The 57,671-nt window shown below is 48.7% G+C and carries 50 protein-coding genes (1 of these 50 running past the window's edge); 8 read left to right on the forward strand and 42 right to left on the reverse strand.

Annotated features, from left to right (window positions below):
* Positions 1 to 399: 399 nt before the first annotated feature.
* The gene (locus ACLU9Q_RS16380; RefSeq protein WP_296832671.1) at positions 400 to 1,062 is read right to left on the reverse strand and encodes an HNH endonuclease; all 663 of its coding nucleotides are present in this window, start codon (positions 1,060 to 1,062) and stop codon (positions 400 to 402) included.
* Positions 1,059 to 2,393, reverse strand: coding sequence for an AAA family ATPase (locus tag ACLU9Q_RS16385; RefSeq protein WP_296832667.1), 1,335 nt, complete (start codon positions 2,391 to 2,393; stop codon positions 1,059 to 1,061). The genes ACLU9Q_RS16380 and ACLU9Q_RS16385 overlap by 4 nt, the downstream gene beginning before the upstream one ends.
* A gap of 312 nt (positions 2,394 to 2,705) precedes the next feature.
* Here ACLU9Q_RS16385 and ACLU9Q_RS16390 point away from each other — a divergent pair, with 312 nt between their 5' ends.
* The gene (locus tag ACLU9Q_RS16390) at positions 2,706 to 3,485 is read left to right on the forward strand and encodes a histidine phosphatase family protein (protein ID WP_296832664.1); all 780 of its coding nucleotides are present in this window, start codon (positions 2,706 to 2,708) and stop codon (positions 3,483 to 3,485) included.
* A 139-nt stretch (positions 3,486 to 3,624) separates the two neighbouring features.
* On the opposite strand, the gene ACLU9Q_RS16395 is transcribed toward ACLU9Q_RS16390, so the two are convergent.
* The 3 genes from ACLU9Q_RS16395 to ACLU9Q_RS16405 form a co-directional block, all read right to left on the reverse strand.
* The gene (locus ACLU9Q_RS16395) at positions 3,625 to 4,770 is read right to left on the reverse strand and encodes a YibE/F family protein (RefSeq protein WP_296832661.1); all 1,146 of its coding nucleotides are present in this window, start codon (positions 4,768 to 4,770) and stop codon (positions 3,625 to 3,627) included.
* Between the two features lie 4 nt (positions 4,771 to 4,774).
* Positions 4,775 to 6,274: an alkaline phosphatase gene (locus ACLU9Q_RS16400; protein ID WP_296832659.1), complete on the reverse strand. Its 1,500-nt coding sequence runs from the start codon at positions 6,272 to 6,274 to the stop codon at positions 4,775 to 4,777.
* A gap of 191 nt (positions 6,275 to 6,465) precedes the next feature.
* On the reverse strand, positions 6,466 to 7,212 hold the full coding sequence (locus tag ACLU9Q_RS16405; RefSeq protein WP_296928315.1) for a hypothetical protein: 747 nt from the start codon (positions 7,210 to 7,212) through the stop codon (positions 6,466 to 6,468).
* A gap of 202 nt (positions 7,213 to 7,414) precedes the next feature.
* On the opposite strand from ACLU9Q_RS16405, the gene ACLU9Q_RS16410 reads away from it, so the two are divergent.
* Positions 7,415 to 8,104, forward strand: coding sequence for a response regulator transcription factor (locus ACLU9Q_RS16410; protein ID WP_296832652.1), 690 nt, complete (start codon positions 7,415 to 7,417; stop codon positions 8,102 to 8,104).
* Positions 8,101 to 9,726, forward strand: a complete 1,626-nt coding sequence (locus ACLU9Q_RS16415) for an ATP-binding protein (RefSeq protein ID WP_412625652.1) — start codon at positions 8,101 to 8,103, stop codon at positions 9,724 to 9,726. Before ACLU9Q_RS16410 ends, ACLU9Q_RS16415 begins: the two co-directional genes overlap by 4 nt.
* A gap of 79 nt (positions 9,727 to 9,805) precedes the next feature.
* Here ACLU9Q_RS16415 and ACLU9Q_RS16420 read toward each other — a convergent pair whose 3' ends face one another.
* A complete protein-coding gene (locus tag ACLU9Q_RS16420) occupies positions 9,806 to 10,369 on the reverse strand; it encodes a TetR/AcrR family transcriptional regulator (protein WP_296832646.1) in 564 nt (187 codons plus the stop codon).
* A gap of 225 nt (positions 10,370 to 10,594) precedes the next feature.
* On the opposite strand from ACLU9Q_RS16420, the gene ACLU9Q_RS16425 reads away from it, so the two are divergent.
* Complete coding sequence (locus tag ACLU9Q_RS16425) at positions 10,595 to 12,430, forward strand: heavy metal translocating P-type ATPase (RefSeq protein ID WP_412625653.1); 1,836 nt, start codon at positions 10,595 to 10,597, stop codon at positions 12,428 to 12,430.
* 299 nt (positions 12,431 to 12,729) lie between these two features.
* Here the strand turns inward: ACLU9Q_RS16425 and ACLU9Q_RS16430 are convergent, their stop codons facing one another.
* From ACLU9Q_RS16430 to ACLU9Q_RS16460, 7 genes are all read right to left on the reverse strand, one after another.
* Entirely contained in the window at positions 12,730 to 13,536 is an 807-nt protein-coding gene (locus ACLU9Q_RS16430) for a hypothetical protein (RefSeq protein WP_412625654.1), read from the reverse strand.
* Positions 13,537 to 13,546: 10 nt separating this feature from the next.
* Entirely contained in the window at positions 13,547 to 14,365 is an 819-nt protein-coding gene (locus tag ACLU9Q_RS16435) for an ImmA/IrrE family metallo-endopeptidase (protein ID WP_412625655.1), read from the reverse strand.
* Between the two features lie 4 nt (positions 14,366 to 14,369).
* On the reverse strand, positions 14,370 to 14,744 hold the full coding sequence (locus ACLU9Q_RS16440) for a helix-turn-helix domain-containing protein (protein WP_412625656.1): 375 nt from the start codon (positions 14,742 to 14,744) through the stop codon (positions 14,370 to 14,372).
* 157 nt (positions 14,745 to 14,901) lie between these two features.
* Positions 14,902 to 15,828 carry an SIR2 family NAD-dependent protein deacylase gene (locus ACLU9Q_RS16445; protein WP_296832634.1) on the reverse strand — a complete coding sequence of 309 codons (927 nt, stop codon included), beginning with the start codon at positions 15,826 to 15,828 and terminating at the stop codon, positions 14,902 to 14,904.
* Between the two features lie 6 nt (positions 15,829 to 15,834).
* Positions 15,835 to 16,440 carry a 4Fe-4S binding protein gene (locus ACLU9Q_RS16450; RefSeq protein WP_296832631.1) on the reverse strand — a complete coding sequence of 202 codons (606 nt, stop codon included), beginning with the start codon at positions 16,438 to 16,440 and terminating at the stop codon, positions 15,835 to 15,837.
* A 14-nt stretch (positions 16,441 to 16,454) separates the two neighbouring features.
* Positions 16,455 to 17,075: an ECF transporter S component gene (locus tag ACLU9Q_RS16455; RefSeq protein WP_296908275.1), complete on the reverse strand. Its 621-nt coding sequence runs from the start codon at positions 17,073 to 17,075 to the stop codon at positions 16,455 to 16,457.
* A gap of 142 nt (positions 17,076 to 17,217) precedes the next feature.
* Positions 17,218 to 17,613, reverse strand: coding sequence for a pyridoxamine 5'-phosphate oxidase family protein (locus ACLU9Q_RS16460; RefSeq protein WP_296832626.1), 396 nt, complete (start codon positions 17,611 to 17,613; stop codon positions 17,218 to 17,220).
* Positions 17,614 to 17,896: 283 nt separating this feature from the next.
* Between ACLU9Q_RS16460 and ACLU9Q_RS16465 the strand changes: the two genes are divergently transcribed.
* Positions 17,897 to 18,250, forward strand: a complete 354-nt coding sequence (locus tag ACLU9Q_RS16465) for a winged helix-turn-helix transcriptional regulator (protein ID WP_296832624.1) — start codon at positions 17,897 to 17,899, stop codon at positions 18,248 to 18,250.
* A gap of 119 nt (positions 18,251 to 18,369) precedes the next feature.
* On the opposite strand, the gene ACLU9Q_RS16470 is transcribed toward ACLU9Q_RS16465, so the two are convergent.
* The 21 genes from ACLU9Q_RS16470 to ACLU9Q_RS16570 form a co-directional block, all read right to left on the reverse strand.
* Positions 18,370 to 19,146, reverse strand: coding sequence for a protein-ADP-ribose hydrolase (locus ACLU9Q_RS16470; protein WP_412625657.1), 777 nt, complete (start codon positions 19,144 to 19,146; stop codon positions 18,370 to 18,372).
* 10 nt (positions 19,147 to 19,156) lie between these two features.
* Positions 19,157 to 19,624: a YbaK/EbsC family protein gene (locus ACLU9Q_RS16475; RefSeq protein ID WP_296832621.1), complete on the reverse strand. Its 468-nt coding sequence runs from the start codon at positions 19,622 to 19,624 to the stop codon at positions 19,157 to 19,159.
* 139 nt (positions 19,625 to 19,763) lie between these two features.
* The gene (locus tag ACLU9Q_RS16480; protein WP_296832619.1) at positions 19,764 to 20,465 is read right to left on the reverse strand and encodes a response regulator; all 702 of its coding nucleotides are present in this window, start codon (positions 20,463 to 20,465) and stop codon (positions 19,764 to 19,766) included.
* Positions 20,458 to 23,160, reverse strand: a complete 2,703-nt coding sequence (locus ACLU9Q_RS16485; protein WP_296832618.1) for a sensor histidine kinase — start codon at positions 23,158 to 23,160, stop codon at positions 20,458 to 20,460. The genes ACLU9Q_RS16480 and ACLU9Q_RS16485 overlap by 8 nt, the downstream gene beginning before the upstream one ends.
* 55 nt (positions 23,161 to 23,215) lie before the next feature.
* Entirely contained in the window at positions 23,216 to 23,737 is a 522-nt protein-coding gene (locus tag ACLU9Q_RS16490; protein ID WP_296832616.1) for a LysR substrate-binding domain-containing protein, read from the reverse strand.
* Positions 23,738 to 23,794: 57 nt separating this feature from the next.
* Positions 23,795 to 24,442, reverse strand: a complete 648-nt coding sequence (locus ACLU9Q_RS16495; protein ID WP_296832615.1) for a potassium channel family protein — start codon at positions 24,440 to 24,442, stop codon at positions 23,795 to 23,797.
* A 156-nt stretch (positions 24,443 to 24,598) separates the two neighbouring features.
* Positions 24,599 to 25,204, reverse strand: coding sequence for a potassium-transporting ATPase subunit KdpC (gene kdpC, locus ACLU9Q_RS16500; RefSeq protein ID WP_296832612.1), 606 nt, complete (start codon positions 25,202 to 25,204; stop codon positions 24,599 to 24,601).
* A gap of 16 nt (positions 25,205 to 25,220) precedes the next feature.
* The gene (kdpB, locus tag ACLU9Q_RS16505; protein ID WP_296832610.1) at positions 25,221 to 27,290 is read right to left on the reverse strand and encodes a potassium-transporting ATPase subunit KdpB; all 2,070 of its coding nucleotides are present in this window, start codon (positions 27,288 to 27,290) and stop codon (positions 25,221 to 25,223) included.
* A 13-nt stretch (positions 27,291 to 27,303) separates the two neighbouring features.
* Complete coding sequence (gene kdpA, locus ACLU9Q_RS16510; protein ID WP_296832608.1) at positions 27,304 to 29,118, reverse strand: potassium-transporting ATPase subunit KdpA; 1,815 nt, start codon at positions 29,116 to 29,118, stop codon at positions 27,304 to 27,306.
* 537 nt (positions 29,119 to 29,655) lie between these two features.
* A complete protein-coding gene (locus ACLU9Q_RS16515) occupies positions 29,656 to 31,305 on the reverse strand; it encodes a bifunctional metallophosphatase/5'-nucleotidase (RefSeq protein ID WP_296832605.1) in 1,650 nt (549 codons plus the stop codon).
* 4 nt (positions 31,306 to 31,309) lie between these two features.
* A complete protein-coding gene (gene phnE / locus ACLU9Q_RS16520) occupies positions 31,310 to 32,119 on the reverse strand; it encodes a phosphonate ABC transporter, permease protein PhnE (RefSeq protein WP_296832602.1) in 810 nt (269 codons plus the stop codon).
* A 10-nt stretch (positions 32,120 to 32,129) separates the two neighbouring features.
* On the reverse strand, positions 32,130 to 32,954 hold the full coding sequence (gene phnE / locus ACLU9Q_RS16525; protein WP_296832598.1) for a phosphonate ABC transporter, permease protein PhnE: 825 nt from the start codon (positions 32,952 to 32,954) through the stop codon (positions 32,130 to 32,132).
* Positions 32,951 to 33,703: a phosphonate ABC transporter ATP-binding protein gene (gene phnC, locus ACLU9Q_RS16530; protein ID WP_296832596.1), complete on the reverse strand. Its 753-nt coding sequence runs from the start codon at positions 33,701 to 33,703 to the stop codon at positions 32,951 to 32,953. Before phnC ends, phnE (ACLU9Q_RS16525) begins: the two co-directional genes overlap by 4 nt.
* Before the next feature lie 15 nt (positions 33,704 to 33,718).
* A complete protein-coding gene (locus ACLU9Q_RS16535) occupies positions 33,719 to 34,753 on the reverse strand; it encodes a phosphate/phosphite/phosphonate ABC transporter substrate-binding protein (protein ID WP_296832593.1) in 1,035 nt (344 codons plus the stop codon).
* Positions 34,754 to 34,882: 129 nt separating this feature from the next.
* Positions 34,883 to 35,860: a LacI family DNA-binding transcriptional regulator gene (locus ACLU9Q_RS16540; RefSeq protein WP_296832590.1), complete on the reverse strand. Its 978-nt coding sequence runs from the start codon at positions 35,858 to 35,860 to the stop codon at positions 34,883 to 34,885.
* 123 nt (positions 35,861 to 35,983) lie between these two features.
* A complete protein-coding gene (locus tag ACLU9Q_RS16545; RefSeq protein ID WP_296832586.1) occupies positions 35,984 to 36,205 on the reverse strand; it encodes a hypothetical protein in 222 nt (73 codons plus the stop codon).
* Positions 36,206 to 36,440: 235 nt separating this feature from the next.
* Positions 36,441 to 37,094: a phosphate signaling complex protein PhoU gene (gene phoU / locus ACLU9Q_RS16550; protein ID WP_296832584.1), complete on the reverse strand. Its 654-nt coding sequence runs from the start codon at positions 37,092 to 37,094 to the stop codon at positions 36,441 to 36,443.
* Positions 37,095 to 37,232: 138 nt separating this feature from the next.
* Positions 37,233 to 37,826 carry an AAA family ATPase gene (locus ACLU9Q_RS16555; RefSeq protein ID WP_296832581.1) on the reverse strand — a complete coding sequence of 198 codons (594 nt, stop codon included), beginning with the start codon at positions 37,824 to 37,826 and terminating at the stop codon, positions 37,233 to 37,235.
* Between the two features lie 30 nt (positions 37,827 to 37,856).
* Complete coding sequence (locus tag ACLU9Q_RS16560; RefSeq protein WP_296832578.1) at positions 37,857 to 39,656, reverse strand: ABC transporter ATP-binding protein; 1,800 nt, start codon at positions 39,654 to 39,656, stop codon at positions 37,857 to 37,859.
* 12 nt (positions 39,657 to 39,668) lie between these two features.
* Positions 39,669 to 41,429, reverse strand: a complete 1,761-nt coding sequence (locus ACLU9Q_RS16565) for an ABC transporter ATP-binding protein (RefSeq protein ID WP_296832575.1) — start codon at positions 41,427 to 41,429, stop codon at positions 39,669 to 39,671.
* 124 nt (positions 41,430 to 41,553) lie between these two features.
* Positions 41,554 to 44,601, reverse strand: coding sequence for an ATP-binding cassette domain-containing protein (locus ACLU9Q_RS16570; RefSeq protein ID WP_296832571.1), 3,048 nt, complete (start codon positions 44,599 to 44,601; stop codon positions 41,554 to 41,556).
* A gap of 224 nt (positions 44,602 to 44,825) precedes the next feature.
* Here ACLU9Q_RS16570 and ACLU9Q_RS16575 point away from each other — a divergent pair, with 224 nt between their 5' ends.
* Complete coding sequence (locus ACLU9Q_RS16575) at positions 44,826 to 45,500, forward strand: response regulator transcription factor (RefSeq protein ID WP_296832569.1); 675 nt, start codon at positions 44,826 to 44,828, stop codon at positions 45,498 to 45,500.
* Positions 45,497 to 46,567 carry a sensor histidine kinase gene (locus ACLU9Q_RS16580; protein WP_296908271.1) on the forward strand — a complete coding sequence of 357 codons (1,071 nt, stop codon included), beginning with the start codon at positions 45,497 to 45,499 and terminating at the stop codon, positions 46,565 to 46,567. Before ACLU9Q_RS16575 ends, ACLU9Q_RS16580 begins: the two co-directional genes overlap by 4 nt.
* 507 nt (positions 46,568 to 47,074) lie before the next feature.
* Here ACLU9Q_RS16580 and ACLU9Q_RS16585 read toward each other — a convergent pair.
* Entirely contained in the window at positions 47,075 to 48,547 is a 1,473-nt protein-coding gene (locus tag ACLU9Q_RS16585; protein WP_412624679.1) for a transposase, read from the reverse strand.
* Between the two features lie 174 nt (positions 48,548 to 48,721).
* Here ACLU9Q_RS16585 and ACLU9Q_RS16590 point away from each other — a divergent pair, with 174 nt between their 5' ends.
* Complete coding sequence (locus ACLU9Q_RS16590) at positions 48,722 to 49,450, forward strand: GTP pyrophosphokinase family protein (protein ID WP_330592683.1); 729 nt, start codon at positions 48,722 to 48,724, stop codon at positions 49,448 to 49,450.
* Between the two features lie 47 nt (positions 49,451 to 49,497).
* On the opposite strand, the gene srtB is transcribed toward ACLU9Q_RS16590, so the two are convergent.
* From srtB to ACLU9Q_RS16625, 7 genes are all read right to left on the reverse strand, one after another.
* Complete coding sequence (gene srtB / locus ACLU9Q_RS16595) at positions 49,498 to 50,307, reverse strand: class B sortase (RefSeq protein WP_296908269.1); 810 nt, start codon at positions 50,305 to 50,307, stop codon at positions 49,498 to 49,500.
* Positions 50,288 to 50,665, reverse strand: coding sequence for a hypothetical protein (locus tag ACLU9Q_RS16600; RefSeq protein WP_296908267.1), 378 nt, complete (start codon positions 50,663 to 50,665; stop codon positions 50,288 to 50,290). The genes srtB and ACLU9Q_RS16600 overlap by 20 nt, the downstream gene beginning before the upstream one ends.
* A 94-nt stretch (positions 50,666 to 50,759) precedes the next feature.
* Positions 50,760 to 51,290, reverse strand: a complete 531-nt coding sequence (locus ACLU9Q_RS16605) for a hypothetical protein (RefSeq protein WP_296908265.1) — start codon at positions 51,288 to 51,290, stop codon at positions 50,760 to 50,762.
* A gap of 13 nt (positions 51,291 to 51,303) precedes the next feature.
* Positions 51,304 to 51,852, reverse strand: coding sequence for a hypothetical protein (locus ACLU9Q_RS16610; RefSeq protein ID WP_296908263.1), 549 nt, complete (start codon positions 51,850 to 51,852; stop codon positions 51,304 to 51,306).
* Between the two features lie 118 nt (positions 51,853 to 51,970).
* Complete coding sequence (locus ACLU9Q_RS16615; RefSeq protein WP_296908261.1) at positions 51,971 to 53,179, reverse strand: hypothetical protein; 1,209 nt, start codon at positions 53,177 to 53,179, stop codon at positions 51,971 to 51,973.
* 167 nt (positions 53,180 to 53,346) lie between these two features.
* A complete protein-coding gene (locus ACLU9Q_RS16620; RefSeq protein WP_296908258.1) occupies positions 53,347 to 53,874 on the reverse strand; it encodes a hypothetical protein in 528 nt (175 codons plus the stop codon).
* Positions 53,875 to 53,908: 34 nt separating this feature from the next.
* Positions 53,909 to 57,671, reverse strand: partial view of a hypothetical protein gene (locus ACLU9Q_RS16625; protein WP_412625659.1) — the 3' portion only. 3,185 nt of this gene lie beyond the right edge of the window; only the last 3,763 of its 6,948 coding nucleotides appear in the window; its start codon lies off the right edge, out of view — the gene reads right to left on this strand; it ends in the stop codon at positions 53,909 to 53,911.

The following is a 57,671-nucleotide window of genomic DNA, read 5'->3' on the forward strand; positions in this document are numbered from 1 at the left end:
CTGTCTGTCTGTCTGTCTGTCTACAGATTATCTCATTTGGCAGCATCATGCGCAACCCTTTCCTGGAAAAATTCCTGTCTCGTGACAGTTTTGATGTGACGCTATTATAATATTTTTCTGTCTTTATTTCCATAGGGGCGGCACGAATCGTTAAAAATCCGGCACGAATTGTAACTTTCATCCCGCAGACAGACAGTCAACTGCTTACAGCAATCCCGCACCGGAAGCTTCCACGCTGCCTTTATTCTCTCCCTGCGCCTCCTGTCCGCACAATATAAAGCTGACTTTGGCTTTACAGGTTCATCTTCGGAGTAGAATCCTCCGCAATATCCCTGTTTTTCCGCCTTTTTCCAATTCTTCGATTCAGCAAAATTCTTCCCATTTATGTAAATCCTTTTTCTAACAAGTGCAATATTTTTCTCGTGTCCCTTTAAAGGCACTCAACAGTATTTTCTTCACTTCCATATCATCTTTAAAGACGTACATCCAGACTGAAAAGAATCCGCTGGATTTCGCCAGCATTTCTATTTGTTCTAAATACTCCTGTCTCTGGGCTGATTCTCTGACTTTATCCCAGCCACGTTTACTGGACAGTGCATAGTTACGGGCTTCGTTTCTCGTGGCATAGCGCCGGTCCTTCACCGTCGGAGTGATCGGGATATTATCTAATTTCAGGAGCCTGAACAGGTTCTCTGCTTTCTCTTTTACACCCTTTTCCTGACTTTGCAAATATTCCTCATTCAATCCAGGAATATCCATGTCGTAAGAAAACGCATGAAATGTATCGTCTTCGTCCGGCCATAGGTATTTTCCCTTATCTCCTTTTGCCACGATCGTGCTTTTACGAGTGTTACAATATTTACAGGAAAGCAGTAAATTTTCCCATGCCAGCTCTTCCCCGCCTCTGGCCCTTGCTTCTTTGTGCTCTACCTCTGGCACATGATTGATTGGGAATTCACAAAAAGAGCAATATGGCCCTACTCGTTCTTCCAGATACGGCTCTGCTTCCTGGTACTTTTTAAACACCTTGTCCGGAGTTTCTCCTTTATTCACTGGTCTCATTCATCCATCTCCACTGTTTTCTCCAGGTACTTCTGCTTCATCCATGCGCTGTATGCGGGATTATCGCTATATTCTGCGGAAAGAACATCCAGCCGCTCTTTCAGTTCCTGTAACCTTTCTTTCGACACATTGCCTTTCAGCGCATGAAAATATTCTTCTGCAGCCTGATACATTTTTAGTTTCTTCTCACTATATTGCGCTACTGGAACCATCATAATATCTTCTGCAATATCCTCTATGCTCTGCCCCGAATACTCTTCGTCTAAAATCGTATCTAACGCAATCAATTCGCCCGGTTCTAAAGACTGGATAATAAACGGAGAATGAGTAGCACATATAAACTGTACTTTGGGAAATAATTCTTTCAAAATGCGTACAATCCGTCTCTGCCATGTCGGATGCAGGCTTAAATCCAATTCATCAATAACAACCACACCCGGAGTTTTTTTCAAAGTGTCTTTACCCAGGTATGGATTTAATATACACATTTTGGTCGCTATATCCGTTACTATTTTAATGACATTTCTGTATCCATCACTTAATGCCGAAAAATTGATTACCGTGCCATCCGGATTCTTCACAGCGATTTCTCCATATCTTGATGAATATAACGCCTGCTGTCCCGGAGACATTTCTTCTTCCAGACTATATTTTACCGCATCCATAATCACCTCGTATGAGGGAAGTGGAATACCATCATTTTCTTCCGACGCCAGGCTTCCTAATAACTTGATATACTCAAATGATGTTTGATTTCCTCTTTTCGGATCAAGGCATCTTTGATAAGCATCTGTTCTTCCTGGAATTTTATCGATCTCCCCTGTACGGTTCTCATTCCACAGTCTTGCAGAACTCAGATATAGTACCAGCGGATATATTTGACCTTCATCTGAACCGTCTGCTGCTTTTATCGCTTTTTCCCATTCCGCAACCATTTCCCGCATAGGATTTTGTCCAATAAATTTTGTCCGTCCGCCTTCTTTTTCCAGCGTCCTTACGCATTCCACTGTTTTGCTGTCCCACATAATCTGACTGCTGACAGTACAGGGGAACTGTTTTACCGATGCTGTAACAGCAACATTTTTCACCGGTTTTAATGCCTTCATTAAAACATCATTATCTGAAATATTATGCCCGAATCTGCTTGGCACATATTCTTTAAAAGCAGTCAGATATGCGCCCAAAATAACCGTAGCAGCTTCTAAAACCGTAGTTTTCCCTGATGCGTTCTTTCCGATAAAAATATTCATCCTGGGATTAAGTTCATATGTAGAATTGCTAAACCTTCTAAAATTTAACAGTTCTATATTTTTTAAATAAAATCTCTCCATGGCATCCTCCATGTATCCAGACTGCTAAAAACCTTTTTCAATTTTGTAGTTTCACCATTCATCTTGCTATATAGTATAACCATTTACACAACTAAAATCAATATTCCAAATAAATTGGTATATCACTCTTGCCGGTAAACTGCAATTATGCTAAACTGTGCGTGGACGCAGATACGCTAAACTGTGTGTGGCGCAGGGCGCAGGTACGCTGAGCTGTACGTGGGCGCAGAGTTTTCCCGCAAATTTTCCCCGGCATACCAGCGGAACCGGATTTTTTTAGTAGCACATATTATAATAAGGAGACTTTTATTTATGAGATTATTGATTATCAGACACGGAGATCCTGATTATGAGCATGATACATTGACCGAGCGCGGCTGGAAGGAAGCAAAGGCCCTTGCCGCCCGTATTGCGCCGATGGATATCAAAGATATTTATGTTTCTGTTCTTGGCAGAGCGCGCGATACCGCCTCCTGCAGCTTAAAGGCAATGAACCGCACCGCCACCGCGGAGTGCGACTGGATGCGGGAGTTTCCGGCAATTCTGGAATTTAAAGAGGGGGATCCCCTTCTTTCTGCATATCCGGGCGCCCGTCAGCGCGAGGACGGCACCCTTTACGCTCCTGTAATCTGGGATATCCTGCCTGATTACTGGACGAAGCATGAAGAATATTATCACAAAACCAACTGGAGACAAAGCGAGATCTGTACACAAAGTAATATGATACAATGCTACGATTATGTCACAAAGAATTTTGACGCGCTGCTCGCAGAGCACGGATATGAACGCTGCGGCAATCTGTATCATGTCACAAAAGCCAATACAGACACGCTTGCTTTTTTCTGCCACTTTGGGCTGGAGTGTGTTCTTCTGTCCCACCTGCTGGGAATCTCTCCGTTTGTGCTCTGGCATGGAACAGCGTTCGCTCCGACCAGCGTGAGCACCATTTACACCGAAGAACGTCAGAAAGGCATTGCCTCTTTCCGTGCGGCACAGCTTGGAGACATTTCCCATCTGTACACGGCAGGCATGGAACCCTCGTTTTCCGCACGCTTTTGTGAAACATATGACGACGATTTGCAGAGACATTAAGATCTGTTCTGCACGGATTCCTGTTTTGCATAAAGTTCTATTTTACATAAATTCCTGTGCAGCACAAATTTCTATTCTGCATAAATTCCTGTGCAGCACAAATTCCTGTACAGCGGGGTTTTTGCTGCACAGGAATTTTTTACTGCTCTCCTTTTCTCCCCGCCAGCACCAGACCGCTTGTCAGCGCCGTAAACGGCGCCACTGTCACAAGCCCGAAGCTGCCGACCAGAGTATCCAGAATTTCTGAGGAAATGTATTTATAATTCAAAATGTTGTCCAGCGGCGTTCCCTGCGCCATAAATACCATCAAAAGCGCAATGCTCCCGCCGGAATATGCAAGAAGCAATGTCGTCGTCATCGTCCCCATGGCAGCTCTGCCTACGGTCATACCGGAGAGAATTGCTTCTTTTTTGGTGATATCCGGCTTTTTGAGAACAACCTCCTGCACAGCGCTGGTGATATCGACCGACAGATCCATCACCGCGCCAGAAGCCCCGATAAAAATACTTGCCATAAAAATCTGCGTCAGATTCAAATGCTCATAGCCGCTATAGATGAGGCTTTCCGAATTCGTCATGATCGCGCCGTGAATGCGGAATGCGTCCGTGAAGATCATTCCGAGCACGCAGGTTGTCAGAATCCCCAGAAACGAACCCGACACCGCTGCAAACGAGCGCCGGTCAAACCCATACACCAGCGTGATGATCATAATAGTCAAAAACAATACGATACCTAAGCCAAGCAGCACCGGCTGCATACCGTTTAAATATGCCGGAACCAGTACCTTCCATATGGTCAGCACCGTCAGCACAAACGACAAAATTGCGCGGATCCCGCTTACCCCGGCGAAAACAAAAAGTAACACTACAAAGCATCCGGCAAGGATTGCTTCTTTATCGATGCGGTAATGGTCGATCAGATTGACAGAGAGGATTTCTTCCCCCTTGTGGCTGATCACCACCAATACCCGGTCGCCCGGCACAAAAATTTTGTCAGTCTGCAGCGAACCGGTCAGCATATTTACGCCTTCCGCCTCCTGTCCTTGAAACATTCCACCCTCAAACCGCACCCTGCAGCTCTGCTCCCCGGATTTAATCAGTCCGGTACTGATGATCTTGCTGTCATCCACCGAAACAACCTCTGCGCTGCAGCGCTCTGTTCCTTTATAAATGACTGCATCCTCATATCCGGTCGGCAGAAATAAAAGAACCGCTATCAGCAGGAGGCTGAAAACAACCGGAAGCTGATAGCTGATCCCTTTTTTACTCTTTTGAAAAAACTTCATTAAGTTACTCTACACCTGTGAGGGCTGCCATATTGTTGTAAATATCCGTATTATCGTAATAGCCCTCAAACAAGTCCTGCCCTGCGCCGAGTGCAAATACCGGAACCGGAAGACCGGTATGCGCATAAGACGAGAAGCTGATGCCGGATTTGTTGTTTAAAATATGTGTGATGGTTACAGAAAGCGGCTCATAGGTTCCGTACAGGAGATATTCTTCCTGGGTCATTTCATCTTTCTTGCCTTTTCCTGATTCCAGTGTCCTGTTATACGCATCTTCCAGTTTTCCATACTCATATTCTGTAAGTACCAGTTTGGAATCCTCAGTCGCATCCGGATCGTCCGCCGTCATAAGTCCGAAATTTTCTTTAATGTCTTTCAGCACCTCTTCAAACGGTGTCTGGTTCTCCTTGTATCCCGCCACATAATCCGAGTCAAACTTTGCATAAGAAATCTTCTGGTTCGTCAGATTTGTGAGATATGTATCATAATCTGTACCTGCAAAACCAATCGTCAGACCGCCGGTTTCATGGTCGCCTGTTACCAGAATCAGCGTCTCTTCCGGATGCTCGTTGTAAAATTCCACTGCGCTCGCCACTGCTTCACTTAATGCATATGTGTCATTGATCGTCGAACCAGCGTCATTTGCGTGACATGCCCAGTCGATCTTTCCGCCTTCTACCATCATGAAAAAGCCGTTTTCGTTGTCAAGTACTTCTATTCCCTTGTCCACATAATCTTTCAGCTGCCATTCGCCCTCTGCCGCATCCAGGTCATAAGACATCGCATCGGAATCCGCCAGCGTCTCGGCAACCACAATTGCCTTGCCATCTTCAGCAGTGAGTGCTTCTGCCTCAGCCTGTGTTTTGATAACCTTGTAGCCCGCGCTTTCCGCTACCTGATATGCATCGTCTTTCGGATCGTCCTCTTTTCCTGTCGGATCGAGCAGCGCGCCGCCTGCGAAATAATCAAATCCACTCTCAACAAGCTCCATGGAAATATCATAATAACTGTTTCTGGATGCCTGGTGTGCATAAAATGCCGCCGGAGTTGCATGGTTTAAGTTTACGCTCGTAACAATTCCTATTTTGTAGTCCTTCTGAGCCTTCAGCTTTTCCGCGATCGTCTCAAACGGAATCGTCATCGTCGTATCCATATTGATCGTACCGCTGTAGGTCTTGTTTCCCGTCGCGATAGAGGTCGCTGTCGACGCGGAATCCGGTGCGAATGAGGTACTGTCAAAGGTCTGCGCTGTGCCTACCACCGGAAAATTCATAAAGGAAAGTGCTGTCGTCTCGATCCCGCCGTCGCTTGCGGTTGTCCCAAGATAATCTGCCGTCGTCTGGATCTGCGGAAAGCTCATACCGTCTCCGATAAACAGGAAAATATACTTCGGCGCTGCCGCTTCCTCTGCCGCCCCTGCGCTGACTGCCGGAATCCCTGCGATCGCCGGAACTGCCATGCACATGGATAATAACATTGCCATAATCTGCTTTTTCTTCATCATATCCTCCTAAAATAATGTTTTTTGCGCATATGGCACGTTCTGAAGCCTATTGCATTACCTGATTTCTTCTGTCTTTCAGAACATCGTGCTCTGCGCTGTGTACGATATTATTTTAGTGATGATATGTAAATTGCAATATCCTCCGACTGTAAATGTCACGTAAAAAATATGTGTAAATTTATTCTTATGATTTATGCAGCCTCTGCTTCCTGCTGCACTTCAGTTTCCTGGTACATTTTCATATACTGCGCAAGCGCCGCGTCACTTTCCACAGCTTCCTCATATGCCTGCTGCGCCAGATTAATCAATGTCTGTCCCTCTTCGCTGCTTCGTACGCTTTCAATGAGCTGCAGCACCAGCTCATCCTCTGAAGCATCAGAGAACTGCAGGCTCCCATCCTCGTCTGTCTGCAGATATGCCCAGGAAAGGCTCGGAACCGATGTGTCAATTTCTTCCAGTGACACCTCGTATGCGGCATAAACGAAATAGCTGCCGTCTGTTACCCCTGCCTGCGACCAGGTGTGGAGATTGCTGTATTCTTTTTCCGCATCACTCTTCTCATTATAATATGAGGACATCACTGCAAAAATCACATCCTCATCCTGCGCAAGCTCCTGAAACTTATTGGAATCCAGGCTTTTCCCAAATAATTCTACCGCTGTTGTCTCTGCATTCTCTGTTCCCGCTGTGTTTCCTGTCTCCCCTGCGTTTTCTGTACGTTCCGCCTGTGTCGCTTCCATCTCTCCTGTGGGATCCTTTCCCATGCTTTGAAACCGTGCAATCAAAAGACCTGCAAAAATAATTATAAGTAACACCAGGATGCGCCGCAGTATCCTGTTTACATGCGCTGTCCTCTCTCTGTTTTCTCTGTTCCCTCTATTCTCTCTGTCTTTTCTGCGTTCTCTATTCTCTCTGTTTTCTTTACTCTCTCTGCCCATGCCCTGCTCTCCTCATATCTCTTCTATATCTATTCGTATTTTATCTGACCACTTTATATAAAATAATTCTTGAAGAAAAATTGAAAACATCATTTTCTCTAAGGTTTCACAGATTTTTCACAAAAATACGTTTTTTTCAACCCTTTTTCAATTTGGTTGTGATATGTTATATAATATTACAATTAATACCAGGAGCACATACATGAACATATTGGTAATCGAAGACGAACTGCATTTAAAAGAAGCGCTCACCGCAGCCCTGAGAAAAGAAGGCTATCCGACAGACAGCGCTTCCGATGGCATCAGCGGTCTTGAGCTTGCACTCAGCAGCCGCTATGACGTGATCATTCTGGATCTGATGCTGCCCGGAATGGACGGCTATCAGGTTCTGCAGCAGATTCGCCGGGAAAAAATAGGATCTGCGGTTATTATTTTGTCGGCAAAGTCCGAGCTGGAGGACAAAATTACCGGGCTCGATTTTGGTGCGGATGATTATCTGACGAAACCGTTCCAGATGAAGGAATTATTTGCAAGAATCCGCGCCGTCACCAGACGCCACGGCGAGGTTGTCCGGGATGAGCTTGTTTTTTGTGACCTTTACTTAAATATACGCACGTTCACGCTTTCCTCATCTGCCACATCACATACGCTGACGCTTGGGAGCAAGGAATTTCAACTTATGGAATATCTGATGCGAAATCCGAAGCAGGTGATTTCCAGAAGCCAGATCACAGAAAAAATATGGGGCTATGATTCGGAAGTGGAGTACAATAACGTGGATGTGTATATCTCTTTCCTGCGCAAAAAGCTGAAACACACCGGTGCGCATGTAGAGATACGCGCCATCCGCGGCATCGGCTACAGTCTCCAGGAAGCAGGTGCAGATTTATGATTAAAAAACTGGAACGGAAAATTCAATGGACAATCTTTCTCATTCTGACAGTGACGACGCTTGGCATTTTTCTGACGATCAATGTCACAAATTACCAGTCACTCGTTGCACAGGAACGCACATTTCTTCAGAGAATAGGAACCTATACGAAAAAAGCGCCGGATAATCTGCAGCCCAAATCACTTTCCGCAGAGAACGCCGCGCCAGAGCCGGATCCCAGCCTTCCGCAAATTGACGTGATGGAGTCAGATCCCAGCCTTCCGCAAATCGACATGGCGGAGCCAGATCCCAGCCTTCCGCAAATCGACATGGCGGAGCCAGATCCCAGCCTTCCGCAAATCGACATGGCGGAGCCAGATCCCAGCCTTCCGCAAATCAACATGGCGGAATCAAATTCCACGCTCCCGCAAATTGACATGATGGAGCCAGATCCCGGCCTTCCGCAAATCGACATGGCGGAACCAAAGCACGATTCTGCCCTCACAGCGGAACCGGAAGCAGAAACATCCGACGCACAGGATCTGTCTAAAACATCCGACGCGCAGGATCAGAAGAAAGGGGATGAAACGCTCCACGAATTTTACAACAGCTATATTGTGCAGATTTCCGCCGACGGCACAGTGACAGTCACAGCCTACGAAAACGCTGCCTATACAGAAGAGGAAATTACTGCTATCGCACAGGAGTTGCTTGCGTCCGGCGAGCAGGAAGGAATGTATAAAGATCTTCGGTTTCTTGTAAAAACGCTCCCGGACAAAAAAGAAATTGTTTTTCTGAAAAGTCTTGCGCAGAGCCGTTTTCTTGCTTCTTTTGTGCGCTCTCTGACGCTGTGCCTTTTTCTGATGGTGCTGTTCTTTCTGGCGGCGCGAATACTCTCGCGCAGAATTGTGCTGCCTGTCAGGGACGCATTTAATAAGCAAAAACAATTTATATCAGACGCAAGTCATGAGCTGAAAACACCGATCACGGTAATTAATGCAAATATTGATCTTCTTCGCACAGAAATCGGGGAAAATAAATGGATGGATTATATTGAAGCGGAGGGGCAGCGCATGACCGCACTTATCACAAATCTTCTGACGCTTTCCCGTATAAGCTCCGAGGAATCGACAGTCGGAGATAGCGCACACTTTTGTGAATTTGACCTGAGCAGCGCGCTGCTTGGCACGGCGCTGTCATTTGAGAGCCTTGCGTTTGAGCACGGCATCTCCTATGACGTCGCCATCGCGGAAAATCTTTGCTGCACAGGCTGCGAGACAGAAATCCGCCAGCTTGCCGCTATTTTGCTGGACAACGCCATGAAGTACACCTCCCCGAACGGCAGCGTGCGAATCACCCTGCAGAGCTGCACGGTCTCGGAGGGACGCAGCCTCACCCTCAGACGCCGCCCCCGGCGCATTGCGCTTCTGGAGGTTTCCAACACCGGCGCAGAAATCCCCAGAGAAGAGCTGGAGAAAATTTTTGACCGTTTTTACCGCACCGATAAATCACGAAACCGCGCGAGCGGCGGCTTCGGGCTTGGACTTGCGATCGCAAAATCCATCGCTGAAAAGCATGGCGGTGAAATTCTTGTGGAAAGCCGCGGCGGATGGACAACCTTTTCCGCCAGAATCCCTCTCTGAACACGATCCGGCTGATTCTATATCTCCGGCGACGTTCACAGACTGCCTTTTGGGAAGAAAATTTCACTATGCTCAAAAACTACAGGATCGGCTCAATGACTGCCCGGAAATATCGGTCTAATTCCTCTGGCGTTTGCTTCATTCGGCCTTTAATCCACCACAGCACCATTTCTACAAAGCTGCCGGAAATATGGTTGACTAGAAAGTCCTGCGGAATATTCGTATTGTTTTTCCTGTTTTGATTGACAAACTGATCTTGTATCAATTCGTTTAAGCTGTCTTTAAAATACCGCAGGAAAAGTTCGCTGCTTTCGCAGGAAAGCAATTCGAGGATATTATTTTCATCTTCCTGCAGGTGATGTAATAAATGACAGAATACAGACTCCGGCGCATTTCTGTCGGAATATAATCCGTGCGTGTGGGTGCGATCCATTGCGCTGCTGATAATATGGCCGAAAAGTTCTTCACATAAGGCTTTCAGCAGATCGTCTTTTGTTTCAAAGTGTGCATAAAATGTTGTCCGGCCAACATTTGCAGTATCAATAATTTCCTGTACCGTAATTTTGTTATAGCTTTTTTCCGCCAGGAGCGTACTGAATGCAGAAAAAATAGCTGCCCTTGTTTTCTGCTGTCGTCTGTCCATTTCTTAAATAGCTACCTCTTTCCGTACAATTTTTCAAAAATGTTCCATACGAAACACGGGGACAATATTATCCGTTGTATTTCATTTGTTCCCTGCTTACAATAAAAGAGAACAAAGTGTTCGTTATTGAATTTATTGTACGGCAGCTGCAGGCAAGTGTCAAGCAGGTTCGCTATGGATCGGAGGAATTATGATGTTAAAGAAGCTCAATAATTTTCTGGCGGGATGGCCTATGACAATGATCGGCGGCGTCTTTTTAATTTTCAGCTTTGTCCTGCCAAAAGCAGGCGTAAACCTGCCTGTTGCCCCCGCATGGGCGACCATTATCATAAGCGGCATACCGCTTTTGTATCTGGCAATATGGCGAATGATCCACAATCCCGGTATCAGCAAAATATCATCTGCTCTTTTGATTTGCATCGCCATGTTCGCCGCTATTGCAATCGGAGATTTGTTTGCGGCAGGAGAAGTTGTGTTCATTATGGCAGTCGGCGCGCTTTTGGAGGAAGCCACAACCAACCGGGCAAAAAAGGCCTCAAAAAGCTGATTCGTCTTGCGCCGACAAAGGGACGCAAGCTAAATGACGGGAAAGAAGAAATGATACCGGCAGAGGAAATCCGGCAGGGAGATCTGCTGCGTATTCTGCCCGGCGAAACGATCCCGGTTGACGGAACGATCATAAATGGCGAAACCTCGGTTGACCAGTCTATTATGACAGGAGAATCCCTTCCGGTGGACAAAGGTGTGGGGGAAGAAGTGTTTTGCGGTACCATCAACCGCTTTGGTTCGATTGATATTTCGGCAACAAAAGTGGGAGAAAACAGTTCTTTGCAAACAATGATCCGCATGGTGCAGGACGCAGAGAATAAACAGGCTCCCATGCAGAGAATCGCCGACAGGGCTGCAAGCTGGCTGGTTCCTGTTGCCCTGCTTATCGCAATTTGGGCCTATGTATTCACCGGGAATATTATTACCGCAGTCACCGTGTTAGTTGTGTTCTGCCCCTGCGCCCTTGTATTGGCAACGCCTACCGCAATCATGGCAGCAATCGGTCAGGCAACAAAACATGGTGTGATCATCAAGTCCGGAGAGGCCCTTGAAAAAATGGGAAAGGTGGATACGATTGCTTTTGATAAAACCGGTACTTTAACCTATGGCCGCTTAGATGTCAGCGATATAATTTCTTTTGATGAGGCGATCAGTGAAACAGACTTGCTTTCTCTGGCCGCTTCCGCTGAAGCCAAAAGCGAGCACCCGCTGGGAAAAGCGATTGTTGCATATGCAAAGGCGAAAGAAATTCCATTGGCAGAATCAACTGCTTTCAGCATGACTGCCGGCAAAGGGATTTTTGCAGAGATAGACAACCACAGGCTGCTTTGCGGCAATGAAAAATATCTCACCGAAAGTGGTGTTTCGATTGATACCAGGGTTCATTTCGCATTGGAACGGCTGCGTACACAGGGAAAGGCTTCTATTCTTGTAGCGGAAGGCCAAAAAAGTATCGGTGTTATCGCACTTTCTGATGTGCTGCGTCCGGAAGCGAAAGACATGGTTTCCCGTCTTTCGGATATGCACATCCGTACTGTTTTGCTTACCGGCGATCATCAAAAAACGGCTGATTATTTTGCACAGCAGGTTGGTATCTCTGAAGTCCGGGCAGAACTTTTGCCGGAAGAAAAAGTGCAGAGCATTGAGAAATTGCAGGCAGAAAATCACAGGGTCTGCATGATCGGCGACGGTGTCAACGATGCGCCGGCTTTGAAAACCGCCGATGTAAGCGTGGCTATGGGAAGCATGGGAAGCGACATTGCCGTTGACGCCGCGGAAGTTGCCCTGATGAGTGATGACATTTCAAAAATTCCGTATTTGAAGCGGCTGTCTAATGCAACGGTTAAGACCATCAAAGCCAGCATTACCCTGTCTATGTGTATTAACTTTGTGGCGATCGTGCTGTCGCTCATGGAAGTATTAACACCCACCACCGGAGCGCTGGTACACAACGCCGGTTCCTGTTTCGTTGTGCTGATCGCTGCGCTGCTTTATGACAGGAAATTCGAATAAAAAGATTCAGATGGAAATAGGAATTGACGATGAACAATTTTCCGTCACAAAAGGAGAGAGTATACGATTCAGGGGTGATACGATTCACTCTTATCGAAATGCCGGAGCCGAAACCACGATTCTGCACATGATCCTGTATAATCCCTGAAAGGTCACCATATACAACAGGGGCCGCGATCTGCAGGAAATAGATCTCGCCCCCTGTATCTGCTTTTCTCAACATATAGAAATTTCTGCATAAGAAAATCCCTAAAAGATTACTCTCTCAGGGCTTACTACTATTCATACTATATGACGCATTACTTTATGTATTGCAGATCTCCATTTCTTAACATTTGAAATTTTCCATCATATAGATCATCAAACACCTGTTGTATAGGTACTCTTATACGTTGATATCCTGATGTAGACCAAACCCTATACTCCGTCTGATTCTTCAAAAAGGCAGACAACCTATTGTAATATTCCTGCATTTCGGATTTGTCATGCCCCATCTTCATCAACTTATAAAAAACTCCTAAAATACTAATACAATGAACAGGCTTTGTTAAACCGGCTATACTTCGCCTTGCTCTGAAATCGTCAGAACAAAATACATATACCCGATTACTATGAATAATCTCCATCATTTGGATTAGTACGTAGGTCTTTTTCTCTCCCAAACCATTCTGAGAAGGAACACCATCATCGCATGTTTTTAATACTGCAAGAAATATTTCCACATCTTCCAAATTATCTATATCACTCATCGAGCCATAGTATTTTTCGAAAAATCCAGTATTAAATGTATCACAACTTGTCTGTAACAATGTTAGATACATGTTTGTTGCAGATGTGCCATATATTTTTCCAAGTTCTGTTACTATGTCACGGTCTGAATATATTTTTACTGTTCCACTCTGAATTTTATCTTCGAGCCATGGGTTCGGATCAGGAACCACTTCGTGTCTGGTCAGTTCCTCTTTAATCATTTCGTGACAGAAAAACTCATAATCCGTAAACTCTATTACAAAATCTGTTAAGGTGTGGTTCGCTGCATTTCTTGCTACATGCGATTTGTACAAAAAGTCCGTATCCAGCAAGGCATATTTCTTGTCAACTCCCATAGACATTACCTCACTGTTTTCTTAAACGTTTTACAATTTCATCTAATCTGATCTTATCACTCTCTAATCGTTCATCACGAACTGCTTCAAATTGTTCAACATCGTACATAAGCTCTGATAAACTCCCAAATCTAATGAAATTATTAGGAATTTCCTGCCATCTTGCAGCTTTTCCTGTAAGCTCCATTTGTTTTTCAATTTCTGTCACATCAATCTGCAATAACATCCTTGCCGCCTTTATATCAATTTTATCCTCTTCAAAAAGCCGAAGCACTGCAGCCTTGTATGGAATTGCAAAAATATCCATTATTTTAAGAACTGTTTGTACAGAAATATTTTTATAGGATAAATTATACACATCTGTCTGTTCATCAAGGCGATCCTTTGGTGCTAATAAAATCGCAGCAAAAGCATTTGCTTCCATATCCTCAATTTCTTTTGCTTCTTCATCTATAGTATTAGCTTCCAAGATTGAACCTGATTGCAACAAAATTGGATCGTTTCCTTCAAAATAACAATAAATATGATACAACTCATGTGCTGCTGCAAAGATTTGCTTCGATAATGGCAGAGATGAATTAATCATTACAAACATACGCCCCTGGCGAATAAATGTACATGCGCATAATTCCGCATCTCCAATTGGATATCTCAACATATCAAATGGCATATCGTGACGCGCCGCATAATTCTCCAACACATTAAAAATATCATCCTGGATAATATTGTTTTTATTATAAAGTGAATTGAAGCTTGTTGCACATTCACTTATTTTTATGTATTTTTTTCTGTCTCTAACAAACAGACTGTTATCCAAAACCCGGCACATAACTTTACGCCTCCCATGGCTTCATCATTTCCTCAGCATTTTCACGAGTACGTGCATAAAAACAAATAAGATCTGCAATCTCATCTGCAATTTTCAGTCCTTCTTTTGCTTCCTGCGATTCCACTTTACCCATAAATGCTTTTACTGCATTTGTTTCCGGAATAACCTCTGGAACCTTAACCAGACTTTCCATGGAAACATTAAGAAATTCTGATATTTTCTGCAGTTCAATAGCATTAATTATTCTTGCACCACTAAGCATCTTGCTTACAATCTGCTTAGACACCCCCAGATAACCTGCGAGGTCAACCTGCTTTTTTTCACTCTGCTTCATAATATTTATAATATTGTTACTGATAATCTCATTCATATTTACCATCACAGCTACCTCCAGCATAATTTAGAGTATTATTCTCCCTTATACACCTTCATTATATTCAGGAGGATTCCAGAAGTCAATATTTTCTTGACTTTTATCGTCTTTTCTCTTGATAGAGTTCTGTTTTTAGATACATTTCAAACGTTGTATCAACATTTCAAGTAATTTTGACTTTTTGCTCGCAACAAGGTCTTTCTGATTGCTCCTGTTGTCTGTCTCGTAGTTGTCCGAGTACCTTCCCAATGTCTCCATTAATACAGATAGAGCGTTCTCTGATTTCCGCTGGTGCGCAGGCTTCTCCATAATTGATGCAGGCATAGACCGCCTTTGGGCTCTCTGCCGTCATACGCCAGAAAGAAAATTTCACTATGCCGGGAGTATTGGCTCCAACCCCCAATTCAAGATAAAGTACTCTTAATCCTTCATGCCGGCGCACAAAATCTGAATATCTGCCCTGTGCGGCATACCAGCCTTCATCCTGCACAAAAGTATTATCGCAGCGCAAATTCATAGTCATTGGTTTTCCGCATACAGGACAATGAGGAACCAGTTCAGATGGAATCCGCATATTGTTTTGTTCTTTCAGCATTTGCAGAACAGTTTCTTTATTGTCGTATGTTTTTTCATGACATGGGTCGGAACATTGCCACAGCCCGTAATCTCCCTGGGTATAAAACAATCTCTTTTTGTCAAATCCCGCTTTCTGAAAACAATGATCCACGTTCGTTGTAAGCACGAAATAGTCCTTGTCTTTCACAGTTTCCAGCAATTTCTGATAAACCGGTTTTGGAATGTCTACATAACGGTTATAATAAATATGACGGCTCCACCATGCCCAATATTCCTCAGGAGAAGAATACGGGTAAAACCCGCCGGAATACATATCACGGATCCCATACTTTTCTGCAAAATCTCCAAAATATTTTTGGAAACGCTCCCCGCCGTAAGTAAATCCGGCCGAAGCGGAAAGACCGGAACCTGCCCCGATCAGCACTGCATCCGCCTGCCGAAACTCTATTTGTAATTGTTCAATCTGCTGTGAGTAGCTTTCTGTAGATTTCTTTGTCAAAATCTTTGAAAACACAAAATATCACCTCTTTTCAATTACCTGTTTCGGACAGATTTCCGCGCAACGCCCACAGTGCAGGCAGTGATTCTGAGCGATCACAACTGGTTTTTGGGAAATATCAATACATTTCTGTGGACAGACAGAGTAACATAACTTACAGCCGATACATCCCTCACCCACAAAATAGCCTCCCTGCTTCTTCTGAATATTTCCAACCACAAAGCTGTCCCGCGTCACACAGGAAGGATCGCTGATGTCAAAAAACTCCCCTTCCGCTTCATAAACCGCAAAAACCTCCAGCGCACTGCGGGTATCTTCCGGATAGATCTGCTGCATATAAGGATTCTTTTCAAAAATCTCATCCAGCTTTTCACTTCCTATATTGGTAACCTCTCCCCGCAATGAAATAGAATATTTATCCTTTGTGGCAGACAGGGAAATATATTTCTGCTTCATCAACTGTTCATAAAATGCCTTTCCTTTTGCTGTCAGGAAGTAGACTCCCTTGTCATCCCACAGCATCATATCAATCACACGGGTCTGCGGATGTCCGTCAGCGCCGATCGTTGCAATCACAGCAGAATGTATCTGCTCCACCAGTAATCTCAAATAATCTTTTGTCTGCATTTGAAGCACTCCTTTCAACGGTTCCCCTTCAGCACAGGTACCAGGCGCTTATAAACCATTATAGTAAACGCTCCGATCACCAGTCCCTTTAACAGGTTAAATGGAAAAGCATTATATAATACAACATCCAGTTTCGTATTAATAAACGGAATAAACATTCCGAAAGATTCAATGAGCTGATCCATTGGCATAAACCCTTCAAACATGGGAAGGAGGATAAAATAATTTGCAATCGCTGCCGTAATCCCCATGACTACACTCCCGACAATGCAGGAAACCACTGCTGTTTTTTTCGTTTTATGCCATTTATAGATAAGGCCCGCAGTCAGGACATAAGAGGAACCCATCAGAAAATTGGCAAGCTCTCCCACGCCTCCTGTAGAAGTTGATAACAACTGAAGGCCGTTTTTTACAAGTTCAATCATCACTCCGATAGACGGGCCAAATGCAAATGCCCCGATCAGAGCGGGAAAATCAGATAAATCCATTCTTGCGAAAGGCGGCGAAAGCGGCACCGGAAATTCCGCAAAAGCCATAATATACGATATTGCGGCAAGCATGGCCGTCATAGTGATTTTTCTTACTGCTGGTGTTGTATTCTGTTTTTTTACTGATAATGATATCGTTTTACTCATAATTCTCCTGTATGAGATATGATTGTGCTTAAGAGAAGATCCCCGCAGGTTCTTTTTCTGCGGGGCTTCTCCTGTCATATCTTCTTCCATCCGGACTATTACCGTCGGTAGTGGAATTTCTCCACATCAGCCGTTTATTTTCTTAAAATTCATAAGGCGGCTTGCCGGAAAAATCTGCGATCACACCATGCGGATCTTCCAGATAGAAAACCTCAAAAATCGGGTTATCCGCGGTCTGATACTGTCCCTTGACGATCGGGTTTGCGATGCACATTTCCTTTGCAGCCATGTTATTTTCAAATACCGCCTTGCCATGCAGACGAATCCATGCATAGGACGGACTGGAAACAGAAATCTCAATCTCAGGATTCTCCAGCATATCCTTGTAAACATCCTTTGTGTTGTTAGTGCAGAACCACAGCTTCCCGTCCATTTCTCCGGAAAACATGAACGGGCGGCATTTTGCTTTTCCATCACGTCCTACGGTTGCCAGATACTGAACCGGGTTCTCATTTAAAAATTCAATTACTTTCTTCATTGTACTTACCTCCAAATTGGTTTTATTTTGTTTGTTGGCTCTCGCCTTTGTTGATCATATTGTAGCAATCCTTCTCTTTTCTGTGAAGTACGCACAATATTGTGGTATAGTTACCAGCAGGAAACCATGCTTTCCCGAACTGTTTTTTCCTCTTTTCGTTCGGAATCGCTTGCTTTTCCTTCCTGATGCTCTTATAATAAAACCGTACCACCATTTCGTAAAGTAAGCACAATATTGTGCCATAGTTACCTATAAGATACCATGAAAGCGAGGAGTGTTTTATATGGAGACCCCAAAAGAAATTGCCAGTAAACCGGCAAAGACATTACCGGATTGTCCGGTGGAGACAACTTTAACCTTAATCAGTGATAAATGGAAAGTATTGATCCTGCGGGATTTATTGCCCGGAACCAAACGCTTCGGAGAATTAAAAAAATCCATCGGACACGTGTCGCAGAAGGTTCTGACTGCGCAGCTTCGCCAGATGGAAGAAAGCGGTCTGGTTATCCGTACCGTTTTCCCGGAAGTTCCTCCCCATGTAGAATACACACTGACAGAGCTTGGTTACAGTCTCAAGCCCATTTTGGATTCCATGTGGGATTGGGGCGAAAATTACAAAGCTAAAAATTCACAATAACCGGCATCCCCGGATTTTCCGGGTTCTCTTAACATACCAACTTATTTTTGATATGAATTAACCAAGGGCTCGACAGCAGAATCTGCCGTCAAGCCCCATCAATTATCATAAAAGATCTTTCAGTCTTTAAGCAGCCGCCTATAGATCTCATAATCCATGTCTTTGAAAACATTGAATACTACCGCCGGTCCGGTCTGATCTTTCTTCCGGCATTCTTTTACCGTCTGTACTGCTATTTCCGCCGCCAGCTCATTCGGAAAATGGAATTCTCCCGTTGAAATGCAGCAAAATGCAATGCTTTTCAATCCATTAGCATCTGCAAGCTCCATGCAGGAGCGGTAGCAATCCGCCAGTGATGCGCAGTCCGCATCGGTCACTCTTCCATAAATAACAGGTCCTACTGTATGCAGAACATAGCGGCACGGGAGATTGTACGCTTTTGTTATTTTTGCTTTTCCAACAGGCTCCGGCGTTTTCTGTGCCTCCATAATACGTGCGCACTCCAGGCGAAGCTGGATTCCTGCAGCGGAGTGGACCGCATTATCAATACAGCCGTGGCAGGGCACAAAGCAGCCAAGAAGAGCGCTGTTGGCGGCATTTACAATTCCATCCGTCTTTAGCGCTGTGATATCGCCCTGCCACAAATAAATTCCCTTTTGCACGGGGACGAAATCCGCCAGAGAAATGAGACGCTTTTTCTTTTGCTCCGCCTGCAGATAAGCATCCTGTATATCCAGGAAATCTTTTCCGATCGCTTTCGCAGGGCGGATATTCATGAGGGAGCGCAATAGTCTTTTCTGCTCCGTCTCTTCATCCGGCACCTCTATATTCTTCAAATCATCGTTTTCCTTTTTCAGATAATCTATAAGATAGATCAGCCTCTCCTGCTGTGTCATAACGTCCTCCTCACCGCTCCCTGCACACATCCACCCATCCGCAGCTCCGGGAATATTTCTCCAGCTCCGCGGGCGTCAGCTCGACCGCACTGTGCGCGTCGCCGCCTGCAGGATATACGATTTCAAAACGTTTCAGAGACACGTCCATGTATACCGGAACGTGTTCCCTGATCGCAAACGGGCAGACGCCGCCCGGCGCATGTCCGATATACTGCTCCACCAGGTCGCCCGGTATCATCTTCGCCTTCTGATGAAATTGTTCCTTAAACTTTTTGTTATCTATCTTTACATCGCCCGCTGTGATGATCAGGATCGCCTCATCTCCCAGCAAAAACGACATTGTTTTCGCGATCCGCGCCGGTTCGCAGCCAAGTGCCTGCGCCGCCAGCTCCACCGTGGCGCTTGATTCATGAAATACCTTTAATCTATCCAGAATTCCTTCCGTTTCCAGATATGCTTTTACTCTCTCCAGTGACATTTTTCATTCTCCTCATTCTTTCGCAGACTCTTTACATAGCGATTATTTTGAGCCATGCCTTTGCAATAACTCAGCTATTAACATTTTATCAGAAGTTGTCATTTAAGTCTATCAGAAAAGGAGATTCCTGTTTTTCCGATTATTCCACCTTCATCATCCGGTAACCCACACCAATGTGGGTCTGGATATACTGCGCAGAATCCGGCGATGGCTCCAGTTTTTTTCTCAGCGTTGCCATAAAGACGCGGAGGGAAGCAATATCATTATCCCAGCTCCGTCCCCAGATATTTTGTGTGATAAAGGTGTGCGTCAATACCTTTCCCACATTCTTGGACAGCAGACACAGCAACTTATACTCAATCGGTGTCAGGTGCAGCTCCTGGCCATCCAGATATGCGCATCCGCCGGCATAGTCTACCTTCAGTTTTCCATTGACAAAGACAGAGCTCGCCGCCAGTATCTCCGCCGTCATATAGGAAAGCCTTCTTTGCGTGACCCGAAGTCGTGCCAGCAGTTCTTCCACAGAAAAAGGCTTGGTCAGGTAATCGTCAGCGCCGGCATCCAGCGCCTCGATCTTATCGTTATCCTCGCTGCGGGCGCTGATAACGATAATCGGCAGATTTGACCACGAACGGATATTTTGGATTACCTGTACGCCGTCCATATCCGGCAGGCCAAGATCCAATAAGACAATATCCGGATTATGGGAAGATGCTTCGAGAATTGCAGCTTCTCCATTCGCTGCGACCAGATAGCGATAATCATTGGTTTTTAATGTCGTTGTAATCAGGTTGCGTACCGGAGGGTCATCCTCCACAACCAATATTAAAGGTTTATTCATGCAGTTCAACCTCCCCTGCTGGTAATGTAAATGTAAAGACGGTTCCTTTCGGGTCATGATCGGTTACCCATATAGTTCCTCCGTGAGCAGTGACAATGGATTTGCACAGCGAAAGGCCCAGCCCGAGACTTCTTCGGCTGTCTGCAATTTTATTGGCTCCGCTGTAAAACATATCAAAAATATGCGGCTTTTGGTCATCGGGAATGCCCGGACCATCGTCAGAAACAGAAACAACGACCTGATGTGACTCTTTGTTCTTCTCCGTATGGATTTCGATCACTGAGCCGGGCGGTGTATACTTGATGGCATTATCCAGCAAATTGATGATAACCTGGACAATCAGTTTAGCATCAATGCTTGCGAGGATCAACTCCTCAGAGGAGCTGACATGGATGATATGTTCCTTACTTTTGCGGTTGATATGCCGCAGAGCTTCTGAGACCACTTCATCCATCAGCTCCACAGTCTGCGTCAGATGAACCTGGCCGCCCTCGATTCTGGTAATTGCCAGCAGATTCTCTACCAGATTGATCAGCCACATGGAATCGTCATAAATGTCTGTAAACGTCCGTTTTCTCGTAGCATCATCCATTTTTTGATAGTTAGCCAGCAGGTTGTCGGCGTTCCCGGAAATGGACGTGAGCGGTGTACGCAGATCATGAGAAATAGCCCGAAGCAGGTTCGCACGAAGCTGCTCATTTCTGGCCAGAATTGCGGCTTCTTCTTTTTCCCGGGCGTTTTTGATGTTTTCTAATGCCAGGGCACACTCACCGAGAATAGACAGCAGGACGCTGTTTTCAAAAGAATCCAGAGGAATCTCGTTCATTGCAATTCCCACAACACCATACACCTGTCTGCCCACCCGAATGGCCAGATACAAGCATTTCGCGCTGGATAAAGTGTTGGTGGTCGCTCCGGCGTGCTTGTTGTTCCGCAGCACCCATGCGGCGACCGCTTTTTCATTTTCGGAAATCAATTCGCACTGATTACTGTCCGGCGTCCGAAAAATACTGGGAGAATCAAGCTCCTGCCCATTTGCCAGGTAGACCACAATATCCTTTCGCAGCAATTTCAGGAGCTGTCCCGCAGTAGCTTCTATAACTGCCTGCTCATCCGTTTCCCGTTGGAGAAGTTGATTCGTTTCAAACAAAATCTTTGTCCGATAGGCTGCATTGGCAGATTGTTTTGCATTATCTTTCAGACGTGTGGCAAGTGATCCGGTCAGCAACGCTACCATGAACATAATAGGAAACGTCACCAGGTAATTCGGATTGCTGAAGCGAAAGGTAAAGCGCGGAACGGTAAAGAAAAAATTAAACACCAGCACGCTTACAATAGACGCTATCGCCCCGCAAAAGCGGCTCGTTGTGATAACGGAGATAACCAAAACACCAAAAATATATACAGACACGATATTGGCCTCGGAAAAGCCCATCGTGTAAAACACATATCCGACTAAGGTGGAAGCCAGCAGGACGAGAATACTCTTTACCAGATCTCGAACCGGCATAGCGGTTACATGAAACATTTTATTCCTATGCTTCTGGCAGACAGTCCCGGACCCTGTATCCGGGATTACATGAATATCCAGATTGGGTGCGTTGGCAATCAAATGTTCCGTCAGCGTCGGCTTGCTGAATATACTTTTTCTCGTGGCCGTACTCCGCCCGATTACAATTTTAGAAACGCCGGAAAGCCTTGCAAATTCCGCGATCTGATAAGGAACATCCTCGCCGTAAACGGTCTCAATATGTGCGCCAAGCTGCCCTGCCAATCGGATATTATCCCGCAGGCGTTTCTTGTCATCTTCACTCATTTCGGCAGTGGCAGCCGTTTCCACGAAAAGAGCCGTAAAGTTTCCGCGGAACGCCCGTGCCATTCTGGCAGCGGTACGGATGATCTTCGCGTTGGATGGAGAGGACGAGAGGCACACCAAAATATGCTCATCAGTGTGATAATCGCCACGATTCTGAATCCTGGTACTCTCCGTCAGCAGGTTGACCCGATCCGCACAGCGGCGTAATGCAATTTCCCTCAAAGCGGTCAGATTTTCCACTGTAAAAAAGCCCGCTGCCGCCCGCTCTGCCTGCTCTTCCTGATAGATATTTCCGCTTGCCATGCGCTCCAGAAGCTCGGTCGGTTCGATATCCACCAGTTCCACCTGATCCGCCTGGTCAAATACAGAATCCGGAATACGCTCCCGCACCCAAATGCCAGTAATGGAAGCAACCGTGTCATTCAGGCTCTCAATATGCTGGACATTGACAGTAGTATAAACATCGATCCCGGCGTTCAAAAGTTCCTGCACATCCTGATAACGCTTGGCATGACGGCTGCCCTCGGCATTGGTATGCGCCAGTTCATCTACCAGGATCAGCCTCGGTTTCCGCTTCAGCGCACTGTCAATATCAAACTCCCGGAGGGTCATCTCACCATAAAACACCTGCTTTGCGGGAATCTGTTCAAGTCCCTCCAGGAGAGCCGAGGTCTGCGGTCTGGAATGAGGTTCAATATACCCGGCAACCACGTCGGCTCCATTTGCTTTCGCCAGATGCGCTGCCTGCAGCATGGCATAGGTTTTTCCTACGCCTGCGGCATAACCAAAGAAAATCTTCAGCTTGCCCCTCTTTTCACTTTCTGTATCATTTCGGATCGCTCTTAAAAGCTGATCCGGGTTTTGTCTTGGCATTTCCATTTGCACTCCTCCTTGCCATCCGGGCCCCTTCGCAAACGCTTCACTTTTTGAATTCCTATTTTCCCAGTGCAGGCGCAGCGAAGTAAGCTTCCAGACATTTCATAAAAGAACCGGCGGCAGTGTATGCGGCTTCACCAGGCCATAGCACCTTCTGACTGATATGTCCGTCTGCGATCGGTTCAATGGGCAGGCCGCCATATTTCATTATGACAGGCGTGTAATTCAGAGAGATTATTTTTGAATTATAATATATATGAGCGGGAATTTCAGCATTTCCCGGCAAAAAAATCACATCAAATTTCCCGGCAGAGAGTCCTTTCAGCAATTTTTCCTCTGATCCGCCAAAAATGCGAACAGATACCTCCGGGTACAATTTGGAATATTGCTCAAGGATACTGGTAATACTGTCTGCAACCATTGGATCACAAAAGCCCAGCCGCAGAGTATCCTCGCCGGATGAAAACTGCAATTCCTGCTTATGATGATCCGATTCAAGAAAACAATCCAGCTTTCCCATCAGAAACCAGCAAAAAGCAAAAATTGCTATAACCGCCGCAAGCAATAGCATATACTGCATAGTCTCACCTCCCAAGATGAAATGAGGAACGTAAAGCGGAGGAATGCTTATCTGGGGTCAAATACGGAAGTATTTCTGAATTTCTCTGTTTCGCCCAAGCACCAGCATCGTGCTCTTTGATTCCAGTGCCGCATTGGAAGAAACGGAAAGATCCAGATGACCGTTTTTTCTGATTCCCATAATGTTAATGTTGTATTTCTTACGAATATCGATCTGCCCAATGGTCTTGCCTGCCCAGGCTTCCGGAACCGGTATTTCAAAGATGGCATGTTCCTCGTCCAGCTCTATGTAATCTAAAATGTGATCGGCGCTGTAACGGATGGCTGTCCATTTTGCAAGCTGCTTTTCAGGGTAGACCACCTCGTCTGCACCGTTGCGCAGGAGAAACTTTGCCTGCACATCTCTGGCCGCCCTGGATACCACCATTTTTGCGCCAAGTTCTTTGAGCAGAGAGGTGGTTTCCAGAGAACTTTGAAAATCATTTCCAATGGCCACAATGCAGACGTCGTAATTTCTGATTCCCAGAGATTCCAGAAAAGCTGCGTTTGTGCTGTCACCGATCTGCGCATTTGTTACATAGGGCAGTACTGCATCTACCCGTTCCTCCACATGGTCTACCGCCATAACCTGATGTTTCAGTTCATTCAAGTGTATGGCAATATGCCGGCCAAATCGTCCTAACCCAATTAAAAGTATAGATTTCATCGTATGTTACCTCTTTCCTGCGCATTCCTACAGCACATCCAGGTAGCCCCACCCGGACAATGCAGCAAAATCATTATCTGGTCTTTATCATACGCTTCATCTGATAAAGAAGGTAAAAGAATATTTATATCCGTATTAAGACGGTATAAAGACGCCTCATTTCATAATACCATCCAGCATCAGGTTGACTCTGAGAACATTCACTGTTTCCTCGCCGAAAACTCCAAGGAACCTGCCTGATGTACACTGATCAATGACTGTACGCACCTCATCCTCCGTGATCCCTCTGGCATCGGCAATGCGTGCCGCCTGATATTCGGCAGCCGCCGGAGAGATATGTGGGTCGAGGCCGCTTCCGGAACAGGTGACCAGATCCACAGGGATCGCGGTTTCGTCCATATCAGGGTTAGCTGCCCGCAGCTTTTCTACCCGCTGCGCAACCAGCTCCTCATATTCCCCGCTGGCGGGGGAAAGATTGGATGGAGCCGCATACATCAGAATATTTCCGTCCCCGTCCTTATAAGTGGAAACATCAATGTTCATAATTCTGCCCCACATATGGGCATCGTCCATATATTGCTGGCCCAGAAGCTCGCAGCCGTACTTTTTGCCATCCACTTCAATGATGCTGCCGTTTGCCTTATCCGGGAAAAGTAATTGCGCCAGTCCGGTAACAACACCCGTGTAAAGAATGCCGCACACAACCGAAAAAATCAAAAAGATCATCAGAGCCTTCGGTAAAACCGACTTTACCATTTTCATAATTTTATGCCTCCTTTTAGACTAAGCCGGCTAAAACCAGCAGAACATCGATCAGCTTTATAAAGATGAACGGCGCGATCAGACCGCCCAACCCGTAAATCAGCAGATTCCGGGACAAAAGCTTTCCTGCGGAAACCTCACGGTATTTCACGCCCTTAAGCGCAAGCGGGATCAGGGCAATGATAATCAACGCATTGTAGATAATGGCAGAAAGCACTGCGCTCTGTGAGGAATGAAGTCCCATAATGTTCAAAGCGGAAAGCTGCGGATATAATCCCATAAACAGCGCCGGGATAATGGCAAAATATTTCGCCACATCATTGGCAATGGAAAAGGTCGTCAGGCTCCCACGGGTCATCAGAAGCTGCTTGCCTATACGAACAATTTCAATCAGTTTGGTGGGGGAAGAATCCAGATCCACCATGTTGCCGGCTTCTTTTGCCGCCTGGGTACCGCTGTTCATGGCCACCGCCACGTCGGCCTGGGCCAGCGCAGGGGCGTCATTGGTTCCGTCACCGGTCATGGCAACTAAGTGACCTTTGGCCTGAAAGTCGCGGATCATGGAAAGCTTCCCCTCCGGCGTCGCCTCTGCAAGGAAATCATCCACACCCGCTTCTGCGGCAATCGCTGCGGCGGTGATCGGATTATCGCCGGTAATCATAATGGTCTTGATTCCCATTTTCCGCAGGTCCGCAAATTTCTCCTTTACGCCCTGCTTGATAATATCCTTCAGGTAGATCACGCCGAGTATTTTGTGGTTCTTCGCCACCACCAGAGGGGTGCCGCCTTTGGAAGCAACAGACTTGACAACCTTGTCACATTCCTCAGAATATGTGCCGCCTGCAAGGATGACATATGCCTGCATGGCATCTGCCGCACCTTTGCGGATCTCATTGCCGTCATAGTCCACGCCGCTCATACGGGTCACAGCGGTAAACGGAATAAACTTCATTCCCTTGTCCTGAAGGCTTCTGCCGCGAATTCCGAATTGCTCCTTTGCCAGTACCACAACGCTTCTGCCTTCCGGCGTCTCATCTGCCAGGGAAGAAAGCTGTGCGGCATCCGCCAGCTCTTTGACGCTGACGCCATCCACCGGAATAAATTCCGAAGCCTGCCGGTTGCCCAAAGTGATGGTTCCGGTTTTATCGAGCATCAGAATGTCCACGTCACCGGCTGCTTCAATGGCCCTGCCGCTCATGGCAAGGACATTGGCCTGATTGAGCCTTGACATCCCTGCGATCCCGATGGCAGAGAGCAGGGCGCCGATGGTGGTAGGTGCAAGGCAGACCAGGAGAGCTACCAGCGTGGTTACGGATGTGGGGTTCTCTATGCCCGCCTGCTTTGCAGAAAAAATCGAATAAGTATAAAGGGACACCGTTACCAGAATAAAGATAATGGACAGTGCCACCAGAAAAATCTGCAGGGCGATCTCATTTGGCGTCTTTTTCCTCGCTGCGCCCTCAACCATAGCAATCATCTTGTCCAGAAAGCTTTCGCCGGCCTCGCTGGTCACTTTCACCACGATCCAGTCGGACAGGACGGTAGTTCCGCCGGTCACAGCGCTTCGATCCCCGCCTGCCTCCCGGATAACCGGAGCGGATTCGCCGGTGATGGCGCTTTCGTCCACAGAGGCAGCACCCTCAATGACTTCTCCGTCTGCCGGAATCTGTTCACCGGCCTTCACAATGACCAGCTCACCTTTTTTCAGCATCGCAGAAGGAACCACCGTGATATTTTCCTTTTGCCCGGCAGAGGGAATCTTATGTGCATCCACATCTTTCCGTGAAGCCCGCAGTGAATCTGCCTGCGCCTTTCCTCTGCCTTCGGCAATCGCTTCCGCAAAGTTGGCAAACAGAACCGTAAACCAAAGGATGACGGCGATCGCCAAAGTAAAACCGCCAGGAGCATCTTTTATGCCAATAAGCGACACGCCCCACAGAACGCTGGTCAGGATCGCAGAAACGAACACCAGAAACATGACCGGATTTTTAGCCTGTGTTTTCGGATTTAACTTAATAAAAGAATCTTTGATTGCTCTGCCAAGCATTTTCTGATCGGCAAAAGCATTTTTTTGCTTTGAACTCATATATTACCCTCCTTTACGCAAGACTGCCGAAGAACTCAGCAAGCGGACCAAGAGCCAGCGCCGGGAAAAAGCTGAGCGCACCGATCAGCAGCACGACAAAAATCAACAGGAATACAAACATGGCGTTTGTAGTAGACAGTGTACCGGCAGTTGTGGCAATCCTCTTCTTCCCGGCCAGACTTCCGGCAATGGCCAGCGTACCGACAACCGGCAAAAATCTTACAAACAGCATGACAAGGCCAATGCTGACATTTAAGAATACCGTGTTGGCGTTAAAGCCTGCAAAAGCTGAACCGTTATTGCCTCCGGCAGAACTGTAGGCGTACAGCATTTCTGAGAAGCCATGCGCCCCTCCATTGTTCAGGCTGTCCATAACTGAGGGCACCACAGCCGCAATACCGCTTCCCACCAGAATTCCGATCGGCGTAGCCAGACAAACCAGCACCGCCCACTTCATCTCAAATGGCTCAATTTTTTTGCCAAGAAATTCCGGCGTCCTGCCCACCATCAGTCCGGCAATAAATACCGTCAGGATGGCGAATGCCAGCATTCCATACAGACCGCAGCCGGTACCGCCGAAGATCACCTCGCCAAGCTGCATCAGCAGCATGGTAATCATTCCGCCAAGAGGCGTATAACTATCGTGCATGGAATTTACAGATCCGTTGGAAGCTGCGGTGGTAAATGCCGCCCAGGTAGAGGACGTCGCAATGCCAAAACGGGTTTCTTTTCCTTCCATATTTCCTCCGGCCTGATCATTCATAGTCATATTGACTGCGCCGTCCTGTGCAAGCTGCGGCGTACCTGCCTGTTCGCTGACTGCGATGCAAGAAAGGGCGATGCACAGGCAAATAAACATGGCGGCAAAGATTGCCACACCTTGCTTTTTATTTTTTACTGCTGAGCCGAAGGTGAAGCAAAGAGCTGCCGGGATCAGCAAAATAGACAGCATCTCAACGATATTGGTAAAGGCGTTTGGGTTCTCCAGCGGGTGCGCGGAATTCACACCCATAAATCCGCCGCCGTTGGTACCTGATTGTTTAATGGCAACCTGACTTGCCGCAGGCCCCATGGGTACAAACTGTTCGGTTACAATCTCTGCGTCAGGAACAAGAATGCCATCTACCATAACTGTTCCCGCTTCCTCGTCGATCACTGCGCCGTCCAATATCTCTCCGTCCGCGCTGACTGCGATAGGCTCCACCAGCGATACTGTTTGGGCACCCTTCAGATTCTGGATCACGCCGCCGCTCACCAGCAGCAGAGAAATGACAAGGTTCAGCGGAATCAGAATATGGATGATGATACGGGTCATATCCACCCAAAAGCTGCCAAGATCAGAAGTTTTTACTTTGATAAAACCTCGGATCAGAGCAAACAGAACTGCGATTCCGGTTGCGGCGGAGACAAAGTTTTGAACCGTAAGCCCCAAAGACTGGGTCAGGTAACTCAATGTAGACTCGCCGGAATATGCCTGCCAGTTGGTATTGGTCACAAAACTGGAAGCGGTATTAAAGGCCAGATCCCATTTCACACCGGAAAGCCTCTGCGGATTGCCGGGAAGGACTCCCTGCAGGATTTGAAGCAGGAACAAAAATACCAGCCCAATGCCGGAAAAGATCAGTACGCTGACTGCGTACTTCTTCCAGTTCATTTGTTCTTCCTTATCGACCCGCATTACCTTGTAAACCAGGTTTTCGCAGGGCACAAGGAGCCTGGACAAAAATGTCTTTTCTCCAAACATTACTTTTTTTATGTAAGCGCCAAGCGGTATCGCCAGCGCTGTAAGAATGACGAGATACAAAACATATTGGATAACCGTCATCATGCCTGATCATCTCCCTTCATTAAAATGTAGACATACCACAGCAGCATTGCTGCCGCACATATGCCGATGATTGCGATCATAATCTGCATATATTTTTCCTCCTTTTCTGAACGCTGATCGCATAATACCCTTTTTCCTCTAAAAATAGCGTTAGGCATTTACTATCGGCCTTAAAATAAGATAAAGATTACAAAAGGCCAAAAAGCCACGCTATAGGCAGCGTAATGACTGTTGTGCTGACACATACACAGAATAAAACAAATATGGGTATCCCGACAAAAATGGAGAGAAATCCAAGAATCGGATGCTTCCAAAGAAATCGCTTAGCCCTTAAATCAAATTTCTGTTCGTATTTCCGAATAGTTTGCAGAATGCTCATGCCTTTTCCCCTTATTTTCATTATGTGACATAAGCATACAACAGGAAAAATAAAAAAGGGAAAAGTGTATGGAGCCTGGCATTAAAAGATTATAAATGCAGAACAAAAAATGCTATGCAATCGGCGAACCTTTTGCATAGCATTTTTTGTTTACCTGGTTATATTACCGCATTCCCTTTTGTTACTGCAACCGGGCTGTTTTTACTGATGTATTTTGCAGTCAGCTCCGGCATCTCGGCGTCGCCGCGCCAGAGCACCGGGCAGGCGGATAACACCTCATAGCCGCCGGTTCCGGTGGCGCGGTAGTTGCTTGTGACAAGTTTGTATTTTTTATCGCCAAGCTCTGTGCCGTCTGCCTTTTTAAGCACTGCGACACGCTGCCCGACCGGTTTGCTCAGGTCGAATTTGTACTGCAGACCTGCATAGAAATCATAGTTGTAGTGCTCGATCTTGGGCTTTATAAATTCCTCGGAAATCTGCACCCTGCCGTCTTTTACTGTAAAGTAGGAGGCGCAGCGCTCCAGAGCCGCCCGCAGCACCTCGCGATCTGTCTCCAGAACAACCAGTGTATTTGCGAAAAGGTATGCGCCGCAGATCGTGCGCATGGTGACTTCCCGCTCCAATCCAATCGGAATATTGCCGAGGCTTGTACAGGAAAAGTCTGCGCCCGTCTCCGCAAGCTGCACCTGGTTGAAAAGATTTGCCAGCTCACTTCCGTGCAGCGCAGCGTCCAGCTTATCCTCCGGCAAAATTGCCTCGCGCAGAAAACCGACCGGTTCGTCCAGCCACCGCTGTGTGTCCTGCTCCAGAGGAAGCAGACGCCGGTAAGGCTGCGCGTCGTGCTCTGATGAAATATCCTCCCAGGAGGACGTGATGTGCCAGCGCGCCGTGCCGCTCCCCTGCTTTTTCAGACGCCGTGCAGCATCTCTGCCCTCGCCAAAAACCTCCACGCGTGCAAAGCACCCTGCATTTGCCGGCGGCTGCAATGTATACGTTCCATGCAGCCGACGCCCGTCGGTTTTCATGTGCTGATGTCCTGTAAGGAGCAGGTCAAAGTCCAGCTCGCGGGCAATTTTGCAGGCAACGTTTTCCCCGCCGGCGGTGAGGAGCCGTCCCGTTTCCAGATCCTCCTCATAGCCGCCATGGTAAATACAGATAACAAAATCACACTGCTCCCTCAGCACAGCGCACGCTTCCTTTGCCGCTTCAAAGGCATCGGTGACGCGCAGCTCTGAGAGATTCTGCGGCTGCTCCCACACATTTACATAATCTGTGACAACTCCGGTGATGCCGACGCGCAGCCCGTTTTCAAGCACATGCACCGCTGTTTTTTCGATGCCAGGCTCACCGCGCAGATCCTCCACATTCGCACAGAGGCACCGCGCCGGATGCGTACCTGCCGCGTCCCCGTCCGCACCTTTGCCCGGAACATGCACCTTTCGATCCTCGTCCGCATTTTTGCCGCCTGCCGCATCCTGTCCCCGCATCGCGCTCACATAATCCTTCAGGGTTTCATATCCGAAATTAAAGTCGTGATTTCCCAGGGTGAAGTAATCGCAGCCGATCGCCTTAAATGCCTCCGCCACCGGATGAAACGGATAATCCTCCCGGTGGGCGATGTAATACTGTGAAAGCGGCGTCCCCTGCAGAGAGTCGCCGCCGTCGAGCACCAGCATATTTTTCCCCTTTTTTACCTGGCACGCCATGTTCAGAAGCCCGGATGCTTCCGGGCGGTTCGACGGATAATCCACCGGAAAGACATGCCCGTGGATATCCGAGGTGAATATTATTTCCAGAACCTTTTCCATGTTACTAACCCCTCGCAAGTTTTACGCGGATTTTCGTGGAAATCCACTCTACGATCAAAACCAGCACGATCAGACCTGCAAGAATCGCTCCCGCCTCATTCCAGCGGTAGCTGTTCATCGCAAAGATCAGAGGCGCGCCGATTCCTCCTGCGCCGACCAGACCAAGCACCGTAGCATCGCGCAGGTTAATGTCGAAGCGGTAGATCGCCGTCGACGCAAAATTCGGCATAAGCTGCGGTAAAATTCCATAACGTATCTTCTGCCAGGTCGTGCAGCCCGCCGCGTCCAGCGATTCCAGAATGCGCGTGTCCAGATCCTCGATCGCCTCGATATACATTTTGCTCACCATGCCGACCGAACAGAGGGACATTGTGAGAAGCCCGGCAAACGCGCCCGGTCCCGTCACACGGATAAACATCAGGCCGTACACAAACGCCGGAATCGTGCGCACCGCCATGATGATGATTCTTCCGATAAACGCTACCGGTTTCGGCGTCAGGTTGGAGGCTGACAAAAATGCCAGTGGAATCGAAATAATCGCGCCGACCACCGTGCCGAGAAAAGCAATACAGATCGTCTCCAGCAGAAGATACGGCACTCCCTGCGTTGTCAGATTAAACAAAAGCTTTGTGTCCGGATGGAAGATTCCCGAAAGAATATTCAGCGCAATCTTCCCGCCGTTCTGCGTGGTTCCGCTCGTCTCGACCCCGGTTGCGCTCCAGATTACCAGCGCTGCGACCACCACGGCAACCGCCAGCTCAAACATCCAGCTTTTCGGACGGCTCTCATAAGCTTTTTCAATGCGTTCGTTCATGCTGCCCTCCTTACACCAGACGTTTGCGCGCTGCGCGGCTGAGTGATTCGATCAGAAATACCGTCACAAACAGCGCGATCAAAATCGTACCGACGCTCGCATACTCGCGCCAGCCAATCTTTTCATTTAAAATAAGTCCCAGACCGCCCGCGCCCACATAGCCGAGAATGGAAGCATAGCGCACATTCCCCTCAAAGCAAAACAGGCAGTTTGACAGATACGACGGCAGCACCTGCGGCACGATCGCGCTGACAAAAGCCCGCACCTTCGTCGCGCCCATCGCTTCCATCGCCTCAAAAGCGCCCATGTCCACCGTCTCAATTTCTTCATATAAAATCTTACCGATATACGCAAAGGTAAATACTGCGATCGCCGTCGTTCCGGCAAGCGTGCCGAGACCGAAAATATAGGTGGCGATCAGCGCCGTCACCAGCGTCGGCAGCGTGCGCACAATGCTTAAAAACAGGCGCACCAGTGTGACCACCGGCTTTGCATGGATAATATTGGTGGACGCCAGCATGGAAAACGGGATTACCAGTATGGAGCCGAGCACCGAACCGAGCAGGGACATTTTGATGGTGTCGAGCAGCGGTTTGATGACCTGGGGGAGATAACTGGTATCAGGCGGACAGAACATCTGCTTTAAAATAACGAAAAACTGATTTCCTCTTGCAGCCAGCACCGTCATATCAAAGCCGGTGATCTCCACGGAAAGCGCCGTCATTGCCAGCAGAACCAGCACAACAAGCGGCATCCGCGAACGCTTCTGCTGCACCGTTTTCCCATTCGGGAGACAGACGGTTTTCGGCGGAAACACTTTGTCGTAGAGGCTCATGCGCGCTCCTCCTTCCCGCCCTGGTAAATAGAATCCAGAATTTCCTGGTTTACGTTCCGGGCAGGGCCGTCGTATACGATCTCGCCTGCACGGATGCCCACCACCCTGGTCGCATACTGCAGCGCCAGGTCGACATGATGGATGTTAAGCAGCACCGTAATTTTCATATCGCGGTTGATGCGCAGAAAATCATCCATTACCTGCTTCGCCGTCACCGGGTCAAGCGACGCCACCGGCTCATCGGCGAGGATAATCTGCGGATTCTGCGCCAGTGTACGCGCCAGGGCAACCCGCTGCTGCTGACCGCCGGAGAGCTGGTCGGCGCGGACAAACGCTTTATCGAGAATGCCCACCTTGTCCAGCGCCTCAAGCGCCGCTATTTTTTCTTCCTTCGTAAAAATCCCAAATGTTGCACGCCACCAGGGCAGATCCGGTACAAACGCCGTCAGCACATTTTTGATGACGGTCGTGCGCGTGATCAGATTGAAGGACTGGAAAATCATCCCGATCTTTCTTCGAAACCGGCGCAGCTCCTTTCCCTGCAGGGACATCACGTCTGTGCCGTCCACTGTCAGCTCGCCGCCCGTAATGTCATGCATCCGGTTGATCGTGCGGATCAGCGTGGACTTTCCGGCACCGGAAAGTCCAATGATCGCAACAAATTCGCCCTGGTCGATGGTAAGATTTACATTTTTTAACGCTTCAAATCCGTTTGGGTATCTTTTACTTACGTTTTTAAACTCTATCATCGCCGCGGCTCCATATTATGACGCGCTGTTCAGCTCACGGATCATCTGCTGTGCCTCACGCTCGGAATCGTAATCAGAATCCTGCGCCGGCTGATAACCCTGGTGGCTGTAAATCGCAATGACCTCTTTTCCTTCGTCTGTGTTGCCGATGTTGATGAATGCCTCGGACAGCGCAGCCTTCAGATCCTCGTCCATCGTCTTGCTCACGCTGATGGTATCGTTGTAGATTGCCGGAGTTACGCCGATAACTGCCGTATCCTCCCAGATGCTGTTTTCCATTGCATACTCGCTGTTCCATTTGTCCACATAGTCGCGGCGCGCATCTGCGTAGGTACAGAGAACGTCCACCTGCCCGGATGCAAGGCGTGCGAAAGCGCTGCCGTAAGAATCCGCCTGTACCGCGTGCGGAAGCTCAGTGATGTTCTTGTCGTAGTTCTGCAGCAGCCACAGGGACGGATAAATATATCCTGCGGAGGAAGAGGAACCCATAACGCTCCAGTTTGCGCTGCTGATGTCATCCCATGTCAGCTCCTCGCCCGCATTCACTTTTGCCGCCAGCTCTTTTCCTTTTTCAGACGGCCCGGCGATCATCAGCGCGCGGTAGCTCGTCACCTGCTTGTCGCTCGCCTCGGTCGGCGCCTGGTCATTCCAGTCCTTCGCACTGTCGGAATCGATGGAAAGTCCGTCGCGCGTTGCTGTCAGAAGCACATCACAGCCGTCATCGTAAAGTACATAGGTTCCGCCCGGAATCAGACCGACATCCGCCGTTCCCGCGGAGAGCGCCTCGCCGACCGCCTCATAGCTCGTGCCGACAGTAATATCTACCTCACCGATCTCGTAGCCAAGCTTTGCCATCTCTTCGGTCAGCAGCCCTTTCAGCGGCTCCACCGCCGTGATGATCTCCTCCGGCTCTCTGGACGGCACAAACGCGATCGTGAGCTTGTCCACCTGCTTTGTTTCTCCCTCAGCGCCGCACACCATTGCACTTACGCCCAAAAGAAGGCTCGTGCATACTGCTCCCGTCAATACCATAGAAACTGCTTTTTTCATGTTCTTTCCTCCTGTAATCTGTAGTGATTTTATAGGTGTCCGGGCAATTTTTCTGCCCCCATGATGCACGGATGCTCTCAGTCGGCTCCGGCATCATGTATATTGAAGGGGTATATCCCCTTACAACCGCTATGCCGTATCGCCGATGCGAAGATGCGTCGGCACCATCACTGTCACTGCCTGCGTGCGCTTCTGCTCTATCCTGCCGAGCAGCATTTCCAACGCGTTTTCCCACACATAATCCGGAAACATTTCAATGCAGGTTCCGGTCTGCCACTTACTCTCCAATGTCTGAATATCCTGATATATGATAACAGCAACGTCCTTTGGAATGCGCAGCCCCAGCTCTGTGAACGCCTCCAGCGCGCCCTCCGCCATCTCATCGCTTCCAAGCAGGATCGCTTCCGCCAGCGCGCCGTCCTTCGCCGCCTGCATTGCCAGCTCGTAGCCGCTCTCCCGGCTGATTTCTCCGACATGGAACAGCCTTTCGTCATACATTCCTCTGCTTTTCAGGATTTTTTTCAGCCCCTCCAGACGGTGGACGCCGATTTTTACATCTCTGCTCTCGTAAAGACCGCCGATATAACCGATGCTTGCGTACCGTTTGTAATCCACAAGGTACTCCACCATCATTTCCTGCCCGCGCGCAAAATCAATCTGCACCTGATCGTTCTCATAGGTGCGCTGGTTGGAATTCACCAGCACGACCGCCTGCGTGAGCGAGAGCAGAAACGAAATTTCTTCTTCTTTAAGCAGTCCGAAGGCAATAATTCCATCGACCTCCTGCGGCTGCCCGAAGGTGAGCCGCACAAACGTTACCTCATATTCGTTTGTCATAAGCTGGAGCATACACGCCAGCGATGACAGACGCACATTCGGGCGGTCCGGACGGACGATCTGCCAGTCCGCCACGCCGATCACAAGCTGTTTTTTGACGTTTGCCTCCCTGCGCTGACGCGGCGGCACATAGTTCAGTTTATTGGCGGCGCGGAAAATCTTCATCCGTACCTCCTGCGTCACCGAAAGACTTTCGTCGCGGTTCAGTACACGCGATACCGTCGTCAGCGACACTCCGGCAAGCTCCGCCACTTCCTTAATCGTTGCCATAGAATTTCCCTCCTTTTCAACAGTTTCTTCCTTAATCTGATTATAGCAAGATTGTCGAAAAACGCAATATATTTTACTAAAATTTTACTAAAAATGTAAAAAAAGAGAACTGCCGAACGCGCTTTATTTCTGCACGTTCAACAGTCCCATTCCCGCCGCCAGGAATCCGATCAGCACTCCGGTTGCTGCCAGTGACACTGGCTCTACCGGAAGAACCGGAACGCATCCGACCAGCGCGCCTGCCACGCCGCCTGCCGTCATACTGGCGAAAGCTGTCAGCCGTCCCGCTTCCGTCGGGGACATATTGTATCTTTTGTGAAATATCTCATATAATTTTCTCGTCATACGTATTCCTCCTCCCGGAGTTTTTTCCTGCGCCGTTACTGTTCATCCCGTGTTACTTGTTCACTCCGTTCACAGCAGCCCTGCGCCCTCTGTCAGAATGCTTTAATCTGTTTCTTTTATGTAACATTATTCTAGCAGGTCTTATGTAAAATCCACTATCCGCAGAAGGTAAAATACATGTAAAAACTGTCCGGTACCGTTCCCTGCAAAGCCAAGACTGCTTGTGCCGTCTCTTCTATTCTGTCACATCCGGGTGTCCGCCTGTCAGATAAAACAGCACCCACTCCGCAATGTTGGTTGCATGATCGCCGATGCGCTCCAGATATTTCACGATCATCAGCACGTCCGTCGCCTGTTCACCGTTCTGGATATTTTCGTTGATCTGCCGGATGACGTCTTTCTTCACCTGCCGGAAATATTCATCCACAACGTCGTCCTGCCGGATGACCGCAGAAGCCTTCTGCATATCCTTTTCAAGATACGCCTCCACGCTGTTTTTTACCATACTCATCGTCTCGTCCGCCATTTTCTGGATCCGGCTCAGATCACTCGGATAGCCGGTCTTTGCCAGCATCAGCGTGATCTCGGAAATATCCGCGGCATGGTCGCCGATGCGCTCCATATCGGTAATCATCTTCAGCGCTGCTGAAACCATGCGCAGATCAGTCGCCACCGGCTGCTGCGAAAGCAACAGATTCAGACAAAGCCCCTCGATCTCCCGCTCCATGTGATCAATCTGATTGTCGTAGTTAATGGTATTCTTTGCCTCTTCGATATCCTTATGCATCAGCGCATCCAGCGCGTCGCCGATCGCCGTCTCGATCAGTCTGCCCATTTCCGCAATATATTCTCTTAGTTTCTTTAGCTGTTCCTCATAGTGATCTCTCATAATCAGCTGAACCTCCGCATCATTTTGTTTGCTGTGACGTTATTCTAGCAGGCGGTTTGTAAAATGCACTATCAAAAGAACGTAAAATGCAGGTAAAAAATAAGACGGGCAATCATTTCTGATCCCCGTCTCTCTGCTTTATCTCTGAATCATATCACATAAAATCCGCACGCACTCCTCTGTCGGAAGCATCCCGGTGTTTAATTCCAGATCGTAATTTTTCCGATCCTTCCAGTCGCTCCCCGTGAAGAATTTAAAGTAATTTTTGCGGCTCCGATCCTTTTTGTCCATCAGCTTTCTCGCTTCCTCCTCTGAGATCTGCTCAACCTGCATCGTCCGCCTGATTTTTTTCTGCGTATTGGAGGAGTAAATGAACACCCGGATCACGTTCTCATGATACTTAAAAATCTCTGTTGCGCAGCGCCCGATAAACACCGCCGGTCCCTCTGCTCCCAGGCGGCGGATGGTTTCCTTCACGCCGCTCTGGATTTTATAGATTTCCGACATGTCCTCGCCCTGCAGACAGTTTGCCGCCAGCACGAGATTGTACATCATGCTGCCACAGTTTTTTTCGTCATATTCCTGCAGCTTTCCGATGGAAATGTCGAAGCGCTCCGCCGCCTCGATCAGCAGATTCGTGTCATAGTATGGTATCCCGGCGGCTTCCGCTACCTTCATGCCGATCTCTCTGCCGCCGCTTCCAAATTCTCTTTCAATCGCCAGTATCTTCATAAAATTACCATCCTCTCCTGTATAAAAAGGCTATGACGCCTTATCAAACTGACTGTTATACAGCTCCGCATAGAATCCGCCCTTTCTCAGAAGCGTTTCATGGTCACCCTGCTCGATAATGTCGCCGTCCTTCATGACCAGGATCAGGTCAGCGTTCTTAATCGTAGAGAGTCTGTGCGCGATCACAAAGCTTGTGCGGTTCTCCGTCAGCTTATCCATCGCCCGCTGCGTGATCAGCTCTGTTCGGGTATCGACTGACGAGGTCGCCTCATCCAGGATCAGCATCGGGCTATCCTGGATCATCGCCCTGGCGATGGTCAGAAGCTGCTTCTGTCCGGCAGAAATCATGACATTCTCATCCAGAACGGTATCAAAGCCCTTCGGCAGCGTTTCGATAAAATGATAGATGCCGCAGGCTCTGCACGCCTCCGCAAGCTTCTCGTCGCTCACGCCTTCTTTATTGTAAACAAGATTTTCCCGCACGGTTCCCTTAAAGATCCAGGTGTCCTGCAGAACCATTCCAAACAGATTATGCAGCGATTCCCGCTTCATGTCAAATGTGGAAATACCGTCGATGGAAATATCGCCGCCGTTAATCTCATAAAACCGCATCAGCAGGTTGACCATCGTGGTCTTTCCGGCTCCGGTCGGTCCGACGATCGCCACCTTCTGCCCCGGCTTCACCTTTGCGGAGAAATCCTTGATGATAATCTTATCCGGATTGTTCGGGTAGCTGAAGCGTACATGCTCAAACTCCACACTGCCGTGCACCTGCTCCGGCGCGATTTCTATGCCGCGGTCCTCCGGAAGCTCTTCCTCCTGCAGGAAGTCAAAGACACGGTCTCCCGCCGCCGCTGCCGTCTGCATCTGCGTCATGCCCTGGGCAAGCTGTCCAAGCGGCGAGGTAAACAGGCGCACATACATGATAAATGCAGTAATTACGCCAAAGGTAATCTGGTCGTCCATTACCAGAATCGCGCCAAGCACGCAGACCACCACGTAACTGAGGTTGCCGATGACATTCATCAGCGGCTGCATGATGCCGGAAAGGAACTGGCTCATGCAGTTTGCATTATACACTGCCTTGTTCATTTCATCAAAGCGCTCCTTTACCTTGCGGTTCGCCCGTGAAATGCGGACAACGTCATGTCCGGAATAAATCTCCTCCACATATCCGTTTAAGGCACCGAGGCTTTCCTGTCTTGCAATAAAGTATTTCTGTGACCTGCTCATGATCAGCGCCATCAGCACGAAACCGAGCAATGTCACACAAACCGCAGCCAGCGCCATCCGCCATTCTGTTGCAAACATCATCACCAGACAGCCCACAAACTGCGCCGCAGCGCTCACCATCGTGGGCAGGCTGTTTGAGAGTGCCTGCTGCAGACTGCTCACATCATTTGTGACACGGCTTAAAATATCGCCGTGAGAATAATTTCCGAAGCACTTCATGGGCACGTTGTTGATCTTATAAGAAAGGTCCCCGCGCATTTTCTTTGCCAGGTTAAGCGTGACCGTTGCCATGATATAATGCTCCAGGTAGGTACACACCGCACTTACACCATAGATTCCCAGAAGCATCACGGCAATCTCTCCGATTGCGCCCAGGTCTATTTCTCCCATCAGACCATCTGAGATCAGGTCTGTAATTCTGCTCAACTGATTTGGTCCGATAATCGTCAGAATCGCTCCGACAATCGCAAGCAGCAGCGCGATTATGATCGGCCATTTTATTTTTTCAGAATAGGCAAGCAGCTCCTTTAAAACGCCCGCAATTCCTCTTTTACTTTTTTCCGGCACAGTCTGTCTGGCCATTGGATTTCTGCTCATTCAGACACCTCCTTACGCTCCGAGCTCTTCCTTCGAGAGCTGGGACATTGCAATTTCCTGGTACACCTTGCAGTTCTTCATCAGTTCCTCATGGGTTCCGATGCCTGCCGCCTTCCCGTCCTCCAGTACGACAATCTTATCCGCATTACGGATGGTTCCGATACGCTGCGCAACAATCATGCAGGTGGTTCCCTTCAGCTTACTGTTCAGAGCCTTCCTGAGCTTTGCATCAGTCCGGTAATCCAGCGCAGAGAAGGAATCATCAAATATCAGGATCTCCGGCTTTCGCGCCAGCGCTCTGGCAATAGAAAGCCTCTGCTTCTGTCCGCCGGATACATTTGTTCCGCCCTGGACAATGGGGCTTTCCGTGCCTTTTGGAAGCTTATCGACAAACTCCGTCGCCTGCGCGATATCCAGCGACTCCCGCACATTTTCATCCGTCTGCGGCGCGCCGCTCTCGCCAAACAACACATTGTTTTTGATATCTCCGGCAAAAAGTACCGCCTTCTGCGTCACATAACCGATGCGGTCATACAGCGCGTCAAAGGAATAGGACCGCACATCCTCGCCGTCTATCAGCACCTGCCCTTCCGTGGCGTCATAGAATCTCGCCGCCAGACTGACCAGTGTGGTCTTGCCGCTTCCGGTCGCTCCGATAAAGGCAATGGTCTCGCCCTTATTTACCTTAAAGCTAATATTTTCCAGTGCATTTTTTCCGGCAGACGGATACTGGAACGATACATTCCGGAACTCCACCGTTCCCGTTTCTTTTGCTTCGGTCCGGTCGCCCTCGCAAAGCTCTATTTCCGTGTCAAGCACCTCATTAATACGCCCTGCGGAAACCTGTGCGGACGGCAGCAGCATAATGATCATGACCATCATCATGATGGACATAATCACATAAGTCGCGTATGTCCCGAATACTACGATATCGCCGAACTGCGCGATTCTTCCTGTCATATCCGTCAGCGGGACGTCGTTGATAATCGCCGCGCCTACCCAGTAGATGATCAGAGAAAGTGCACTCATTGCAAAGGATACCACCGGCAGCAGAAACGCCAGCGCTCTCTGGTTGAAAAGCTGTGTTCTGGTAAGCGCGTCATTCGCCTTTTCAAACTTCTCCGCCTGATAATCCTCGGCGTTGTAGGCGTGTACCACGCTGATACCGTTTAAGTTTTCCCGCGATACCAGGTTGATGTCATCGAGCATCCTCTGCACCCGTCTCACACGCGGCAGAATAATCACAATAATAAGTACCATGACGAGCAGCAGCGCCACCACGAAACCGGCTGTGATCGCCGAAAGCGTCCAGCTCTTGTTTACAATCTTCAGAACAGCCCACACCGCCATAACCGGCGATTTTACCATAATCTGCAGTCCCATCGCCACGAACATCTGTATCTGTGTGATGTCGTTTGTGGTACGGTTAATCAGACTGGGCACAGAAAATGTGTGCATTTCCTTCTGCCCGAAATCCGCCACTTTTTTAAATACAAGCTCGCGGATGGTATAGCTGAAGCCGCCGGCGATCCGGGCGACCAGATACCCGCACAGGATACTCAGCGCCGCACTCGCGAGCGTACAGGCAAGCATTTCCGCGCCCGTGCGGTAAACCTCACTCATGCTGCTGCCCGGCGTTTCGATCAGCACCGTCAGATTACTCATATAATCCGGCAGGCGCAGTTCAAAATAAATCTGTCCAATAATCAGCAGAGCGCAGATTCCTGCCATTTTCCACTCCCTGCTGTGCATCTTTTTAAAAAGTTTCAGCATGCTTTATCCTCCCTTTTTATTTTATAGCATTCCAGACAGGCTTTCTGCGCGAAAGCCTGCCCAGGAACCGTAACAGTTCAGCCAGGCTGCCCTGTTATCTGCAAAAATCTGTTCAAAATCCGTTTTACTCGCTGCGGAGAGCCACCACCGGATCCTTCTTCGCCGCGCTTCTGGACGGGATGATACCGGAAATCAGTGTCAGCAGAACGCTGATGCCGATCAGTATCAGAGCCGCCTGCCACGGCAGATACGCGTTCAGGTTATTGATGCCTGTCAAATGATGCAGAAGCTCATTTATCGGGATACACAGCAAGTCGGTTATAATCACGCCCAGTGTGCCGGACGCAAAGCCGATAATAACAGTTTCCGCATTAAACATATGAGACACATTCTTCTTCGAAGCGCCAATCGCGCGCAGGATACCGATTTCCTTCGTTCTTTCCTGTACAGAAATCAGCGTGATCACACCAATCATAATCGAAGAAACAATCAGTGATATTGCCACAAATGCAATCAGTACATAGGTAATCGCGTTGATAATCGCCGTCACGGAGGACATCATCAGACCAACGTAATCCGTGTACGTAATCTGCTCCAGCTCGTCGGCGCCTTCGTTGTAAGCGTCAATCGCCTCCTCGATCACGTCTTTGTTTTCAAAGGTCGACGCATAGAGGTTGATGGACGACGGGCTGTCAATATCGACGACACCCAGCTCGCGCAGGTTGTTCTCATAAGAAGAATCGGAAAATTCCAGTATCTCGTCGTGATATACGGCAAGCTGCTCCGTGGAATACTCCGGCATAGCCGCCTCCAGCGCTGCCGCAAGCTGCGCCGTGTCCATACTGCCAAGCTCTTCGGACACCTGCTGCGCGTACTGTGCCTTTACCTGTTCCTCCACCATCTGCGTGTAGAGGTCGTTAAGATCCTCGTCAGACATCTCCGCGAGATAGTCCGCCACCTCGCTTTCCGCCATGCCCATCTGCTGGACAAGCGCCTGCGTCATATCACTTTCTATATCCGCCCGTGTTTTTGAACCGACAGCCTGCCCGACCATGTCATTCAGCTCTTCCTCAGACGGGATGCTCATCATTTCCACATACGCGCCGGCTTTTTCTTCCTCGCCGAGCTGCGCGATATAATCCTCAAATTCCTGCGCCTTCTCCTCATCTGTAAGGTTTCCGGTGTTCTCGCTGAACGGAAGCCCGGTGAAGATGTCGGTGGACGGGTCTGCAAGCTGCGCATTGACCGCCTCAGAACCTTTGGAATTTTCAATCACATATTCTGTCAGTGCGCTGGTATAACCAATGGTTCCGCTCAGCATACTGGAAACAGAATCCTCATTCGGGCGGATAATACCGGATACCTTCAGCGGCACGCCGTTGTCGTAGAGATACTTCATGCCTGCCTGGCTGTCCCGCAGGTCGGTGTAAAGCCCGGTCTGCTCGTCGTAGGTGTAGCAGTCGGATGCAAAAATGGTGCGGAATTCCATATTACAGATATCCTCGTAGGTCCATTTTTCCTCCGGTTCCGCTATCCCGGTCTGGTCAATTGCCGCCTGCGCCAGCTCGTCAATTTCATCCTTCGACTTCAGCCCCAGCGCATAAAGCGTCATATCGTCAATCTCATTATTTTCATCCACCACCAGGACGACCTCGTTGTACGCCGACGGCCAGGAGCCGTAAATCACGTCGTACTGCTTTTCCAGCAGCGGGCTTATCAGCTCGCCGTCGTTGCCCGGCAGCATTTCCTGCCACAAAACAGCGGAGGTACCGGACATACCTGACATGCCGGACATAGATTCCATCATATCAGACATTCCGTAGGAATCGCCAAGGCTCGTCATAGACGACATATCCAGCCCGAAGTATTCCAGCATCAGTTCCTGCAGAAGCTCCTGCGTATCCGACTGGATAATCGTGCCGTCCACGCTCTCAGTGTAAATCTGCATATCCATATCATATGTGTACTGTACGCCGCTCAAAGCCTCCGCCAGGCTGGTTTCGCCATCCCCGCTGCCGTCGTCTCCCTTCGCGCGTTCCGTCTCGATGTACTCTTTGAAAGCCTTCAGATCGTTTTCATCTGTCTCCATCGTGTTTAGGGAATTTATCATTTTGTAGAGCATACCCTTCTCATAGACAGCGTCGTTTTCGTGCTCGCCTCCGGAAGTTGCGCTTCCTATAAAGGTTTCCAGCAGGCTGCCGGTATCCAGATGCTGCGCCTCGATCGTCAGCGGGTAGGAGGAAAGCGTATCTTCCTGCAAAGCATCGATGTACGTCGTCATGCCCTGCGATACAGCATAAATCAGGGCAATTCCGATGATACCGATGCTGCCCGCAAAAGAGGTCAGCATGGTACGCCCCTTTTTCGTGAAAAGATTTTTCAGTGAAAGCCCGAACGCAGTCCTCATCGACATGGACGGCTTTTTGTGCTTTTTCAGTTTTCCGGCTTCCGTTTTTTCCGCCTGCTTTTTCATCTCCGCGGCAACCTCTTCCTTCGTCAGCGGCGCGGAATCGTCGGTAATATTTCCGTCCAGCATACGGATGATTCTGGTGGAATAGCGCTCGGCAAGCTCGGGATTATGTGTGACCATGATGACCAGGCGGTCGGACGCTACCTTTTTCAGAATCTCCATGACCTGCACGCTCGTTTCCGTATCCAGCGCACCGGTCGGCTCATCCGCCAGAATGATGTCGGGATTGTTTACCAGCGCACGGGCGATTGCCACACGCTGCATCTGACCGCCGGACATCTCGGAGGGCTTTTTGCGGAGCTGGTTTCCCAGTCCGACCTCCTCCAGCGCCTTTTTCGCACGCTCCCTGCGCTCGGATTTCGACACGCCGGAAAGCGTCAGCGCCAGCTCCACGTTCTGCAGCACCGTCTGGTGCGGAATCAGATTGTAGCTCTGGAATACAAAGCCGATGGAATGGTTCCGGTAGGTATCCCAGTCGCGGTCCTTATAGCTCTTTGTAGACCTCCCGTTAATGATGAGGTCGCCGTCTGTGTACTTATCCAGTCCGCCGATGATATTCAGCATCGTGGTTTTGCCGCATCCGGAGGGACCCAGAATTGAGACAAATTCGTTTTCCCGGAACTGCAGGCTGATTCCCTTCAGCGCATGGACCGTTTCGTTGCCCGCCGGATAATCTTTCTTTATGTTTTTAAGCTCCAGCATATATGCTTCTCCTTTCCCTGTGGATAATTTACTTATTAAAATGTGTGGTCAAATCCCATCCGCGAATCAGATTTTAAATAGATTTGCGGAGATTGCTGTAAACCATTTGAACAATATCTGTTTTAATCCACTTTTCTAAACTGAAACGAAACTCCGGTTGCGATTCTGCCGTAAAAGGTCTAAAATAAATATAAAAAAAACGGAAATTATTTAGGAGGATATCCATGTTTCATATTCTTGTGGTTGATGATGATAAGCACACCCGGATGCTGCTGCGGGCGATTCTGGAAGAAGCGGGATACACGGTAACGACCGCAAATAACGGCGAAGAGGCGCTCGACGTGCTGGACAGAGAACATATTGATCTTGTTGTGCTGGATATTATGATGCCTAAGATGGACGGCTACGAATTTACAAAGACTATCCGGGAGACGAACGATGCGCTCCCCATCCTTATGGTAACGGCAAAGCAGGATGCTGCAGATGAAAAGCAGGGCTTTCTTGTGGGAACCGACGACTATATCACCAAACCCATCGACGAGGAAAAAATGCTGCTGCGCATCAAAGCGCTGCTGCGCCGGGCACAGATCGTCAGCGAGCAGAAAATTGTGATCGGCGACGTGACGCTGGATTACAATTCTTTTACGGTGTCCAGAAAAGGCGAAACGCAGGTGCTTCCCCAGAAGGAATTTCTGCTGCTGTACAAGCTGCTCTCCTATCCGGGACAGATTTTCACGCGCATTCAGCTCATGGACGAAATATGGGGATCGGACAGTGAGACGGGCTGGGAGACGGTGACCGTCCATGTCGGCAGGCTCCGCCGGCGTTTTGAGGGATGGGAAGAATTTGAAATAAAGTCCGTGCGCGGTCTTGGATATAAGGCGGTGAAAAAGGTATGAAAAAAGAAGAGCGCAGAAGGCGCCTTGCTCTCACTGTACTGGTCTCCCTGTTTGTATTTATCATTATAGCCGTCGCCGGATTCCTTGCCGGTCTGCTCGTGTACGTCATGATTCGGCTCGGCATCATCAAAACCGTCGGCGGACGCCCGGAAGCCGGCACTATGTTCCTGCTGCTTCCGATAACCAGCACCCTTATTGGCGTCCTGTTTACCCTGCTGACCGGAAGGATTTCCCTGCGTCCGTTTTATCAGCTCATCAATCAGCTCAACCGGCTGGCAAGCGGAGATTTCCACACCCGGATTCATTTTTCACGCCCCATATCCAGGCATTTTGTTTTCCGGGAGATTGAAAAGAGCTTTAATTCGGCGGCGGAGGAGTTGGAGCACACCGAAATGCTGCGCGGCGATTTTATCAACAATTTTTCGCATGAATTTAAGACGCCGATCGTCTCCATCGCCGGTTTTGCAAAGCTTCTGAGGCGCGGAAATCTTTCGGAGGCGCAAAAAGAGGAGTATCTCGCCGTCATCGAGGAGGAGGCGCTGCGCCTTTCCGAAATGGCGACCAATATGTTAAATCTGACAAAAGTGGAAAACCAGACGATCCTTACAAATGTTACATCTTATAATTTATCGGAGCAGATACGCTCGACCGTTCTTCTGCTCGCAGAAAAATGGACGGCAAAGGATCTTGAACCGGACCTCGATTTCCAGGAATATACGATAGAAGCGAACGAAGAGCTTTTAAAACAAATATGGGTAAATCTCATTGATAATGCCGTGAAGTTTTCAGAGCCGGGCAATCTGATTTCCTTTCACATCACAGAAAAAGCAGATGACCTTTTTGTCTCGGTCTCCAACCGCGGCACAGAAATCCCGGAGGAAAGCCTCAACCGGATCTTCAACAAATTTTATCAGGCGGACGAATCGCACTCCTCGGAGGGGAACGGTATCGGTCTTGCGATTGTGAAAAAAGTGGTGGAGCTGCACAGCGGGGAAATTTCAGTCAGAAGTGAGAACGGAAGAACCACCTTCACGGTCCGTCTGCCGAAGCAGCAGAGCGAACCGTGAGGGGATTTTCAAAAATCTCTTTTTGTCTCAGCGCCTGTCACAGACAGCCCAAAGTGATGAAATTGCATAAAGCGGTATATTGATTAATTTCTCTTGTTCCCGATAGTCAGACATGGACGTCCTGACCCCATAAGGAAGTTTGCTTGCAGACACAAAATTCTTCAGGCTCTTAGCGTTCAGGTTTTCCTCTGCCTTCACTTCCAGCGGAATAACAAAAAGTCCACCCAGAAAATGTATTCATATAACATAATCTCAGCCGACTTTCTGCATATTCCTTTTTGCATTGATTTTCCAGCGTCAATATAATACAATATGTTTCAAAAAGGAACGGAACCATTTTTTAATATATCAAATATAGGTAATTGCGAAACTCGCAATGCTCGTTCACAATCTTGAATCCAAACAAGGAAGAATTCGTATAGAGTACGAATCCTAAGATGAGAAGTGGATAACTACCGTTTTTAGGCGCACTTTAATAAGCTACAGGCTTTATAAAGTTAATAAGACCTAAGCGATGAGTGGTTTCAGACTTCGTATGTATTCATGATGTTTGATTTTGTCTGCAAGAACAACTGTAATGAGTTGGGTGATTCCAGCAAGAATTAAGTCTGCATGCAATGTTTTCTCATTCTGAGTACGACGTCCTGCAAGACAGAGATTCTCTTTTATGTGATTGATATCTCTTTCTACTGCGGTTCTGATTTTGTAAGTGTTATCCCATTCTTCGGTTCCACGAATGGTTCCGGGATAGGCACGAAGATCTTTTTCAGGATAAACATAGATCATACGTCCACACTCAGAAGTAGTACAGGGATTATCGCAGATACAATGTCTATGATATTTTCCGGTTGATGCATCCTTAACATACTTTATCTTAGGACAGATAAACTTATATCTTTTTAAACCATTTTTTCTTGTAGATGTGCCTTCGTGTTTCATTGGAAGTGAATCATCATTAGGGCAGCAAGGGATGCCGTTTTCATTCACTTTACAATCAGGATTTTTTAATCCGGATCTGGAATTCAGAGGAATGTATGCTTTTTTAAAGTGTTTATTTTCGCCAAAGGTATTGCCTGTCAGCAGTTCTCCATAAAGCTGGCAGGAGTCAAATGCTGCATCACCAAGAAATGTTTTGGGATTCATAAGCGGATGCTTCGCAAAGAAATCTTTTAGTGTAGGAATGAGTAATTTAGCATCATGAACACACTTATCTTCATCAGGAGAATCAGATTTCTTTTCCACAACGATTTCAGGATGTGAGGTCATAAAGTCTTTGTTGTAAAAAGATATATGCCGGATAATGCCAAGACCATTGGTAATAATGCCAAACTTGAAGACATAGCAAAAATGACCATTAATGTATAACTGTTTAATTTCTGGATTTGCGGATGCGTGTGTTGGCATAGAACCATAAGCTGCTTTATAAGGATCATAACTCTTGTCGAAGCTGTTAGCTTTGGCATAAGCTTTGAGTTGCCTGATAATACGATTTGCGTATTTCGGATTATTTTCAGTAACGAAAGCCTCAATGCCAGAAGAATCAAAGATGGTCATATCAGCTTTTGAAGAATCAATAGCATGACAGATTGGTTCGGTTAATTCAACAAGGTTATCAAAAACAAGCTGAAGGTCATCCATAAAGTCCTGTTTGAAGCGGGTGATTTTAGAAGCATCTGGAACTTTAGTGAAACCACAAAATTCACGCAGTGGTTTTGAATAAGCAAGAAAAGTTAAAAGAAGCTGGTCTGTGGGAATAGAAAAAATACGCTGAATAATCAACGCCCATAGCAAAGCGCTTAAAGGGTATTTACGGGTTCTGCCCGTTGATGCATAGAAATGATTTCGAAAAGAAATCGGAACGATCTCATCAATATCGATGTGGTTTTCTAATAGAGACAGAAACCCAGGTTTGTCATTTTCAAATTTATCTTGGCAATCCGAAAAAAAATCTGCCAAAGAAAGCTGTTTATATGGTATCATAGATGTCAGAATAACTCCTTTCTTGGATGCATGGTTTATAGTTTTTCGTCAACTCTATTATACCATATCCGGTGAGGGGTTATTTGTTTTTTGTGGTTAAAAAATGCCGTATTTATGCGGCATTAGGCGTTTCGCAAACGCCTAATATATCAAATAAATAGTGAGGTAATCAGTATGGATACAAAAATATTAACAACTTCGATGGTTGGAACTATACTTCAGCCGGGCAATGACTCCTCTTCTATGGCGCAGCAGCTCTCCGGCCTGTTTGACGAAGGCTCTATGTCAAAAGCAATAGAAACCTTTGAAGAAGTAAAGTCTCTGATGTCATGCTATCAGTGTGCGATATTAGAGGTCGAAACGAAATTTAAGGTGTTAAACGAGCGTTTTTCGGTGAACCACGAGCGCAACCCTATCGAGACGATTAAGACAAGGATAAAATCCCCGGAAAGCATCCGCGAAAAGCTGATCCGGCGAAATCTTCCCCTCTGTCTTGCCTCACTGGATGAGATACACGATATCGCCGGAATCCGGGTCATCTGCTCCTTTGTGGACGATATCTATATGCTCGCGGACTGCCTTCTCAAACAGGACGACATCCGGCTGATCAAGAAAAAAGACTATATTGCACACCCCAAGGAAAACGGCTACCGCAGTCTCCACCTCATCATTGAAATTCCCATTTTCCTTGAAAACGAAAAACGGCTGATGAAGGTGGAGGTGCAGCTCCGGACGATCGCCATGGAGTTCTGGGCAAACCTGGAGCACAAGCTCCGTTATAAGAAAAATCTCTCCGAGGAGCTGACTGCGCTTACATCCGCAGAGCTTTCGGAATGCGCGCAGATGAGCGCGCAGCTTGATCTGAAAATGCAGAATATCCGGGATATCATAGAAAACAGTTAGTTTTCCGCCAGCAGGATGGGAGAAAGCTGCACCGCGCAGTGAAAATTTTACTCGCCCGCTATACAGCGGGCGCACAGCAGCAGCCTTCCATCCTCCCGCGTGTAATCGCAGGTCATTAAAAACAGAAAGCGTTCCTCCTCCCGGAAGGAGGTCTCACGCCATATAAAAGCCCGTTCCCGGAGCTCCTTTAGCAGCCTGCTCTGCTTTCCGTCGTCCGGCTTATCAAGGTATTCCCGGATTGGAAAGTAATCCGGCGCGTCCTCATAACCGGGAATTACGAGCGCTGCAAAAATCCGGTAATAGCGCACGCCGTATTTTCCCTCCCAGCGCACCAGACTGTGTTTTTTAAAAAAATCTTCCTCACAAAAGGAAGTCAGTTCTCCGAACATGCTACCGTTTCGCATATGATGCCCGTAGATCAGCAGATTTCCATCCGCCATCCCCGTTTCGTCCTCCTGCTGTGTCAGACAGTCGGCAAACAATGTCCCGCAGCTGCTCTCTTCTCCGTAAAAATCATGGTTCAGATAGTATTCATTATCCGCTCCGAGCACCACCGGCAGGTCGATCTGCGTGCCGTACACCTTCAGCCAGCCCAGGTAATCCTCATTCAGACCGGACAGCTCCCGGTAGGCGGCAGAAATCTGCCGCGCCGCGCCATCCGTTTTGCTGCCGGTATAAACAGGATCGTGTTCCCTCCCCGCTCCGGCATCCACATGAATCTCTGACAGCGAAGCGTTCTTTTTCTCTTCCCGATATTCCTGACGGTACAGCTGCGCCGCCCAGACAACTGTCAGCACGAAGCCGCACGCAAGCAGAAGCTTCAGCAAGCGGACAGGGCTATGCTTTCTTTTTCTCATAATACTCACATGCAAGATAGCCGGAGCCGAAAATCAGCGCCGCCAGAAGGAGCACATTTTTATCCATCCCGTAATCTCCGGTCTTCGGAAGCTTTCCGGGAGTTTGCTTTCCGGGAGTTTCCACTTTGTCCTTCTCCGGGTTTTCCACATACAGATAAAAGTCTGTCCACAGCCGTCCGCTGCCATCCACATCCTCCGACTTATTTTCTCCGCCGATCGTGTAGGACCCTTTTTCCGGGATCTCAACGTAAGACGGCACCTCACCGGATGCCAGTACCGGCAAAGCGCAGCAGGAAGCTGCCAGACAAAACGCTGTCGCCGCTAAGCCGCATATTCTGTTTTTCATTTTCTTTTTCATTTTCCCATACCCCCTGTATCCTTTTTCTGCAAGCGCGCCCGGCTCATGCGGATACCCGCTTTCTGCGCGCCGGACGCGCAATAGTCTGTGCGTTTCAGTTTAATACGGTGATCGTGATCTCGCAGCCTGCACTGCCGATCTCCTCCTCCGTCTCCATATCGTATGCGTAGAAGGTAGCCGCCGCCGGATAATCCCCGGCTGGCAGATCCACGCTGAGCGAGTCCTCCTGGATATGATAATTCGGATCGATCAGCCCGGAATCATAGATCTGCTCCCCTGTGTCGCTGCGCACGATACGCACGAGCATAGCGTAGCGGTTGTTCGGCACATTCTCAATCTCGAGATTTCCCTCTGCGCTCCCGTCTTCAAATACGGGATTCGTGTTGATTGCAATATGGAACATCCCCTCCTCGATCACCCGGTCCAGCTCTGCCTGTATCTCCTCCTCGCTCTTGCCCTCAAGCTGCCCCAGCTTCGCCTTAACGGCGTCCTCCAGATGATCATCCGGCTTTCCCGTCAACAGATAATGCTGAACGAGCAGTGCGATAATGATCAGCAGCATGACAATGATCACGATGATCGAAAATTTCTGTTTTTTGTCTTTTCCCTGCATACCCTGTTTCATTCCTTCCGGTTCCTTAATTCTTCACATGAATGGTGATCTCGCAGCCTGCGCTGCCGATCTCTTCCTGCGTCTGTATACTGTAGGCGTAAAATACTACATTCGCCGGATAATCCCCAGCCTCCAGATCCACATCCAGCCTCGCGTTCTGGATATGGTTATTCGGCTCAATATATTTTGTGGAGTAGATTAACTCCCCCGTATCCTGCCGCGTGATCTCCACCCGCATCAGATACAGGTTTGCAGGCACATTTTCAATCTCCAGATTTCCCTCCGAAGCGCCATCCTCAAATACCGGATCGGAATTGATCGCAATGTGAAACATTCCCTCCGTCACGACGCGATCCAGCTCCGCCTGTATCTCCTCCTCGCTCTTGCCCTCAAGCTGCCCCAGCTTCGCCGCTGCCTCCCGCTCATACGCAGGCTCCTCCTGCGGCCGCAGCTTCATCCAGACCAGTATCAGCGCCGCCGCAAGCGCCACGATTACGATTACAAGCACCGCCGTCAGCTTCCGGCCGCCCGTTTTACTTTTTTTGTCCTGATCGTTGTTCATTTCTGTCATCATCCGTCTCTTTCCTTCTTCCATCTGTATAGCTTATGCGGTGGCTGGAAGCGCAGGAGTTCTTCCAGCCCTGGCATAAATCATACGCCGCCACGTTTAGGGTATTTTAATCACTTCGCGACTACTCAACCGTCACATAATTTCCGGTCTCCATACGATCAAGAGCCGGAGCTACCGTATAGGTTACGCGTACTACCGGAACGCAGCCTTCCTCGTTCACGCTGCCTCCTGCGATCGCCGCATATACCGGAAGATCTAATGTTCCCGCATTACCATCTTTTGGAGCCGCGATAAACCAGTTCAGATCCTTAATATCCAGCGTCTGCTCTTCCACGCCGCCTGCAGCGGACACCGATGTCATGGTGGACGTATATACCTTGTTCAGGTCAAGTCCGTTCACTGTCATTGCGATCTCGCCGGCCTTCAGGTCTTTTGTAGCAGAAGTCGGCTGGATAGCCCAGGTATACGCCTCTACTTTAATCGTCGGCACGTTGATCTGGAGCGGAGCATTGTTTGCCTTACCGCCGTCCGCATACTGTACTGTAGCCTTCGTAATTGTTTCTCCGTTCACTTCTACGCTCTCTACCTGATTCTTAGTATCTCTGTAGAAATAGTCCGTAACACATTTTTCTGTTTTCGTATCAGTATGAAGATCGCAGTCAGAGAGTCTGTAAATCATATAATTATCGTCCGCATCATCCGACGCTTTCTTGTTGATATACCCGTACTCGCCGCTTGTCTCCTTTGATTCCGCCTTAAGAGCTGCAAGCGCTCCGCCTAAACCATTCAATCCCGCGATATATTCATCATAGGTATCTGCTTTTCCTTCGTATTCAGCTGCATTCCACTGTGCTTCGCTCAGAATGTTCTGCACCGTATAGCAGGCATAAATGTAATCTACTGTACGTTTATCCGTATAGTAGCTTTCATTTTCCATATGATATGCATTTCCGGTCGGAGCGACTACCTTGCCGTTGCCGCCGTAGCCGTACATACAAACATACAGCGGAACCGTTACAGATACATTCGTTTCACGTTGTATCTTCCATCCGATCTCATAGTGGCAGATGCCGCCGGCGCCCGGTACGTCCTCCGGATCCGGAATATCTATCGGACCGTCTGTACCATCCTTGTCTACGTTGATGTAGAATTGTGTGCTGCCCCTGTAATTAACGGTATTGTCTTCCTCTGTCTCCATCACTTTCTGCTCGCCGACTGCTGCACTATCTTTCGTGCCATGGGCTCCCGTATGCTCCGCCGCCATCGCACTGGCGCCAAGTCCTGCGATCATTGATACCGCCAGGGTAAGTGCCAAAAATTTTCTTTTCATAATGATTCTCTCCTTCCAACCTGTGTTCTTATTTTTCTGCCTGTTCCGGCTCCTGCCCGGAAAAGCTGTATTTTCAAAGAGGCTTTGGCTGCGCCGTCGTGAAAGGACGGCGGCCGCCTGCACTCGTTTGAACGTTACGGATCATTTTTGTTTCTGTCCGGCGGGCGTCACCCGTCCGCCATTTTGCTGTACAGTGTGATCTCGGCGGCCGCGCTGCCTACGATCTGGTGTTCTTCCGTCGTGTATGCCGTGAAGGTTGCCGTCGCTTTGTGCTCTCCCTGCGGCAGCTCCTCCTTAAGATCGATATACTGGATATACTGACCTGGCTGAATGCCGCCGCTCTCATAGAGCGTCGCGCCGGTATCATTCAGTACGATCGCCACCTTGAAAATATACCGGTTGGCCTCTATGTTCCAGATATTGGCCTGCCCGTTCGTCCTTCCGTCTTCAAAGCTGATGTCGGAAGCAATGGAAATGTTCAGCATCCCTTCCTCCACCACGCGGTCCAGCTCCGACTGAATCTCCCCCTCCGACATGCCCGGCAGGATACCGGTCACCGCCATCGGATCAAAAAAGTCGTCGTCGTTGTAATCCTGCCGGAAGATGAAAAACCACACAAGCACTCCGGCAATCAAAACAATTACCAAAAGCCCGACGGCGATCAGTGCCGCCCTGCTTTTTTTCATTTTCTTCATGTCTGTTGTCCTCCGCCGCTCTGACCCGGCCGTCTCAGTTTTCTGCAGCGGCCACCGTATAAGTGACCGTGCAGACTCTTGCTTCGCCCTCTTCATTGACGTTTCCGCCTGCGATCGCCGCGTCTATCTGAATGCTCAGGTTCTGCGGCTCTCTGTTTGCCCCGGAGCCATCGTCTCCATCGCCGTCCTCCGTGATGAGCGGCGCCGCCGGGATCAGCCACCTGTCATTTTTCGAGGTGTCTGTTTTCTCCTCCGTGACCGTCTGACCGTCCAGCGCAAGATACATTTCTCCTGCTTCCTTCAGCTCCGCAGCTTTTTCCTTCAGATCCCAGATGGCTTCCGTCGCCTGCACAGACGTGATCTGTACCGGGCAGTTTGAGCGGCTGGTAATTGCGTAAGCTTCCTCTGTCGGAGTCACCACCTTGCCGTTTCCGCCGTAAGCATACATGCAGACATACAGCGGAACGGTAACGTTGATCTGTTTTGCTTCGTCCGGATATTTCCGCAGCAGTACCTGCTGTTTCTCCACTACCTTCAGAAGTCCTGCCGCCTCGCGTTTGGCCACATCCTCCGAGTACTTATCCGCGTTCGGTTTCAGATCATCGCTGTACTCTGCGATCACACGGTAGTCCACATAGTTGGGGAAATCCACCGTGATCGGCATGCCGCTGTTCGGCTCATTCGTCTCCACGTAGATATAGCTGCCTGTCGGCTTATCATAATCGTCGCTGTGGAGGTAAACCTGCAGATCTCCAAGCTGCATACTGTTATAAATCTTCAGTTCGCCGTCCAGATAAACAGCGCTTCCCAGACTGGCTGCAGTTCCGGCAATCGTGCCTCCGTATGCGATCGTCTCTCCGCCGTTTACATACAGCGCGCCGCCGCGGCCGTTTTCCATTGCATTGTTATTGTTCCGCAGCACCGTTCCGCTCGCGATCCGCAGAGTGCCGGCATTTTCGATCAGCGGCGCCTGCGCCTCCACTGCCGGAGCCGTCGTCCTCTTATTTCCGCCCTGCCCGGTGCTGTGTCCGTCGATCACCATGGACCGCAGTGTCAGGTTTCCGTTTTCTGCGATCTTAAACAGCGCGTTTATATTGCTTTCCCGGTTGAAACCGGTCAGCTCCGCTGCCGCATCAGGCTTGCTGTAGCGCATGATCTCCGCTTCCTTGTCAAGCTCTACGGCTCCGTCACTTCCCGCGTACCTTAATTCTGACAGGAGGATACTCGTGTTGATTGTTACGGTATCTACCACATACAGTCTCGGACAATTTCTTTCCTTCAGCAGCTCATACGCCTTTTTCAGCGTCTTCACCGCCGTCTCCGGCGTTGAGCCGATCGTCAGCTCCGTGCGTTTATCATCGTATTCGTCGCTGCCGTTCACGCCGTCGATATAAACAAAATGCGGCAGCTGCAGCTCCAGCATATTTGCTCTTCTGGGGCCATTCTCTATAAGGCTTTCGTCCTCATTATTGAGATAATAGAAGCGCGCCACCTCGTCCACCAGCGGGAATTTTGCCTTCTCTTTATCGTTCGGCTTTTCCATCCCATCCGCATACAGCGCGATGTCTCTTCCCTCGTACGGGTTTTCCGGGTCGATGATCCAGCTTCCATTATTTAGGAAACCGCCGCTGTTCACGTCGATATAATGATCCGTTTTCAGGTAAACCTCACCCGACACGTTCATCTGGCCTTCCACCGAGAAGCTGCCGCCCTGATAAACTGCGCTTCCTTCCTTTGCGGACGCATTGGAAATTTCCGTTCCGGCGTACAGCTCAGCGCTGGCGCCTTCTGCAATATAGATAGCTCCGCCGTTCTCTTCCGCCCGGACGCTTTGGAATTTTCTGGTAATATTCTCCTTCGGCATAACGACGCTTCCTGTGCCTGCATACACCGCACCGCCATTTACAGCGGAGGTATTTGTAATGCTTGCCTCATACATCGTTACCGCGCCGCCGTTTACATACACCGCGCCGCCGTTTCCAACACTGCTGTTTCTTGTCAGAAGCGCATCCTCTTTCAGCGTCAGGCTTCCGCCGTCCACCCGGACCAGAGCTGCGCCCTTCACTGCCGGCGCATTGTATCTGGGATTCGCCGACGGAAATGCCAGGCTGTGTCCGTTTACCGTCAGCTTATCGCCGACCGTCAGAGCGCCGCCGTCTTTCACAACAAACAGCTCGTTTACGTTACTTATCGCCGTGTAACCGCCCAGATAGGTATCTCCATATTTGTCTTTGAGTTCCTTCGTAACCTCCTCCCATGCGTACGGCTGAGAATACCGCCGGATAGCCACGCCTCCCGGAACCTTATCCTCCGGAATCGTAATTACGTTCCCATCAGTATCCGTATAGCTTCTGCTTGTGATCGTGATATCGGCACTCTCAATCGTCACCGTATTTACGACGAACAGCGTGGCGGCTCCGCGCTCCGCCAAAAGCTGATAGGCGCGCTTCAGCGTTTTAACCGCCGTATCCGGCGTATCGCCGTCCATATATGCCGCATCGCCGAATCCCCAGTCATCCTTTCCGTTTACTCCGTCGATATAGACCACCAGAGGCTGTGTAAGCTCCAGCGTATCCTTATCTTCATCATCTTCGGTACGGTCATTGCGGTTTGCCAGCGCATACATCGCCGCCACATTTTCCGCCATCACGAAGGTGCTGCCCGCCTTGTCTGTCTCAGGCGCATCCTTACCATCCTGGTAAATGACTACCGGACGCGTATAGTAGGCGTCGCCCAGGGAAATTTCAATCTTACTCTTCGGACTAAAGTAGGTTTTTATCTGAATGACGTCCTCCTCCGGCTTCGCCAGCGGTTCTCCGTTTTCATCCTTCTGCACCTCTCCGAGATAGATATCGCCATTAATGGTGGGACTTCCCGTCAAAACCAGCTTACCGTCCTGATAGATGGCGTTGCCCTGCTGTTCTGCCACCGTATTGGTGATCTTACTGCCATTCAGTACAGCCGTTCCGCCATCTTCAATGCGCATCGCGCCGCCACAGCCGGTGGTGGTGTTATTCTGTAAATTCGTACTGCTGTTTGCAGTCAGCGTACCGCCACCTTCTACCTTTATGATGCATCCCTCAACAGCCTGATCCAGGTACTCGCTGCCGCCGTCGATCGTTATATATCTGCTCAGCGTCAGATTTCCGCCCTCTTTCACTTCCACCAGGTTGCCCTCATATACGGGATACACATCCTTGGCGCCGATAGCAAAACCGGTATACCGGCGGATCGACTGGTTCGACGAATACAGCTCCCATGTTTCCGTGCCTTCTACCTGGACCGGACCGGATACGTAGATCACACCCGGATCAGATCCCAGTAATTGTTTTGCAGCCTTAAATGTTTTCACCGCCTTGTCGGGGTTGACGCCTGTATGATCGCCCATTTTATTGAACACAAAATCATCCGAGCCCGTTACGCTGTCGATAAAGACACACCGTCCCAGTACGATATCCATATCCTTACCATTCCAGGTGTCGCTGCCTGCCATCAGGATATAGGATGCGTTCTTTACTGTGAACCATCGAAGCGCCGGTGTTGCAGTCTCGATACTCCCCTTCGTTGGCGTCACTACCGTACTGTTGACCCGAAACAGACGATTTGCGTAGAGTAAGCCTTCCGGTTTATCATCATTTACCTCCACCAGATACGTGTTGCTGTTCTGGCAGGTGGCTGCAAGCTCGATCTCACAGTCTGTACTCAGGAGATAAATCGCATCCTCGATCACCGCCTGATTTCCGTACAGCCTGATATGGCGGAATTGATCGCAGTAGATTCCCTGTCCATACACCGCC

It is taken from the genome of Marvinbryantia sp., from assembly GCF_047017445.1.
Lineage (GTDB): Bacteria > Bacillota > Clostridia > Lachnospirales > Lachnospiraceae > Marvinbryantia.

Coding starts and splice junctions, on each gene's coding strand:
- ACLU9Q_RS16400 (WP_296832659.1), bottom strand. CDS start 6,274: ATGATGAAGAAAAAGCAGATTATGGCAATGTTATTATCCATGTGCATG.
- ACLU9Q_RS16395 (WP_296832661.1), bottom strand. CDS start 4,770: ATGAAGTTTTTTCAAAAGAGTAAAAAAGGGATCAGCTATCAGCTTCCG.
- ACLU9Q_RS16615 (WP_296908261.1), bottom strand. CDS start 53,179: ATGAAAAGAAAATTTTTGGCACTTACCCTGGCGGTATCAATGATCGCA.
- ACLU9Q_RS16475 (WP_296832621.1), bottom strand. CDS start 19,624: ATGTCACTGGAGAGAGTAAAAGCATATCTGGAAACGGAAGGAATTCTG.
- ACLU9Q_RS16535 (WP_296832593.1), bottom strand. CDS start 34,753: ATGAAAAAAGCAGTTTCTATGGTATTGACGGGAGCAGTATGCACGAGC.
- ACLU9Q_RS16465 (WP_296832624.1), top strand. CDS start 17,897: ATGGAGACCCCAAAAGAAATTGCCAGTAAACCGGCAAAGACATTACCG.
- ACLU9Q_RS16610 (WP_296908263.1), bottom strand. CDS start 51,852: ATGATGACAGAAATGAACAACGATCAGGACAAAAAAAGTAAAACGGGC.
- ACLU9Q_RS16385 (WP_296832667.1), bottom strand. CDS start 2,393: ATGGAGAGATTTTATTTAAAAAATATAGAACTGTTAAATTTTAGAAGG.
- phnC (WP_296832596.1), bottom strand. CDS start 33,703: ATGATAGAGTTTAAAAACGTAAGTAAAAGATACCCAAACGGATTTGAA.
- ACLU9Q_RS16490 (WP_296832616.1), bottom strand. CDS start 23,737: ATGCAGTATATGCTATTGCTTGCGGCGGTTATAGCAATTTTTGCTTTT.
- kdpC (WP_296832612.1), bottom strand. CDS start 25,204: ATGAAAATGGTAAAGTCGGTTTTACCGAAGGCTCTGATGATCTTTTTG.
- kdpB (WP_296832610.1), bottom strand. CDS start 27,290: ATGAGTTCAAAGCAAAAAAATGCTTTTGCCGATCAGAAAATGCTTGGC.
- ACLU9Q_RS16450 (WP_296832631.1), bottom strand. CDS start 16,440: ATGCAGACAAAAGATTATTTGAGATTACTGGTGGAGCAGATACATTCT.
- ACLU9Q_RS16435 (WP_412625655.1), bottom strand. CDS start 14,365: ATGTGCCGGGTTTTGGATAACAGTCTGTTTGTTAGAGACAGAAAAAAA.
- ACLU9Q_RS16420 (WP_296832646.1), bottom strand. CDS start 10,369: ATGGACAGACGACAGCAGAAAACAAGGGCAGCTATTTTTTCTGCATTC.
- ACLU9Q_RS16600 (WP_296908267.1), bottom strand. CDS start 50,665: ATGAAAAAGAAAATGAAAAACAGAATATGCGGCTTAGCGGCGACAGCG.
- ACLU9Q_RS16555 (WP_296832581.1), bottom strand. CDS start 37,826: ATGAAGATACTGGCGATTGAAAGAGAATTTGGAAGCGGCGGCAGAGAG.
- phnE (WP_296832602.1), bottom strand. CDS start 32,119: ATGAACGAACGCATTGAAAAAGCTTATGAGAGCCGTCCGAAAAGCTGG.
- ACLU9Q_RS16515 (WP_296832605.1), bottom strand. CDS start 31,305: ATGGAAAAGGTTCTGGAAATAATATTCACCTCGGATATCCACGGGCAT.
- ACLU9Q_RS16590 (WP_330592683.1), top strand. CDS start 48,722: ATGGATACAAAAATATTAACAACTTCGATGGTTGGAACTATACTTCAG.
- kdpA (WP_296832608.1), bottom strand. CDS start 29,118: ATGATGACGGTTATCCAATATGTTTTGTATCTCGTCATTCTTACAGCG.
- ACLU9Q_RS16405 (WP_296928315.1), bottom strand. CDS start 7,212: ATGGGCAGAGAGAGTAAAGAAAACAGAGAGAATAGAGAACGCAGAAAA.
- ACLU9Q_RS16455 (WP_296908275.1), bottom strand. CDS start 17,075: ATGAGTAAAACGATATCATTATCAGTAAAAAAACAGAATACAACACCA.
- ACLU9Q_RS16565 (WP_296832575.1), bottom strand. CDS start 41,429: ATGCTGAAACTTTTTAAAAAGATGCACAGCAGGGAGTGGAAAATGGCA.
- ACLU9Q_RS16585 (WP_412624679.1), bottom strand. CDS start 48,547: ATGATACCATATAAACAGCTTTCTTTGGCAGATTTTTTTTCGGATTGC.
- ACLU9Q_RS16425 (WP_412625653.1), top strand. CDS start 10,595: ATGGCCTATGACAATGATCGGCGGCGTCTTTTTAATTTTCAGCTTTGT.
- srtB (WP_296908269.1), bottom strand. CDS start 50,307: ATGAGAAAAAGAAAGCATAGCCCTGTCCGCTTGCTGAAGCTTCTGCTT.
- ACLU9Q_RS16380 (WP_296832671.1), bottom strand. CDS start 1,062: ATGAGACCAGTGAATAAAGGAGAAACTCCGGACAAGGTGTTTAAAAAG.
- ACLU9Q_RS16540 (WP_296832590.1), bottom strand. CDS start 35,860: ATGGCAACGATTAAGGAAGTGGCGGAGCTTGCCGGAGTGTCGCTGACG.
- ACLU9Q_RS16480 (WP_296832619.1), bottom strand. CDS start 20,465: ATGAATAAACCTTTAATATTGGTTGTGGAGGATGACCCTCCGGTACGC.
- ACLU9Q_RS16485 (WP_296832618.1), bottom strand. CDS start 23,160: ATGGAAATGCCAAGACAAAACCCGGATCAGCTTTTAAGAGCGATCCGA.
- ACLU9Q_RS16495 (WP_296832615.1), bottom strand. CDS start 24,442: ATGAAATCTATACTTTTAATTGGGTTAGGACGATTTGGCCGGCATATT.
- ACLU9Q_RS16545 (WP_296832586.1), bottom strand. CDS start 36,205: ATGACGAGAAAATTATATGAGATATTTCACAAAAGATACAATATGTCC.
- phnE (WP_296832598.1), bottom strand. CDS start 32,954: ATGAGCCTCTACGACAAAGTGTTTCCGCCGAAAACCGTCTGTCTCCCG.
- ACLU9Q_RS16470 (WP_412625657.1), bottom strand. CDS start 19,146: ATGACACAGCAGGAGAGGCTGATCTATCTTATAGATTATCTGAAAAAG.
- ACLU9Q_RS16430 (WP_412625654.1), bottom strand. CDS start 13,536: ATGGGAGTTGACAAGAAATATGCCTTGCTGGATACGGACTTTTTGTAC.
- ACLU9Q_RS16410 (WP_296832652.1), top strand. CDS start 7,415: ATGAACATATTGGTAATCGAAGACGAACTGCATTTAAAAGAAGCGCTC.
- ACLU9Q_RS16460 (WP_296832626.1), bottom strand. CDS start 17,613: ATGAAGAAAGTAATTGAATTTTTAAATGAGAACCCGGTTCAGTATCTG.
- ACLU9Q_RS16440 (WP_412625656.1), bottom strand. CDS start 14,744: ATGGTAAATATGAATGAGATTATCAGTAACAATATTATAAATATTATG.
- ACLU9Q_RS16580 (WP_296908271.1), top strand. CDS start 45,497: ATGAAAAAAGAAGAGCGCAGAAGGCGCCTTGCTCTCACTGTACTGGTC.
- phoU (WP_296832584.1), bottom strand. CDS start 37,094: ATGAGAGATCACTATGAGGAACAGCTAAAGAAACTAAGAGAATATATT.
- ACLU9Q_RS16415 (WP_412625652.1), top strand. CDS start 8,101: ATGATTAAAAAACTGGAACGGAAAATTCAATGGACAATCTTTCTCATT.
- ACLU9Q_RS16390 (WP_296832664.1), top strand. CDS start 2,706: ATGAGATTATTGATTATCAGACACGGAGATCCTGATTATGAGCATGAT.
- ACLU9Q_RS16570 (WP_296832571.1), bottom strand. CDS start 44,601: ATGCTGGAGCTTAAAAACATAAAGAAAGATTATCCGGCGGGCAACGAA.
- ACLU9Q_RS16560 (WP_296832578.1), bottom strand. CDS start 39,656: ATGAGCAGAAATCCAATGGCCAGACAGACTGTGCCGGAAAAAAGTAAA.
- ACLU9Q_RS16575 (WP_296832569.1), top strand. CDS start 44,826: ATGTTTCATATTCTTGTGGTTGATGATGATAAGCACACCCGGATGCTG.
- ACLU9Q_RS16605 (WP_296908265.1), bottom strand. CDS start 51,290: ATGAAACAGGGTATGCAGGGAAAAGACAAAAAACAGAAATTTTCGATC.
- ACLU9Q_RS16620 (WP_296908258.1), bottom strand. CDS start 53,874: ATGAAGAAAATGAAAAAAAGCAGGGCGGCACTGATCGCCGTCGGGCTT.